The organism is Ferrithrix thermotolerans DSM 19514, assembly GCF_900128965.1.
Classification (GTDB): domain Bacteria; phylum Actinomycetota; class Acidimicrobiia; order Acidimicrobiales; family Acidimicrobiaceae; genus Ferrithrix; species Ferrithrix thermotolerans.
Map to the genome: position 1 here is coordinate 1 of NZ_FQUL01000001.1, position 47,396 is coordinate 47,396.

The 47,396-nt window shown below is 50.8% G+C and carries 46 protein-coding genes, 1 tRNA gene and 4 pseudogenes; 22 read left to right on the forward strand and 29 right to left on the reverse strand.

Going from position 1 to position 47,396, the window contains the following annotated elements; translation table 11 throughout:
* Positions 1-1,613: 1,613 nt before the first annotated feature.
* Both BUA24_RS00005 and BUA24_RS00010 read right to left on the reverse strand, forming a co-directional pair.
* Complete coding sequence (locus BUA24_RS00005; protein WP_143146289.1) at positions 1,614-2,318, reverse strand: hypothetical protein; 705 nt, start codon at positions 2,316-2,318, stop codon at positions 1,614-1,616.
* 117 nt (positions 2,319-2,435) lie between these two features.
* A complete protein-coding gene (locus BUA24_RS00010) occupies positions 2,436-3,083 on the reverse strand; it encodes a hypothetical protein (RefSeq protein ID WP_072787509.1) in 648 nt (215 codons plus the stop codon).
* 553 nt (positions 3,084-3,636) lie between these two features.
* Here BUA24_RS00010 and BUA24_RS13055 point away from each other — a divergent pair.
* Positions 3,637-3,765, forward strand: coding sequence for a hypothetical protein (locus BUA24_RS13055; protein ID WP_272867266.1), 129 nt, complete (start codon positions 3,637-3,639; stop codon positions 3,763-3,765).
* Positions 3,766-3,841: 76 nt separating this feature from the next.
* On the opposite strand, the pseudogene istB reads toward BUA24_RS13055, so the two are convergent.
* The 4 genes and pseudogenes from istB to BUA24_RS11800 form a co-directional block, all read right to left on the reverse strand.
* Positions 3,842-4,672, reverse strand: a pseudogene (gene istB, locus BUA24_RS00020) (IS21-like element helper ATPase IstB).
* Complete coding sequence (locus BUA24_RS13240) at positions 4,669-5,211, reverse strand: Mu transposase domain-containing protein (RefSeq protein WP_419187287.1); 543 nt, start codon at positions 5,209-5,211, stop codon at positions 4,669-4,671. The pseudogene istB and the gene BUA24_RS13240 overlap by 4 nt, the downstream one beginning before the upstream one ends.
* On the reverse strand, positions 5,106-5,600 hold the full coding sequence (locus tag BUA24_RS11795) for a transposase (protein WP_084660007.1): 495 nt from the start codon (positions 5,598-5,600) through the stop codon (positions 5,106-5,108). Before BUA24_RS11795 ends, BUA24_RS13240 begins: the two co-directional genes overlap by 106 nt.
* A gap of 16 nt (positions 5,601-5,616) precedes the next feature.
* Positions 5,617-5,856, reverse strand: coding sequence for a hypothetical protein (locus BUA24_RS11800; protein WP_084660008.1), 240 nt, complete (start codon positions 5,854-5,856; stop codon positions 5,617-5,619).
* A 978-nt stretch (positions 5,857-6,834) separates the two neighbouring features.
* Between BUA24_RS11800 and BUA24_RS00035 the strand changes: the two genes are divergently transcribed.
* Together BUA24_RS00035 and BUA24_RS00040 are read left to right on the forward strand one after the other, a co-directional pair.
* A complete protein-coding gene (locus BUA24_RS00035) occupies positions 6,835-7,572 on the forward strand; it encodes a helix-turn-helix transcriptional regulator (RefSeq protein WP_072787515.1) in 738 nt (245 codons plus the stop codon).
* Positions 7,569-8,069 (forward strand): nucleotidyltransferase family protein, encoded by a 501-nt coding sequence (locus tag BUA24_RS00040; RefSeq protein ID WP_072787516.1) that lies wholly within the window; start codon positions 7,569-7,571, stop codon positions 8,067-8,069. The genes BUA24_RS00035 and BUA24_RS00040 overlap by 4 nt, the downstream gene beginning before the upstream one ends.
* A gap of 423 nt (positions 8,070-8,492) precedes the next feature.
* Here the strand turns inward: BUA24_RS00040 and BUA24_RS13245 are convergent, their stop codons facing one another.
* Together BUA24_RS13245 and BUA24_RS00050 are read right to left on the reverse strand one after the other, a co-directional pair.
* Positions 8,493-8,696, reverse strand: coding sequence for a transposase (locus tag BUA24_RS13245; RefSeq protein ID WP_178138638.1), 204 nt, complete (start codon positions 8,694-8,696; stop codon positions 8,493-8,495).
* A 131-nt stretch (positions 8,697-8,827) separates the two neighbouring features.
* Positions 8,828-9,085, reverse strand: a pseudogene (locus BUA24_RS00050) (transposase); the annotation flags it as partial.
* Positions 9,086-9,587: 502 nt separating this feature from the next.
* Here BUA24_RS00050 and BUA24_RS00055 point away from each other — a divergent pair.
* Positions 9,588-10,031 carry a transposase gene (locus tag BUA24_RS00055; RefSeq protein WP_178138639.1) on the forward strand — a complete coding sequence of 148 codons (444 nt, stop codon included), beginning with the start codon at positions 9,588-9,590 and terminating at the stop codon, positions 10,029-10,031.
* Positions 9,980-10,447, forward strand: coding sequence for a transposase (locus BUA24_RS00060; RefSeq protein ID WP_178138640.1), 468 nt, complete (start codon positions 9,980-9,982; stop codon positions 10,445-10,447). The genes BUA24_RS00055 and BUA24_RS00060 overlap by 52 nt, the downstream gene beginning before the upstream one ends.
* Here the strand turns inward: BUA24_RS00060 and BUA24_RS00065 are convergent.
* The 3 genes and pseudogenes from BUA24_RS00065 to BUA24_RS11810 form a co-directional block, all read right to left on the reverse strand.
* A complete protein-coding gene (locus BUA24_RS00065; RefSeq protein ID WP_084660010.1) occupies positions 10,438-10,887 on the reverse strand; it encodes an integrase core domain-containing protein in 450 nt (149 codons plus the stop codon). The genes BUA24_RS00060 and BUA24_RS00065 overlap by 10 nt on opposite strands.
* 211 nt (positions 10,888-11,098) lie before the next feature.
* Positions 11,099-12,665 (reverse strand): annotated as a pseudogene (tnpB, locus tag BUA24_RS13250) (IS607 family element RNA-guided endonuclease TnpB); the annotation flags it as partial.
* Positions 12,662-13,247, reverse strand: a pseudogene (locus BUA24_RS11810) (IS607 family transposase). The pseudogenes tnpB and BUA24_RS11810, both read right to left, overlap by 4 nt.
* An 815-nt stretch (positions 13,248-14,062) precedes the next feature.
* Between BUA24_RS11810 and BUA24_RS12040 the strand changes: the two are divergent.
* Together BUA24_RS12040 and BUA24_RS12045 are read left to right on the forward strand one after the other, a co-directional pair.
* Positions 14,063-14,398: a hypothetical protein gene (locus tag BUA24_RS12040; RefSeq protein ID WP_143146292.1), complete on the forward strand. Its 336-nt coding sequence runs from the start codon at positions 14,063-14,065 to the stop codon at positions 14,396-14,398.
* Positions 14,386-15,045, forward strand: coding sequence for a hypothetical protein (locus BUA24_RS12045; protein ID WP_143146293.1), 660 nt, complete (start codon positions 14,386-14,388; stop codon positions 15,043-15,045). The genes BUA24_RS12040 and BUA24_RS12045 overlap by 13 nt, the downstream gene beginning before the upstream one ends.
* Positions 15,046-15,189: 144 nt before the next feature.
* Here the strand turns inward: BUA24_RS12045 and BUA24_RS00100 are convergent, their stop codons facing one another.
* From BUA24_RS00100 to BUA24_RS00110, 3 genes are all read right to left on the reverse strand, one after another.
* Positions 15,190-15,324, reverse strand: a complete 135-nt coding sequence (locus tag BUA24_RS00100) for an ATP-binding protein (RefSeq protein ID WP_084660011.1) — start codon at positions 15,322-15,324, stop codon at positions 15,190-15,192.
* A gap of 406 nt (positions 15,325-15,730) precedes the next feature.
* Positions 15,731-16,222: a ribose 5-phosphate isomerase B gene (gene rpiB, locus BUA24_RS00105; protein WP_072787537.1), complete on the reverse strand. Its 492-nt coding sequence runs from the start codon at positions 16,220-16,222 to the stop codon at positions 15,731-15,733.
* Positions 16,219-16,689 (reverse strand): proteasome activator, encoded by a 471-nt coding sequence (locus tag BUA24_RS00110; protein WP_084660012.1) that lies wholly within the window; start codon positions 16,687-16,689, stop codon positions 16,219-16,221. The genes rpiB and BUA24_RS00110 overlap by 4 nt, the downstream gene beginning before the upstream one ends.
* Positions 16,690-16,988: 299 nt before the next feature.
* On the opposite strand from BUA24_RS00110, the gene BUA24_RS00115 reads away from it, so the two are divergent.
* A complete protein-coding gene (locus BUA24_RS00115; RefSeq protein WP_072787539.1) occupies positions 16,989-18,134 on the forward strand; it encodes an AAA family ATPase in 1,146 nt (381 codons plus the stop codon).
* Between the two features lie 34 nt (positions 18,135-18,168).
* Here the strand turns inward: BUA24_RS00115 and BUA24_RS00120 are convergent, their stop codons facing one another.
* Entirely contained in the window at positions 18,169-19,338 is a 1,170-nt protein-coding gene (locus BUA24_RS00120; RefSeq protein WP_178138641.1) for an alkaline phosphatase family protein, read from the reverse strand.
* A 138-nt stretch (positions 19,339-19,476) separates the two neighbouring features.
* Here BUA24_RS00120 and BUA24_RS00125 point away from each other — a divergent pair, with 138 nt between their 5' ends.
* Entirely contained in the window at positions 19,477-19,956 is a 480-nt protein-coding gene (locus tag BUA24_RS00125) for an RrF2 family transcriptional regulator (protein ID WP_072787543.1), read from the forward strand.
* A complete protein-coding gene (locus BUA24_RS00130; RefSeq protein ID WP_072787545.1) occupies positions 19,953-22,583 on the forward strand; it encodes a bifunctional acetate--CoA ligase family protein/GNAT family N-acetyltransferase in 2,631 nt (876 codons plus the stop codon). The genes BUA24_RS00125 and BUA24_RS00130 overlap by 4 nt, the downstream gene beginning before the upstream one ends.
* Here BUA24_RS00130 and BUA24_RS00135 read toward each other — a convergent pair.
* From BUA24_RS00135 to BUA24_RS00165, 7 genes are all read right to left on the reverse strand, one after another.
* Positions 22,580-23,014 carry a hypothetical protein gene (locus tag BUA24_RS00135; RefSeq protein ID WP_072787547.1) on the reverse strand — a complete coding sequence of 145 codons (435 nt, stop codon included), beginning with the start codon at positions 23,012-23,014 and terminating at the stop codon, positions 22,580-22,582. The genes BUA24_RS00130 and BUA24_RS00135 overlap by 4 nt on opposite strands.
* A 40-nt stretch (positions 23,015-23,054) precedes the next feature.
* Positions 23,055-23,900 (reverse strand): MIP/aquaporin family protein, encoded by an 846-nt coding sequence (locus BUA24_RS00140; protein ID WP_084660013.1) that lies wholly within the window; start codon positions 23,898-23,900, stop codon positions 23,055-23,057.
* Positions 23,901-24,042: 142 nt separating this feature from the next.
* Complete coding sequence (locus tag BUA24_RS00145) at positions 24,043-24,789, reverse strand: class II glutamine amidotransferase (protein WP_072787549.1); 747 nt, start codon at positions 24,787-24,789, stop codon at positions 24,043-24,045.
* A gap of 269 nt (positions 24,790-25,058) precedes the next feature.
* Positions 25,059-26,525 carry an NAD-dependent succinate-semialdehyde dehydrogenase gene (locus BUA24_RS00150; protein WP_218587364.1) on the reverse strand — a complete coding sequence of 489 codons (1,467 nt, stop codon included), beginning with the start codon at positions 26,523-26,525 and terminating at the stop codon, positions 25,059-25,061.
* A gap of 229 nt (positions 26,526-26,754) precedes the next feature.
* Positions 26,755-27,558, reverse strand: coding sequence for an ABC transporter permease (locus tag BUA24_RS00155; RefSeq protein WP_072787552.1), 804 nt, complete (start codon positions 27,556-27,558; stop codon positions 26,755-26,757).
* On the reverse strand, positions 27,548-28,492 hold the full coding sequence (locus tag BUA24_RS00160) for an ABC transporter ATP-binding protein (RefSeq protein WP_072787554.1): 945 nt from the start codon (positions 28,490-28,492) through the stop codon (positions 27,548-27,550). Before BUA24_RS00160 ends, BUA24_RS00155 begins: the two co-directional genes overlap by 11 nt.
* Positions 28,493-28,598: 106 nt before the next feature.
* A complete protein-coding gene (locus BUA24_RS00165; protein ID WP_072787555.1) occupies positions 28,599-29,756 on the reverse strand; it encodes a LolA family protein in 1,158 nt (385 codons plus the stop codon).
* Positions 29,757-30,045: 289 nt separating this feature from the next.
* Between BUA24_RS00165 and BUA24_RS00170 the strand changes: the two genes are divergently transcribed.
* The 3 genes from BUA24_RS00170 to BUA24_RS00180 all read left to right on the forward strand — a co-directional run bounded on the left by BUA24_RS00170 (position 30,046) and on the right by BUA24_RS00180 (position 32,989).
* Positions 30,046-30,975 carry a sigma-70 family RNA polymerase sigma factor gene (locus BUA24_RS00170; RefSeq protein ID WP_072787763.1) on the forward strand — a complete coding sequence of 310 codons (930 nt, stop codon included), beginning with the start codon at positions 30,046-30,048 and terminating at the stop codon, positions 30,973-30,975.
* A 581-nt stretch (positions 30,976-31,556) separates the two neighbouring features.
* A complete protein-coding gene (locus BUA24_RS00175; protein WP_072787557.1) occupies positions 31,557-32,033 on the forward strand; it encodes an NfeD family protein in 477 nt (158 codons plus the stop codon).
* The gene (locus BUA24_RS00180) at positions 32,030-32,989 is read left to right on the forward strand and encodes an SPFH domain-containing protein (RefSeq protein ID WP_072787559.1); all 960 of its coding nucleotides are present in this window, start codon (positions 32,030-32,032) and stop codon (positions 32,987-32,989) included. The genes BUA24_RS00175 and BUA24_RS00180 overlap by 4 nt, the downstream gene beginning before the upstream one ends.
* A 100-nt stretch (positions 32,990-33,089) precedes the next feature.
* Here the strand turns inward: BUA24_RS00180 and BUA24_RS00185 are convergent, their stop codons facing one another.
* From BUA24_RS00185 to BUA24_RS00200, 4 genes are all read right to left on the reverse strand, one after another.
* Positions 33,090-33,503, reverse strand: a complete 414-nt coding sequence (locus BUA24_RS00185) for a hypothetical protein (RefSeq protein ID WP_072787560.1) — start codon at positions 33,501-33,503, stop codon at positions 33,090-33,092.
* Between the two features lie 109 nt (positions 33,504-33,612).
* The gene (locus tag BUA24_RS00190) at positions 33,613-34,707 is read right to left on the reverse strand and encodes a threonine synthase (RefSeq protein WP_072787562.1); all 1,095 of its coding nucleotides are present in this window, start codon (positions 34,705-34,707) and stop codon (positions 33,613-33,615) included.
* Positions 34,708-35,227: 520 nt separating this feature from the next.
* Positions 35,228-36,985 carry a class I adenylate-forming enzyme family protein gene (locus BUA24_RS00195; protein WP_072787563.1) on the reverse strand — a complete coding sequence of 586 codons (1,758 nt, stop codon included), beginning with the start codon at positions 36,983-36,985 and terminating at the stop codon, positions 35,228-35,230.
* Between the two features lie 51 nt (positions 36,986-37,036).
* Positions 37,037-37,306: a hypothetical protein gene (locus tag BUA24_RS00200; RefSeq protein ID WP_072787564.1), complete on the reverse strand. Its 270-nt coding sequence runs from the start codon at positions 37,304-37,306 to the stop codon at positions 37,037-37,039.
* A gap of 206 nt (positions 37,307-37,512) precedes the next feature.
* Here BUA24_RS00200 and BUA24_RS00205 point away from each other — a divergent pair, with 206 nt between their 5' ends.
* The 3 genes from BUA24_RS00205 (at position 37,513) to BUA24_RS00215 (ending at position 40,350) form a co-directional block, all read left to right on the forward strand.
* Positions 37,513-38,529, forward strand: a complete 1,017-nt coding sequence (locus tag BUA24_RS00205) for an LLM class F420-dependent oxidoreductase (protein ID WP_072787765.1) — start codon at positions 37,513-37,515, stop codon at positions 38,527-38,529.
* A gap of 107 nt (positions 38,530-38,636) precedes the next feature.
* A complete protein-coding gene (locus tag BUA24_RS00210; protein WP_072787565.1) occupies positions 38,637-39,836 on the forward strand; it encodes a glycosyltransferase family 2 protein in 1,200 nt (399 codons plus the stop codon).
* A complete protein-coding gene (locus tag BUA24_RS00215) occupies positions 39,802-40,350 on the forward strand; it encodes a glycosyl-4,4'-diaponeurosporenoate acyltransferase CrtO family protein (RefSeq protein WP_143146295.1) in 549 nt (182 codons plus the stop codon). Before BUA24_RS00210 ends, BUA24_RS00215 begins: the two co-directional genes overlap by 35 nt.
* 29 nt (positions 40,351-40,379) lie before the next feature.
* Here BUA24_RS00215 and orn read toward each other — a convergent pair whose 3' ends face one another.
* Entirely contained in the window at positions 40,380-40,955 is a 576-nt protein-coding gene (gene orn, locus BUA24_RS00220; protein WP_072787567.1) for an oligoribonuclease, read from the reverse strand.
* Between the two features lie 54 nt (positions 40,956-41,009).
* On the opposite strand from orn, the gene BUA24_RS00225 reads away from it, so the two are divergent.
* The 5 genes from BUA24_RS00225 to BUA24_RS00245 all read left to right on the forward strand — a co-directional run bounded on the left by BUA24_RS00225 (position 41,010) and on the right by BUA24_RS00245 (position 44,919).
* A complete protein-coding gene (locus tag BUA24_RS00225) occupies positions 41,010-41,852 on the forward strand; it encodes a polyprenol monophosphomannose synthase (protein WP_072787568.1) in 843 nt (280 codons plus the stop codon).
* Entirely contained in the window at positions 41,849-42,277 is a 429-nt protein-coding gene (gene dut / locus BUA24_RS00230; protein WP_072787570.1) for a dUTP diphosphatase, read from the forward strand. The genes BUA24_RS00225 and dut overlap by 4 nt, the downstream gene beginning before the upstream one ends.
* Before the next feature lie 56 nt (positions 42,278-42,333).
* Entirely contained in the window at positions 42,334-43,767 is a 1,434-nt protein-coding gene (locus BUA24_RS00235) for a wax ester/triacylglycerol synthase domain-containing protein (RefSeq protein WP_072787572.1), read from the forward strand.
* Positions 43,768-43,781: 14 nt separating this feature from the next.
* Positions 43,782-43,854 (forward strand) — tRNA-Gly (locus tag BUA24_RS00240).
* Between the two features lie 153 nt (positions 43,855-44,007).
* Positions 44,008-44,919, forward strand: a complete 912-nt coding sequence (locus BUA24_RS00245) for a cation diffusion facilitator family transporter (protein WP_072787574.1) — start codon at positions 44,008-44,010, stop codon at positions 44,917-44,919.
* 306 nt (positions 44,920-45,225) lie between these two features.
* On the opposite strand, the gene BUA24_RS12050 is transcribed toward BUA24_RS00245, so the two are convergent.
* Entirely contained in the window at positions 45,226-45,531 is a 306-nt protein-coding gene (locus BUA24_RS12050; RefSeq protein ID WP_084660017.1) for a C1orf53 family protein, read from the reverse strand.
* Between the two features lie 194 nt (positions 45,532-45,725).
* Here BUA24_RS12050 and BUA24_RS00255 point away from each other — a divergent pair, with 194 nt between their 5' ends.
* The gene (locus BUA24_RS00255) at positions 45,726-45,968 is read left to right on the forward strand and encodes an Lrp/AsnC ligand binding domain-containing protein (RefSeq protein ID WP_084660018.1); all 243 of its coding nucleotides are present in this window, start codon (positions 45,726-45,728) and stop codon (positions 45,966-45,968) included.
* 390 nt (positions 45,969-46,358) lie between these two features.
* Here BUA24_RS00255 and BUA24_RS00265 read toward each other — a convergent pair.
* The coding region (locus BUA24_RS00265) for a G1 family glutamic endopeptidase (protein WP_072787579.1) at positions 46,359-47,396 on the reverse strand (1,038 nt) is incomplete at its 5' end.

Genomic DNA, 47,396 nt, shown 5'->3' on the forward strand with positions numbered 1-47,396 from the left:
CCATGGCCACCACTAGCAAATCAATTCACTCGTGGAATTTGCACAACTATCGGGACACAACCCAACGCTGGACTCCATTAGCGCAGATAACCTCGCAATGCGGCTTACTTTAGTTCGCCATCCCTTCACCGAAAGAACAACAATCAAGTAAACTGGCGATGCTCCACTGGTTGAACATTCGAGTTCAGCTGTGTACGCGTCTATAGGCAGCACGCTAACCGAGGAGATGGGTTCGATGGTCTCAATAAAGGATCGACTGAGTGGATCCATCCCAAGGATACGCTCCACGTACCAATGCCTTCTGATCAAGCGGGCCCAAATCACTCTGGGAATCTGTCTCTTGGAAAGAAGTCCATAAAGAGTAATGCTAACCAAGAACCAAACAAAGCCCCAGAGCGTGAGACGACCTCGCAGATGACTAGAAGTGGAGATGACTAGAACAGAGCAGAAACCTATCGCGAAAACGACCCCGGCCTGCAAGATTGCTCTGGTATGCCCTATTGGATCCCAGCCATTCATCCCACTACACCCACAGCCCTGAGAACTGGAACGCTTCAGCAGCTGAATCCACATGAAGCAAGCGCCAGTGATAAGCAATAAGCTACCCGCCTCTAGGCTGATGGGAGACAAAATACAAATTACTCCGACTAAACATTCGTAAGCAGCGGCCATGTACCTCAGATGTTTAGCTTGTAACCACCTGGGAAGGCTGGGGACTGCATCCCAGTGTTTGCTGCGAATCTTGGCCAATGATACCACTACGAGAACAACGCCGCTTGCTAGGACTCGTCCGCTTGTGAAGCTTTCCATAGAACCAATCAACTGGATGCCTTATAGAAGCAATAATCTGGATAGTTGAACCCGGGAGCACCATAGTCCTCATCAACCAGGGTCGCGGGGATCCCGCACTCCCCACCAATGTTGTACTGCCATAGACTCGTCGGCACGTTGTTGTCCACTCCGCAGCCGGAGCAGGTTTCAGCTTGCCAAGGGGGTGGGTTAGACATCTGCGTGTTACTGCAATACCCAGAAGGCTGTGACGCCCAAATTGCGATGCAGGTGTTGTAGACGGTATCGTGATACTGAACTAAGACGCTCGAACAGTTTGGCGCTACAGCACAAGGCGTGCAATAAAGGCACGGATAAAGGAACTCCCCTCCGAAGGAACTATTGGAGCCAACATATCCAGACCATCCATCCCAGTATGATGAACTGAGGGATGTCGAAGGTTCCTGACCCAGCCAGCAATACAGTTGATCATTGGTAGGCATCAGTAACGGAGCTACGTGATCATAAACGAAATTTAGTGCGCTCACGAAAGTCTGCGCATCTGCCTGCCCCTGGGCACTTGAAGAAGATAGGTTAGATTGATTGGGCTCCATGATGGGACCTAAATGATTTCCACCTGAGTTGTAGATGGCAGTACATTCCTCGTTCGCATTCGAGGATGAACTGTTGATTGGTGTATTGATTGACGGGCTGAAGTATCTTAGCCAGAAATTAGGAGTACCGTAATCACTTACGGCTGTGCTTGAGACATCATAAACATAATTCGCCGTATCATATCCTGCCATGATCTACCATAAGTCCTTTCATCTGCCAGTTGCTCGTGATCAATAAAACTCTGATACATAGATATCAATAACCTCCTTGCCCAAGTACGCGAGTTGCGGATTGTATAGCGAGACTGCCTGTGAATCTGGACTATATGCGATGAGTTGTCCACTTTGATTGAGAGCTAGACCACTGAAATGTGTACCATCACTAGCTGCTTCCACCATTTGACCGGTGCTAACATCAAAGGCCGCTATGCCTCCAACGCTTTGGCTGCCCAGGACATAGAACTTTGAACCATCCACGGAGAGTACCCCCTTGGTTGGAATGCCAGCGTTGTAGTACTTGGGCCTCTCGAAAGTAATCTCCCAACTTGGTGTGAAGTTGCTGGTGGGATCTACTAATGTGGCTCTGCCAAGACCAGCCCGGACGAGCAAAAGCTTGCCGGATGATTGCCGCTGCATAGTTGTTGGAGTTGGTTTAGCGCTACTGCCGGTGAGGAAGGCAATAGTATCTAGTGAACTCGATCCATTGGTTGTTGTATATGACTCAATGGTGTCAGGTGCTACCAGGCGAGCGACGGTACCGTTAGAATTCACTACTATCGGCTCCATATTGACTGGCCAGTAGGTGCTCGTAGCGACTTGATACTTGGGAGACTGAGCGCCAAAATCATAGGCCCATATGTGAGTCATCGGATAGGGAGCTGGCGACTCTTTGGATCCACCAAGCGCTGCGTATTCGGCTACGGTAAACACATACACCGAAGAATCATCCGCAACAATTCGCGCATTAGCAAGGCTTGGAGAATTGTTGAGGTTGACGGGGCCGGTAAAGAGGCTCGACTCACTATCGAAGTAGGCGAGCATGTGATATGGTATTCAATTGGGCGCCTGTGCAACAATCCGCTCCCCAGTGTTTGGGTTCACCTTGCGCACTGTATGCATAGTCGTTGGTTCCATGATCGCAATCAGGAGACCTAGTTTGGTCGAGTTCGACAGAAAAGCCGGCGTACAGATGATCAAAGGGCCGACTGGCAACTTAGGTAATCCAAGGTCCGCTTTCGTCTCTACATTGGCAGTTGATCTGTCAATCAGGTATAAGGAGATTGCAGTAGGCACTGGGATACCCACTATTTCGGCTACAGCTAAGTGTTGACCATCAGGAGATAGGGTTGGCGACGACGATGGCTGACGAACGAGTACCCCAGTAGACGTCTGAGGCAGCGATGATGATGCTTGTGCAAGCCCAGGCATTGAACCAGGCAGAAAGAAACTAAGCGAAGCCGCCTGGGTATTTGACTTAGTCAGGCCAAAAAGGAATAGCGGCGAGACTAGGCTAGCGCTCACGGGCACAGCATTCTCATGGTGTGTCTCGCCTGAAGTGTTAAAGACTGGCTTGACAAGGGTCCCCAGTGTCGCTATTCCTGCTGCTCCTAGGCCACCTTTTAGAAGACTACGTCTTGATATCAACTTTGGCGAGATCCTTGGCTGATTCGCATCAGAAATTTCTATTTCCTCTGTAGCCATTGTGACCCCCTCACTCGGTTGTAGTTCTCCAATGGTCCAACTGCCACAACAGTAAGAAACCCTCACTGACGAGGCATGTACCGGTTGAGGAACAACTATCAAGCCGTAGTTTGCCGAAGTGTGGGGGGGTGTGTCAAGCGCTTCTCAAAAAATCATCCTAATGGTAGAGGAGATTGTTCTAAGCCAGTCCACATAGTAGGAAAAAAGATGAGGTAGCTGTCGGTCGATCATTCTAGCGTCATGGGCGGAAGTTCGTTGGAATGAGTGGTGACTCCTTGCAAGTGTTCTTCACCCAACTTTTCACCCAACAATTGTGTCCGAGAATGTCCCGCCCAGTCCGAGGCTGTCTCATTACCCTTGCCAAAAGACTTCGATGAGCTGCAAAAATGGGACGTACTCGGACACTATGACTACCAACTCGGACACTTTGTGAACACCTCATAATCCCTTGGTTGCAGGTTCGAATCCTGCCGGGCCCACCAGTTCGCAGGCTGTATAGTCTTTCCTAGCTTCAGGCAACCAAACATAAAACCATCTTTTGGGTAAAAGAGCTATGGCTGAAAGCATGAGACTTGTAAAGTCCCCCGATACTTGGGAGCTTCGCATATACCTTGGAAGAGACCAACGAGGCAAGGTAAAGCACCGTTACCTTCGCTTTAGAGGCACAAAGAAAGAAGCATAGAGAACTTGCCCTTATGTTAGCAGCGGTTTTATTTTGACCCAGGATCAGCGGAGAAAACTGACCCACCTGTAACGTACTATAACGGGTGGTTGTCGAGTTCGTGTTTTTCCGTGTCACCTCCTCGTGCTAGAGCCTCTCTCACCTCGGGGTTGGCGCCAATCCCCTGCTTTTTGCGGTCCTTGAGCCGGTAGCTCTCATAGCGGATGTTAATGACCGTCGAGTGGTGCAAGAGCCTGTCGAGGATCGCAGTTGCCAAAACAGGATCTCCTATGAGGTTTCCCCACTCAGAGAACCCCTTGTTCGAAGAGCAGATGATGCTTTAAGTCTCATACCTGGCAGAGATCACGTCGAAAAACACCGAGGCTGCTTGGGGGCTTAGGTTGCGATATCCAATCTCGTCAACGATCAGCACCCCTGTAGCCAAGTACTTGCGTGCCCTTTGCGTGGTGGTTGTCCCTAAGAGGTCATTGGCAAGCCTTGTCATGGTGGTGAAGTACACCGAGTTGCCACCTTCAAGGGCCAGGAGGGCAAGCCCGACTAAGAGATGGGCTTTCCCACCTAAGGGGGGGCCAAGCAGCACCACGTTTGAACGTCTAGCGACAAAGGCAAGGGAGGCAAGCTCGTTTATGAGTGTGCGGTCAACCCCTTTGGCAAAGTCGAAGTCGAACTCCGAGAGGCCCTTGTTGTGAGGAAGGCCCGATAGCTTGAGGCAAGTCTCGTAGCTTAGCTGTCGTCTCCACTGGGATTTGGTGGAAAGCAGGGATATCAAGAACTCGACATAGGAGCTCTCCTTGTTGGTTGCTGCCTCTACCTTGGCTGAAAGGAGCTCTTGTGCGTGAGTGAGTCCGAGCTCACAGCAGAGCTCCTCTGTGAGCTCAAGCAAGATCCACCACCTTTGCGTAGTCATCCAGAGAGCGCACCTCTACTTAGAAGTCCTCTCTCTGGTAGCCACGTGCAACCGGGGCAATGACAGCACTCTTGGCCTTTGTGCCCTTTGTACTGGTCCTTGAGATAAACAAGAGAGCGGGTCTTGAACCCCAGGCGATGGGTGGCAATAACCTCTCCTGCTTGGTCTTTTATCTCAAGGAACCTCCCGCGTGGCAGCACCGTGATCAAGCGGCCGACGTAGCGAAACGGAACGCCGTAGTTGATGCCATAAAAAGAGACAAAGCTGTCAAGAGAGACCAAGCGCACCTTACGTTCAAAGCGCTCGAGCTCCTCCCTGTCTGGGAGTGGACTTAAGTGCTCCTTTTCCTTCTCAAAGGCCTCAAGCGGGCTGCACCCAAGGCTCGGGTGTTCCCGCAGGTCTCTCTCTAGGCACCACGCAAGTGCCTGATCGTTCAGGTCGACAAGATCGACAAAGCTCCGTCGGGGCCAGAAGTTCTCCTTGACATAGCGGATCTGGCGCTCGACCTTCCCTTGATCTCCGGCCTTTTTACCCGGCACAACTTGATGGAGACACCAAGGAAACAGAACAGATCTTCTATCTGGGAGTTGTACTCCCATCCCCCCTCACCGTCTGCCCCGATGACCACCGTCTTCATGTGGTCTGTCAATACAGCATCGACAGTCCCACCGAAGTGATAAAAGGTGTTGATAAGTGCCGTGATGAGGCCATAGACGTCTGCGCTATGGGCAAACTCCAGGTAGCTACGTCTTGAGTAGCCAAGAGACGCTGCAAGACCAGGGATGTGGCGCTCATAACCCTTTGGGTCGATGTAGGGAAAGATCCCCCAGTCAAAGCGCAACTGTTTCCCTGGTTCGGATCTATAGCGCCTGACGGCATGCACGCGTGGGGAGATGGGAGGATGGATCTTACGTACGTAATCTCTCACGATTGTCTCCTTGCCCTCATAGCCAAGAGGGATGAGGCGTTGTAGCGATCGCAGGAGCTGAGTAGAGACCCTGTGCCACGAGCTCGTCTATTACCTCCCTGAAGGGATCGAGCTTTGAACGCCTTGGTGCGCGAGCAGCTTCGTTCTTTCCGGCCTCATCTCGCAGGTAACGCCGGACGGTGTTGCGAGAATGCCCGGTGACCCGAGAAATCTCTCGATGCCTAAGCCCCTCGGCCCTTAGTTCGAAAAACTTCATTAATGACCTGCCTTTCAACATCTCGTTGCTCCTTTGAAACTCGACAGTCCAACAAAGGGCAACCTAGTTTGGAGGGTGGGTCACTTTTGTTTACCTGGGAGAGGGTCAGTTTTAGTCCGCTGCCTACACAAATCCACTTTGGTGCCAAATGTACCTAGAACTACGTCCTTAGGTATGCAAATTAGGTGTTTATCTCTGCGCAATCTCTATGCCCGCCACCGTACAGATCTAAATGTCCGTTGCCACCAATTTGAGCATCTGTCTGAGACGACGGCTCCATGAGCTTTTCATAACTTTATCTTCATTAATCCTTAGGGTAGACTTCATAACACTTCCTCTGGTTCTCGCCCTCTGGTTCAATACCTTACACCAAGAGGCGACAACTATCTTGACAGCTAGAAAGGTTAAAGAGATGGGAGATACCTTGTACTTTATCGACCTAAGCAAGCCCAAAGGCAAAACAGTAAGTGTGAGTCATATAACTCAACTCTTCGAGATGAACTTCTAAATACGCAAGCCTTTCTCTTTCGTCACCGAGGCTCAAGTCTTAGCCAAACGCTACCACAAAGGGCTACAACACCACCTAAAACTCATGGCTCTTGGTTACCTAAGTCCCCATGAGTTCTTGACATAGGATATAAAAACTTAGGAGAATAGTTCTTGCTCGATCAGCAAGCAGTCGGAACTTCTATGCTCAGAGGTACCTGTGTTCTGTAGACGCATAGATTCAAAGGACTAGAGTAAAAGCGGTTGACTCACATATAAGGTGGACCGAAATGGGGGTCGTTCAGTTGGACCGTAGCTCGGCATCTTTGCCTCAGTGCCTTGTGCAAGCGATAGATTATAATCACCATTTATCTGCGGTTCATCTGAGTACAATACGACCTGCGACATGATAGAGGGATGAGCTTTATATGCAGCGTTATAGGCGTATGAGAACTACCCTTTCACTGTCATACGATCTAATATACTATAGCCATGGTACAGAGAATCGAAAACCCCGTAAAGTGGGGATCAATCTCCAAGCAGGCACGGGAGGCGCTGAATGCGCTACTACCGAGTGATTTGGCCCTGAGTCAGTCTGCTCATGCCAAAATGTCAGGCTTCCCTAGACAGATGCTGTGGCTCTACGAACAAGGGGGCCGGGAACCAGGCTTTGGTGTTATTGACAAGCTGCTCTATGTACTAGGCATGGACATGCAGTGGAAGCTCGTTCCGATGTCCGAAACACCCGAGACCCCTTTAGCAGTAGATATTGGCAGCAATCTCTATGAACTACCCAAGCCGGATCCTCGAAACTACGACAGACGGATCAGACAGTATTTCTTCTGGCCAGGAATGCTTATTCGAACAGCACGCAAAAAGGTCAACATCAGTCAGCACGAGTTAGCTTTGTTATGTGGCACCAGCCAAGGCGCGATCTCCGCATACGAACAGGACGTACATCAACCCGCTTTATCTACCTTGGAACGAATAGTTGGAGTCTTAGGTTTCCATCTAACGGTGAGAGTACTTCCCTATGACATTTCTACAGAACTCCATTGGCTTCACCAAGCTGAATTTCCCAAACAAGCAATGCAGCGGGTACAGCAGTGGCGAGAGGAATATAACACCATGTTCGGATGCGAACAAGATGGTCTTGGGTATCGTCCTAATCCACTGATTGACGTAAAGTACCATCAGTACCGCCGTTTTCTTCTCAGCCAGGTATCATGACCTGGGATGAAGACCTCGTAGTGGAACTTAGGAATCGTGGAATTCGTTTCGTTCTGATTGGTTCCTTAGCTGCAAGATGGCAAGGAGTGCCACTCGATCTTACGGACGTCGACATCTTAATAAGCACCGAAAAGGAGAATGTAGAAAAGCTGTCTACAGCACTGTCACAGCTTGGTTTCAAGCGAGGTGGCTCTAAATGGACGTGGGGGATGAAACCAGGAGATGTTTCGGCGACTGTAGGGCGACAGCCAATTACGGTGTTCTTGCGTAGCGACAACGAGGTGCTGGAAGAACTCGATGTAATGACATACATGGCTGGAGTGGGTAGATACGAAAATGTCGTAGCTTCAGGCAAAACGATTCAAATTGGCAACGTCTCGGTTGCTATCGCTGCGGTTGAGGCAATAAAGCGCAGCAAGGAGTCTCTCAATCGACCCAAAGATCAAGATCATATCGCTGCTATATCTCGTTGGGAAGCACAGCAGAAGGCAATCTAGATGTTGGTTACATGAAAACTTAGCCTTAATGGCCAACTTGCAAAATTTACGAATTGCAAGCCGAGATTGAGTTGCTAAAGATGGAGAATGTATAGTGGATGACCCCACGCACGGACAAGATTCATGTCACAACGTTGCTGGTGAGTTTTTTTAGCTACGCCGCACTTCCAGCATTTTTCACTCCGTTGAAGGTGTATGCAAGAGGATCACTTAGACCTTGGACCCTGCTGAACTACCCGCATCCTCACCACCTCTGCTCAGGCAACGGGCTCCGATTGGTCCTGTCTGGTTCCTGGCCCCTTACTTTGTACTCCTTCGTATCTCTCTGTTGGGAGAGGTGAGGGAGGAGGAGTGGTCTTAACTCACAATCACCCAGTTCCCGTACTCTCTCGTGAGGTTGTTGCGAAGAAGGACTTTCAAGTTTCAGACCGTTCCAAGGAGGAGATAGTGCCTTCTGTTCTTGATGATTCCCCGGTAGTAGAGCTTTGCACCATTGAGCTTGCGTTTCATCTGGGCATGGATCCATTGTACGCCTAGACGAATCGCTTGGTACTGGGCTCTGGTCTCGGCATCCTTCCAATTCTCACGTTGAACCCTGGCATAGACATGATTCGGGCCAAAGGTCATGACTCGTCCTCATTTGGAACGGGTACAGCGATGCCGCAATGCGCAGGTTCCACAGTACTTGGTAAAGGAGGCTCTCCCCTTGGCTGAGATAGTCACGGTATGACCCACTCGACAGGTGTGTCGTTGGCTGCTTAGATCACCGTGAAGTCATCGACGCTATAGCCATCGGGTACCGCCATAGTGAGGGGTCGGGGCTTGATCGCCTCATCATGGCCATGATCGTTCAGATAGTTGAAGAACTCCACTGAGGAGTATCCGCTATCGCCGTAGACGGTTCCTGATTCGCTCTCGTGGTCAAGGAGCTCTTTAGCCACTAACGCATCAGAGGACTTCCCCTTGGTCAGGGTTGCGGATGTTATGATTTCGCTCTCAGGATCGATCGCAATGTGGACCTTGTACCCGCTCTAGTAGTTCTTCTTGGATTTGTGGACATGGCGAGACTCGGTATCTACCGTGGAGATCACCCGATCCTTGGCCACTCCTCTGGTGAGCGAAGTACGCTCTACTCTCCTCGTCAACAAGCTCGACATCTTGATCGGCCACCATACCCAGTGTAAACTAGCCACGCTAAATTGACCCACCTCCAGCGATAAAAATTGACCCACCCAAGAGACAATACTCTTGAGTAAAGTAGCCAATTTCACGAGGGAGTTCTAAATGCTTAAGGGTTGGCCACTTATGATCATATTTGATTTGTATCAACAACATCTCAGTTACAGAGAGATTGCTCGAGTAACTGGACATCTCTGAAATACAGTACGGAAATATCTAAGAGACGAAGCAGCAGTAGAACTAGGAAGACGAAGCAACAACGCATATCGAAGCTCGACCCTTGTGAAAGATGAAGTCAATCGGCTCGTATCCCAAGGACTTCATAGCGTTCCAGCAATCATGTCCAGGATCGTTCCACTGGGTTATACGGGTAAAGAAAGCATCTTGAGAACCTATGTCAGAAGTATCAGACCGCCTGCAAAGGCAAAACAGATAGCTATCAGACGCTATGAGACTCCGCCAGATAAACAGTCTCAGTTCGACTGGGGAATATTTAGCTATATTGATGTAAGAGGAACAAAGAGACACGTTCCTGGACTTTATGTGACCCTTGGGCGAAGTCGCAGGGGTTATCTGGAGTTTGCACTCAGTGCCGATATTTACGGTCTTATAACTTGTCTGATCAATGCCTTCTTCTACTTCGGTGGCGTAACCGACGTGTTTCTCACTGATCACATGAAGACCGTGGCAATCGGTGCAACACGAAAGACGGATGGGAGTTCAACTCACAGATGGCAGATCTGGCTATTTTATTGGGAGTCTCAATCAAACTCTGCAGAGTGAGACGGCCAGAGACAAAAGGCAAAGTAGAAAGAGGTATTCGATATGCTAAAGAGAACTTCCGGCCTGCTAAAACATTTAGCGATCTAGCTGATCTAAATGAACAGGCACTTATCTGGAGTAGCCATGCAAACAACCGGATTCATCAAAGTCTCTGTATGATCCCAAATGAAGCCTTCCTAGCTGAAAGGCCACAGCTAGGACCGCTACCAGAGAGGGAATCACTTTATGGTTTTGAAAAGAGAATCAGAAAGGTAACAGCTGATGGTTTTGTCCCATCTGCTGGGGTGAAGTACGGGGTACCTTGGAAATACTCCCGGTCCCAAGTAGAGGTGCTGCCGAAGACGCGAACTGTTGAGATCTATTCAAATGGAGAGTTTGGACCGCCCCGGGTTTTATGGAGACCCGGTTATCTGTGAACCAAGTGGTCAACAGACTTCATCTGATCATAGTAGAGAGCCTCGTACTCGACGGGCGACATCATTCCAATCGAGGAGTGAAGTCTCCTATTGTTGTACCACTCCACCCATTTACAGGTCTCCCATTCAACGGCGATCTCGTCGTCTTGAACCTCTATCGCCTTGATGAGTTCGGTCTTGTACAGGCCATTTAGGCTCTCGGACAGGGCGTTGTCTAAGCTGTCACCCCTGGTGCCGACCGAGGGTCGTGTGCCAGCGGCGAGTAGGGTTGCAGAGTAGGCCACAGAGAAATATTGCACGCCCCTATCGCTGTGATGGACGAGATCGTCGGTATTTCCTCGTTGACCAAGCGCCATCTGCAAGGCATCGGTAGCGAGATCACTCTTTAGAGAGTGAGAAACCTTCCAACCGACGATCATCCTCGAGAAAACATCTCTGATAAAGGCTACGTAGGCCCATCCGGCCCTCGTCTTGACATAGGTTGGTTATGTCGACACACCAAAGCCCATTTGGTTTCCGCGACACGAAGTGTCTCTTGACGAGGTCCTTTGGCTTTTTAAAAGGATTCATCGGCAATGGTCGTGACAACGTTGCCCTTACCATTGCATCTAAGTGAGCTTTAGTGAGCATCATCAGATGCACCCCTCGCAGGGTTCCTCTGTCCCTTTGGGCTTCGGTTCTCGCCTCACCGACAGCCGCCAAGTTGGTCTTACGCTGTCTCGCCCGGTGGTCGGTCACCCGACCATCGGACCTGCCGTCTGTACCACCTTCCGGTGGCCCGGGTACGGACAGGGCGCTGGCCCCAACTGAACCGGGATTGGCATGTTCCGGCCAATCGCGGATGTTCTTGGCGGCATTCTCATCACGATCCACCTCGACATGGCAGGTGTGGCATGTAAGCACCTTGGCTAGCTTGGTATCCCCTTGTAGCAGGCCACCACAGCCATGATGAATCTGAGATGAGGGGTAGAAGCGGTCCAGGACGACAACCTTGGTCCCAACAACCTCTGCCTTGTAGGAAAGCATTGGCCTGAACATCCCAAGAGCTGCATCGGAAACCGGACGCCTGAAGGCTCTCCTACCCATGCTTTTTTTCATGCCAGCAAGGTTCAGATCCTCGATATGAACCTCTCCATAGGTGTCCACCAGATTGCGTGTGAAGTAGTGGTATATCTCATGGCGCAAGCACACAGCCCTTCGGTCAAGCCGGGCGAGCTTGGCTTTCGCTGCTCGATGGCCTCGTGAGCCAGGTATGCGCCTATAGAGCTGTTGCGATACCCTACGCCTCTCATCCAGGGTTGCCGGCAAGGGCGCAGGATTGGCGATTGCAACCATCTCATCTTCGCTGTCTGCAATGGTTGCCAGGGATCTCAAGCCAAGGTCCACGCCAGCCTTCGCATCAGGCTTGCTTGGTTTGGTTCTACTTGGGAAGGCAACTTGGATACGGACTGCATAGTGGATAGAGACAAAGAGCCTGCCCCAGCGCTCGCTCAAGGTCATGGACAAGATGTGAGCATTTCCCTTTGCCACATGGCGCTCCACGCGCCTCGTGTTCTCCTTGGAGCGCAACGTGCCGATGACAGAAATGGTGATATGCCTGCGATCTGGCTCGAGGCGCATTGTACCTGTAGAGAACCTGATCCGGTTGTGGCTGTTGCGCTTGACTCAAGGCGAGGGAAGCCAACGCGCTTGTTCTTCCTTCCTCCTTTCTTGGAAGAAGACCAATTGCCCAGAGCGTCAACCAAGTCGGCAATGCCCAATGAATAACATTTTTTGGAATTCACCTTCCACCAGGGAGCAACCTGATCTTTCTCCTGATTCCACAACCGTCGTAGGTCTGCAAGTGTCCAGGGGTTCCTACATGGTTGGGATCGACCTTTTTCTTGTCCAGGTCCTCCTTGATCCTTCCCAGCGCCCAGTTCTTTGCAAACCTCCTGGCTCCGAAGTGAGACCAGATGAGCGACTGGTGCTCTTGCTCTTTCGGCCACTCGACCTCGAAGGTGGCTCCGGTCACCATCCAACCAGAGGGAACTTCGGTGCCGTCGTCGGTGAACAACTTGAACAATACTGAGATGCCTTCTATGACTGACCTATGGCTCTCGAAATCCTCGACCTTCACCTTGGTCGTCGCCTTGGCGTTCTTGTCCGAAAGGACTGTTCCCCCAGTCAGCTCAGCAACCTTGGAAGCCTGAGCCTTGGTGGGCATCTGAACGATCATGCAACCGCCTCCCCGCAAGCCACTTCGACCGCACGTCTGGCTCGGTTGGCTGCCAAGTGGTGTCCGTAGAGCCGGGCGCACAGCGAAGTGAGCAGCTCCGTGGCATCTTACACGAGGTCGTCGTCCACCTCCGAGGGGTCCACCACGACCAATCGCCGGCCCTGGGCCTTTAGCGCTGCCTCGACGTACTTCGCTCCAAAACGACAGACACGACCCCGGTGCTCTACCAGGATCGTGTCTACTTCTTTGTCATACAACAAAGAAAGAAACCTTTGTCTGTGACCACTAAGGGCAGAACCAACCTCGCTGACCACTCGATTTACTGAGTAACGATGTCAAGTGGCCCAGCCAAGCACGCGTGCCACTTGGCGATCCAGATAGCTCCCTTTATCAGCAGAAGATACACAAGCGTAAATCACCGTAGATCCTTGTCCTTTTCGAGAACTTAGATGACAGATCTCCCACCAAGATGAGCTTTCCCATTTTGGTTGCCGGTACTTACAACTTGCCTTGACGAAACCACTTGTAAGCGGTCTGGGGATGAATACCTTGTTCAAATGCCCACTCACGAAGATTTACTATAAATCGTTATAGCTGCGCGTGAAGTCAACTGCTGCAAGCCCCTGCCACTTGATCATCATGAACCGATAACGAGATGTTCCTTGGGTGCACGCGGCTGCTGACTAAAAAGACGTACTACTTATCGCATCTCCACAAACAGATGAGGTGATCGGCGTTCCTAAGAAGCCTAGGGCAGCTAACCAAGTTCTTGGCATATTTTCGCTAATCTGCCATTCCGTTTCTTCAGATCCGTACGTCGCCACCTAATAGTTGTCCCAGACCGCTAGTGCAACCTTTACCACCACATTCGGTTCCCAGATCCGACCATCACAGACGTCGAAAAGACCCCATCTAGACAAACGACTGGCCAACCACCTCTAAACAGCACCTTTAGCTCCTGCGGGTTATCCCGGGCGAGGACTGCATAGCTAATGTTGGTTTCAAGCGGTCCAAAGAGGAGTCAGGGCGGAAGGCTACGCAGGGCCTAAAGACAATGAAATTTCCACTAGTTCTTACCACGTAACCTATCTCAGTGTTATCATTCACTTATACCACCGTAAAGGTTGGTGGCTTTAGAGTAAAGGAAGTAAAGGAATTGTCGATGCGCCTAGCTAACATCGTTGGGGAGCTTGCCCGGGATCTCTCTTTATCTGGTGACTTTGTGCTTAGGGATTACTCCCAAAAGCTATACGCCGACGGATTTATCGGCATTTAGAACTTCGTCTCCACTGTATCAGTCTTGTCCTTTTGGAACTTACTACCAAGATCAAGGCAACTCCTACGACTGGAAAGGAGAGGGCACCATATTAAATGCCTACAACGACGAATCTGTCGGAGTGTATGAACTCTTCACCTTTAGTGAAACTATTGGCATCACCAAGACCATAAATAACTCATCCGCCTACAGCGTTGGTTACTCGAACATCATCAACGATACCATCTCCAGTTCAACGGGGCACTCTGTAGCGGAGTCGATGTCTTCGAGCGCCAGCGTGCAGATCTCAGTGTACGCACCGCCTTATGGGACAGCCTTTGCGCAAAACGGATTTGATACTATAAACTCCCACGGGTATGTGTACAACGAGACTTCGTCGTGTCAAACTACCGATATCTACAACGTGTCATCGACGGTCTCACCGTACGGGAAGGGTCCCGGGGGATGGCACAACTGATGGGTCGGCGCAACGCGTACCTACTTAGCGCAGCACTTCTATTAGCGAGTTGTACTTCGACCAAGGCTGAAACGTCTAATACTCAGGTAGGATCGCTACACATTACATCCACCGTAGGGAATCCTCAGTTGCCCGGTCACTCTTGCTCGCCCACGGGGCCTAATGGACAAACCGTAGTGCTTGCGCACTTAGGAGATGGTAAGTGTGATCGATACTCAAACCAGATACCTATAACCCCAGGAGACATGCCGGGGACTCAGCCCTTTCAGCTCCCGCCATTCAGCCCCCTACCCTTTTCGATTGGAGGAATTAAGAACTTAACCCCAGTGGTAATGTCGAAGGCGTCAACTTACACTTTGAAATTCGTTGCAGTTAGCAACTCCTCTGACGCTGGACTGTTCTGCGTCTCTAGAGACCCTATTCATCTCATCATAACAGGACCTGGCCTTGGCTCAAAAGGGTTAGACTTTTCCAACTATCCCTGTCGCTACAGCCAGCTATTTGGGAATATATTCCCGACGATCTCGGGGGCGAGCTATGCCATGGTGCTTCACGGCAAAACGCCGCTTCAGTGGCTCCTGGTAGCCGCCGAGGCGCGTCCAGCTCCAAAAGAGAAGCCGACTACTGCTTCAGCACAGCAGAGCTGATAGGTCATCTCTCCGAGTCGTATAATAGGTCTAGTAGCCCGGTTTGAAAGGCCACCTCAGCCACATGAACCAAAGGTTGTTTATCGATCAATTTCGAATCCTGAGTCTCGGAATCAGCCAATGCATAGGTTAGAAGCAATTAAACTAACGTCGAGAAGGTACCTCAGCTCGGGCGATCCCTACCTTCTCGAGCAGCTTTGAGAGTTTGTAGTAGCGCACCAGGTAGCCCTCACGGACCGCACTTATGCCAAAGGCAATCCCGACGTAGGTCTTTCCCACCCCCTTGGTCTCTCCTCGCCTCCCAAACGTTGGTGGGCTGTCAGAGCTATTGAGATGACGGTCTTACTTTAGCTAACCACCTCCAAAGCGATGAACGGCTGATCTATCCACCAGTGGAATTTGCACAACTATCGGGACACAACCCGATTGAGATTCCGAACTCCTCTGAGACGCTCTCGTCGAAACCGTGAATTGATGATTAGCCCAACTAAAGCGCCATTGATGACAAAACTCTAACTTCTATAGTTACCCGATGCCGATGGGCTCCTATTTCAGGAATCGTCCAAATGAAACAAATAGTTCCAACTGGACCAAGACGACCGCCGCTGACGTAAAAGGTAGCAAGGCGACACCCTTTCTCACAGCTAACAAGGTTGAGCAGACCAAGAACTCAACACTAACAAGATCACCTCGTTGGCGGCGTAAGAGTGTTTCCCTGCTCTAACTCTGAGATCTGATCCAAGCGTCTTTGATGCCGTCCTCCTTCGAAGGACGCTCCAAGAAACGCATCCACGATAGAGAGAGCAAGTTCAACCCCGAGTAGACGTGCCCCAAGTGCAAGAACGTTGGCGTTGTTGTGTTGTCGAGCAAGACGGGCGCTCAGTTCATTGAAACATAGTGCTGCTCTTACACCTTTTACCTTGTTCGCTACGATTTGCTCGCCCTGACCAGATCCACCAAAGACGATTCCGAGGTCACTCGAACCATCCACAACCGCCTGGGCTGCCGGCGCACAGTAAAGCGGGTAGTCAGTGGATTCATCGGAGAAAGTACCAAAGTCCAGGACCTGATACCCCTTCTTCTCTAGATGCTCTTTGACGATATTTTTGAGTGGGAAACCCGCATGGTCGGAGCCAAGCGATACTCTAAGTTGACTCTGTTGTCCTTCTGCGCTCACAGGTAGTTTCCCCCTCCCACATTACCGTCATGGCGACTTTGAGGAAGTCCCCTCGACCTCATGTCCTCAAGTTGACCACGTGCAGCCATCTGCTGTGCAAACAGTGTCGCTTGAATTCCGTGGAAAAGACCTTCAAGCCACCCGACTAGCTGAGCCTGGGCAACTCTTAGTTCGGCCTCCGATGGGACATCATCTGGACCAAAGGGCAAAGAGAAGGTGTTTAGTTCCTGGACGAGATCGTCCGACATCACCTCGGAGAGTTGCGAGATCGAGGTATCGTAGATCTCTTTGAGCCTTACCCGGGAGGCTTCGTCTAGATTTGACGCCTTTACCTCATCCAGCAGAGTCTTGATCATAGACCCTATGCGCAAAACCTTAGACGGTGAGGTTACTGTATCCCTCTCTGCCTGCTCCTCGGCCGCATCCGGTACGACAACCTCAGGAGACCCAGCTCCTTGTTCACTCATTCAAGGTCCTCTCTTGGTCACGTTGCTCAAAGTACGCGTGACTATCCTAGCGTGAAACATCGAGCCGAGACCTCCTATTTACACACTACGTGGGAGACTAAAACTGAAAGGATACCGGTTACTATAATTTTCTTCCCATTTGGATGACCCTACATAGACATCAGAGCGCAAGACACCTAGGCAGCCTCGGCAGCGACCTCCAGAAACCGGGCTCCCGTTATGACCTCGTATAAAAGCACTGCAGCATCTAGACTCGTCTGTCGTGGAATCACATAACTGCGGTCAAGACAAAGAAGTACATGACTGATCTATTCAGCCACTACGACAATGGCCCAACCACCTCACTTCCCCAGCGGGCACGCCCAAGCAAGCTCGAAGACTACGTCGGACTAGATCGTCTCTTAGACGAGAACCCTTCGCTGAGAGGCTTATTTCACGACGGACGCCCCTTTCAAATCGTGCTATATGGACCACCAGGCGTCGGTAAGACGACGCTGGCACGTCTATTGTCCCAGAGTCGAGACTTTATCGAGCTTTCCGCCGCAACTGCGACCATCAAGGAACTCCGAGACAAACTTGAGGTAGCAAAGAAGAGAACCACAAACAGCACACTCCCAGCTTTGTGTTTTATCGACGAGATACATAGATTCACCAAGGTTCAACAAGACGTACTTCTAGAGCCTCTTGAGGAAGGGATCGTAAGTTTCATCTTCGCAACTACCGAAAATCCGTTCGTTACCTTGACGCCTGCGCTCCTTTCACGGGTTCGATGCATAGAGCTTCCGCCCATCTCACCCGATGACCTAAGGGAGATTCTAAAAAGAGCAGCTGAAGTAGAACAGATTATCGTCTCCGATACCTACATAGACGAGATCATCGCTATCTCAGACGGCGACGCCAGAGCCGCTCTTAAGGTGTTGGAGGAGGCGATCGAAAAAGAACGAGCGCTATCGCTCCACTCGGCACAAGCAAGGATAACGATCGATACTAACTCTTTGAATCTCAAATCACTCAAACTACGACGTGCAAGAACCGAGTCATCGCACTACGAACTCGCTTCAGCGTTGATAAAAAGTATTCGCGCCTCCAAACGATCTGACGCACTTTACTATCTTGCCCGTCTCATAGTGGAAGACGAAGACCCTCGCTTTATAGCGAGACGGTTAGCGATCTTTGCGAGCGAGGATATTGGGCCAATCAACAATCAGGCTCTTGCCGTCGCCAACTCCACCTTTTCTCTTTTAGAGAAGGTAGGGATGCCTGAAGGCAAGTTCCTCCTGGCGCATTGTGTAATCTATCTCTGTGACTCCCCTAAGTCAACCTCAGTAAAAGACCTAATCAACGAAGCGATATCCATAGCTCAACGTAGCCGAAACCACAGAGTCCCAAAAGATCTAAGGGGATCTATCACCGATATTGAAAGGAGGTATCAAGATGGGGAGTAATGAGAGACGGTATCATAAGGCTTATTCGTTAAGGCTACACGGAGCTTAGAAGCGGTACTTCAATCTCCTCTGCGGTTAGTGCGCCGTGTCTACAGACAAGTTCGAATGGACCGGTGTCACAAGGATCATAAAACGCCACCGGCTTTGTGGCTATGAGTGCCACGTCGCCAAGACGAAGAGCTACCTCGGGCTGCATAGATGGTCCGAGCAACTTCGCCTCAAGCATCTCTTCTCTAGTTAGTACTCTGCAAAGATCACCGTAGTATCTCTCACAAAGGCTCGCCACCTCGTCCGTCTTTCCCACCTTTAGGTGTAACCACCTGAAGCGACCCTCGCCACTTTGATACAGAACCTTCGAGAGTATCTCGGAGTGAAGATGAATCGGAGGGTCCAGAACCTCGACTTGACCGTGATCAGCAGTTATCAGCAACGCCGTGTTCTTTCCTATCACCTTCATCAGCTGGCCGACGAGGTAGTCGATGAACTCCAGTTCGCGCTCGTAGTGATCACCAAGCCCATACTCATGCGCCGTAGTATCAAGTCCTTCGTAATAGAGGTATATGAACCGTTCATTTTCTTTTCGAAGGTCCGCAACTGTCGATACTATTTGAGACAGCGTCCTCCAATACCTGGTGCGAACGTTTCTCAGGTGAGCCTTGGTAAATCCGGTATTGTCGTATAACGCCTTAGTCACAACCATCGGTCGGAGACCGAAAAAGGGTTCGTGTGGTTGAAGAGTCTTGGGTTCTGGAACCTTTACAGAACAGTCACGATCGGTTGCCCACTTCAAAGTATTCATGATAGCGGCCGATCCAATACGCATCCGATAGCCAACAAGTCCATGCCTTGAAGGTGCGAGACCAGTCGTGAGAGAGGTTAGAGCGCACGCCGTCGTCGTCGGAGCCACGGAGTGAACCATCTCTAGCTTCATCTGTGCTATGTGCTCTAGCTGTCCAACCCTGTCTATCAACTGTCTGTAGCCCAAGCCGTCTAGGACCAAAAGGACTACCGAGTCGATTCCATCTAACGTTTCAGGAAGTATCGAGCCTGCTTGACTCTCACCGATACCCTCTCTTTTCAGCAGGTCATCCACCTTGCCGGCGAAGGATGGATCAAGACTACTTGCTAATGAGCGATATATCGATGGGACAAGGTTTGTAATACATCTGCCCTGGTAGTCAGGGACAACAAACTCATCTGACAATATATGTCCTCTTCACCGAAATCTCCAACGCCTAAGCCTTCCCCTGTACCTCTCCAAACACATAGGCTACTAAGCACTGATGAGATAAGCAACCAAACGCGTCACGAATAAGAACTATTAGATAACTACGATGGAGATGTGAGAGTATCGACCCGTGGTGACTACGCATCTAGAGCACTGCTCTCTCTTGCGCTTCACGCACAAGAGCCTGGACCCACCTCGGTCTCTGATCTTGCCAAAAGGACGGGGCTTCCACAGCCTTATCTAGAACAGATATTGCTAGCCCTGAAAGGTGCTGGTCTGGTCAGATCGAAAAGAGGTGTTGGAGGGGGCTACGTCCTTGCTCGAGATCCCAAGGACATCACGATCGCCCAGATCGTAAGCGCCGTAGACGGACCAATAGTTGCGGGCGACTTCGGCGAACCGCACGAGGACGGCGCCTGCGACCACGAAGGGCAATGTGTTTTACTGGCTCTTTGGTCAGAGGTCGGAGCGCACATGCGGGCTCATCTAAGCACCTATACCCTGGCTGACATGGTCTCTAGGGCCAAAGGTACACAGTCGTACCAGGAAAGCTTGATGCTAAAGGAACACGATGGGGGTGTGTACTTTATATGAACGAACCACCGAACTACCCTGAACACTGGGAGACCGACATAGTCGCTAACGATGGAGGAACCCTTTTCCTCCGCCCCATCAAACCGTCAGACGCAGAGGATATACGCAAGCTTCACGGACGCCTATCAGAAGAGTCTGTCTACTTCCGCTTTTTCACCCCTTTGCCTACCCTCTCCGACTCTATGTTACATAGGTTCGTGAACGTAGACTACGTGGATCGAATGGCACTGGTAGCGATCCTGGGTGACCTAATAGTAGCGGTGGCTCGATACGACAGACTCCCTGGATCGTCCGAGGCAGAGGTTGCATTCTTGGTTGACGACGCTCATCAAGGCAGAGGACTAGCCACCATAATGCTTGAATATCTGGTCGCGGTCGCCAAAGAGTCTGGCATCACCCGCTTTGTAGCCGATACGCTACCTGAAAACACGAAGATGTTAAAGGTCTTCCACGACGCTGGATTTAAAGATCACCGTCACTTTCAAGACGGCGTCGTTCGTGTGAGCTTTGAAATATCACCGACACAGGAGTCTATTGAGGCCATGCAACAAAGAGAGCGAGTTAGTGTCTCCCGCTCAGTAGCAAAGCTCTTATCCCCTAAGTCCGTAGCCGTCGTAGGAGCCTCAAGGATGCCTGGAAGCGTTGGGAATATCGTATTTCGCAACGTTTTAGACTCGAACTTCCAAGGGACGGTGTATCCAGTCAACCCCAAAGCAACATCTGTAAATGGTGTCAAGGCGTATCCAACTCTAAGGGAGATTCCAGACCCAATAGACTTAGCCGTACTCGTTGTCGCCGCTGAACACATAGAGGCTGCCATATACGACGCCGCCGAAAAGCACGTCGGGGCGCTGGTAATAATCTCAGCGGGATTCTCCGAGCTCAACGAAGAAGGTGCAAGACTTGAACAACGTCTGGTAAAGCTAGCCAGAAAGAACGGAATGAGGATAGTCGGTCCAGCGTCTATGGGCGTAGCCTCTATGGATGAGTCGGTGAGCCTAAACGTCACTTTATCTCCGATACCCCCCATACCTGGCACGGCAGCCCTTCACTCTCAGTCAGGAGCCCTTTCCCTTGCGATCTTGGAAGAGGCTCGGCGACGAGGTCTTGGGATATCGTCGTTTGTATCCTCTGGAAACAAAGCGGACATCTCGGGAAACGATCTTCTTCACTTCTGGGAAGACGACCCTTCAACTGGAGTAATTCTTTTATATATTGAAGATTTTGGTAACCCCAGAACCTTTGCCCGAGTCGCAAAGAGAGTAAGTCACAAAAAGCCAATCCTTGCAGTTAAGTCCAAGAGAAACTCTTCGTCCTCGCGCTTTATCCCCTCTCGTTCCACAAAGCCTTGGACGCCTCAACTACCCAACGACTTAGCCGTGGACGCTCTATTTGAGAGAACAGGTGTGATAAGGGTGGACACCCTGGAACAGCTTTTTGAGCACGCCGTTGCCCTTGCAAACCAGCCTCTCCCCAAAGGAAGAAACGTCGCTATCATATCAAACACCGGCGGCCCCGCCCCTCTCTGTGCGGATACCTGCCTCGCCGTCGGACTTGAGGTACCAAATCTGTCAGAAGCACTGAGCCAGACCCTTCGTAGACGGCTTCCCAAAGACTGTCACATCTCTAACCCCATCGAGCTCTCTGCTTCTACTCTGCCTAGCGACTTTGGGATGGTACTAGATCAAGTACTGAAAGACCCAGGGATAGACGCAGCGATAGTTCTTTATGTGCCGACGGTGGTAAGGACTCCTGATTCACCTTCCACGCTTGCGAGACCATTGGTCGAAGGACGCTTGCGGGGGGCACCGGAGATCGCCCAGGACTTTGCCGCTGCTGTGGCGACGGAGATTGCTCTCGCTGCCCGACAGGACTGGACACCTGAACCCAAGCCTGTCCTTGCAAACTTCCTGGCGCTCCCTGGAGTTCCAACAGCCCTTAGAGGGGCGAAGCGACCCATACCGTCTTACGCATTCCCAGAAGCTGCGGCGATGGCACTTGGCAAGATGGCCGACTACTTCACGTGGACTCAAAGACCGCAGGGAGAGCCTTTTATGGTGTATGAACCACAGTTCAAAGACGCCAGGGAGTTGGTTCTCAAGGTTCTCGGATCAAAGGAAAGGACTGAAGACATCGTCTTTATGGATCTGCCAGCCGATACTGTCGTCGATATTTTGTCAAAGTTTCACATCACGGCAGTAAGCGCAAGTAAGGTGCGGATCTTAGACCCTGACCTACTGCGAATACAGATTGAGATATTTCACGACCTACAGTTTGGAGTCTTCATCGACCTGCACCCCGAAAGTGATCTCATTGAGCTATCCGACCAAAGATCTCTAAGATACATGCCCCAGACATCTTACGAAGTTCACGACGTAGTGACCTCAATGCCCAGTTACCAGGCGCTTTTGCAAAGGAGGGGCTACCTGCAGGAGGACTTCACCGCAGTCGAAGAGACGGTCAAATGGCTCTCGGTCATGATGGAAAACATCTTTGAGATATCCCATCTCACCCTTACCGCCGAGATAAGACGCGGGGGTGCATATAGCGTTTTGTCAGGCCCAGTGACCCTAGCTACCTGGTCACCTGAGGCCTACTTCGTGACCCGGGCCTTGCGTAGACCCTAACTCAAAGTCATATCCAAAGAACTTTTGCGGTACCCAACCAGTCTGCAAGGGACCTCCGCGTTCTCATCGATACTGTACACCGCACATACTCTGTGATAACCGTCAGCGATCACTAGAGGGATACCCGACGATAATTCACCACGGATTAGCAAGATCGGTGAGAGCGGTTGGGATGACTTTATCTTCTCTAAGTCTGAGGCGACGTGTCGGTTCGATGTCGGGAGTTCTGGAAGGGTTGATGCACGAAGGATATCCTTGGCGTGTTTGTAGATAGTCTCAGCACCTGCCATCGCCTCTACAACTGCGTCTATCTCGGTGTCCTCCATCAACAGAGCCAGGTAGTCTCTAGCGGCTGGAAAGTCATGTTCGTCTGGAGCGTGCTTCCACTTTGGTTCCAAGTGCTTCCTTTGGCCTTCCTTTTTCTTACTCATCGACGTCGCCTCTTAGTCTCCTTGTAGTTTTGCAAAGGCCTCACCTAGGTTCATCCTCCTGTTTCGACAGTCTAACAAAGACCGGTTCGAGCGTTCCTTGAGCAGCACGCGCCGCCACTGGATCTCCCCCGGGTCCCCTCAATATATAAGCCGCACCGACCGCCAACAACGCGCCAAGAAGTGGGCCAGCGATGTATACACCAATATCTGTGTAGTTGCCAGCTACTATCGCTGGACCTAAAGAGCGAAAGGGGTTCATAGACGCCCCGGTGACGGGAGATTCCCACAACCCTGCAAGGACGATGTAACCACCCACAGCAAAGGCTGATAAGGCACCAACGTTTTGTGCACCCGACGCTGTACCCAAAATGGTTGAGACAAGACCAAACGTCAAGATGCACTCTAAAGAGATACCTTGAACAACTCCGGTCTTAGCTGCCAGCTCCGTCATCCCAAAGCTTCCTACCTTGCCAAGTATCGCCCACAACGTCGCCGGCGCAAGTACTGCCCCAACGATCTGAGCTACTAGATAACCTGGGACACGCCTCCACGGAAACTCCCTCCTTAGGGCAAATGCCAAGGTTACCACAGGGTTCAGATGCGCCCCAGAGACAGTCCCCATAAACAGAATCATCGCCGCCACCATCAACCCGGGCGCCGTCACTGCCGCTGCCCTTCCAACGCTTCCTTTTATATAACCATCGACCATGACCGGCCCCACCGCAGCGACGAGGAGGAGATAGGTCCCTATCAGTTCAGAAAATAGTCTCCTCCACTCTCTCTTCAAGTCCCGAAACTCTGCCAACCAAGAGGGTTCGGTCACTATCATCGGCGTTCCACCGGCAGTGACTACTTTGGCAACGCCTGAAACAGGATCCTCTGACATTCACTTTCCTACCTTCCGATCCCCACCTTCCCTTCAACCATAGCGCTAAGTGCTGTTACCGCCTTTCCTAAGGTACACGTTGGAGCTCAGTCGTATCATCTCAGCAAAGAAGAAAACGTTCCTCTCAAAGCAAGCGGATCGCCTAAAGCACACTCAAAGGAGTGACCTTTGCGGTCATCTCTCTAACAGATACCTTCAGTAGCGAGTTGTTTGGAAGTTCTTCCCAGTCGTTAGAGCCACTCCATCCGCTCGAAGCAACAACAACGGCCTCTGAGGTGGCTAGATACCGTAAAGTGTAGTACTCTTGGTCCTCATCTGGTGGAATGTACTCTGATCGGAACGCACAGATAACATAAAGAGCCTCTTGACTTAGAATCATCGCATTCAGGCTCGAGTACTCCAAGTTGGACATGATCTTTCCGAGCGTATGTCCGATCGCTCTTTCGGGATCCTCGGCGAGTCCCGATGAACACAGCGCCAAAAAGTACGCCTCTGAGTCGGTGTCACCCTCGCGGAAGCTTTGGCAAGAGGGGTTGACCATGGGGTAAATCCCAGGAGAGTAGATGGAGCCATTGTGAATAAAGGCCATATCCTGGGCCAAGAATGGATGGGTGTTGCTTGCAGTCACCTTCAGATCCAACGTAGCCCAACGATAGTGAAGCAGCGCTGCACTCGCTTTCGTCATCTTTACCGCCTCTTTGTAAAGCGGATCTTCTTCGGCGCAGGTGGGAGCCTTGACAACCTTAATTTCTTCATCCTTCAGATATGCTAGCCCCCACCCATCACGGTGTTTTGCACCCGATAGTTGTTCAAACGACGCGTAGTACTCCCCCAACAGGTCCGGCACAGTGGTTGGAGGATCAGCCACATACCCTAGCAACCTACACATCTACAGCACCACATCTACAGCACTCCTTTGAACGACTCAGCCGAAACCATATCCCCAGTGAAGACTAACCACTACCATTTAATGTAAGAAGGATTCCACCATAGGACAGCCGTATTAGAAAACCTACAGCAACTATAGTCAAGCGCCCTCGAGTCTCCGCATAGAGGTAGATGGTTTGAGCTTTCTATGAGCACATCGATGCTGTTTCGATCTGACGCGAAAACCTGCAACCACTACTGCCAACTGGCCAGCTTGTTTTGGGAGTTTTCCTATAGCTCCGCTGCGTTTATAGCTGCATATTTGACATAAAGGTACTCTTCTATGCCCTCAAAGCCACCTTCACGTCCAAAACCCGACTGTTTGACACCACCAAATGGTCCTGCTGCGTTTGAGACAAGACCTTGGTTCACTCCAACCATTCCAGTCTCGAGTCTCTCAACCACCCTCAGGGCTCTGTTGAGGTTCTCAGTAAAGAGGTAGGCTACCAGTCCGTAGGGCGTGGAGTTAGCCATATCCACCACCTCCTGCTCTTCATCAAAGACATACAGCGCAGCAACCGGACCAAAGATCTCTTCGTTAGCGATAGCGAAAGAGGGGTCAACCCCCAACACGATCGTAGGTTCAAAGAAGTACCCCGGGCCGAAACTACCGCCCCCAGCGACGATTTTGGCACCGCGCTCTCGAGCATCCGCAACTAAACGGGATACCTTGTCGACGGCTGCCTGTTCGACCAACGGACCTACATCGACCCCTTCTTCAGTTCCCCTGCCTACCTTTAGGGATTCAAATCTAGACTTGAGAGCCTCAGAGAACTCTTCAGCAACTCCTCGTTGAACAAAGATGCGATTGGCGGAGGTACAGGCCTCCCCGGTGTTTCGGAGCTTCGCAAGCGCCGCACCCTGCACCGCTTTTTCGATATCTGCATCGTCGAAGACTATGAGCGGGGCATTTCCACCGAGCTCCATTGACAGCCTCAGTAGGTTGTTTGAGGCTTGAGCCATCAGCAAGCGCCCAACCTCGGTGGATCCCGTGAAAGAAAGCTTCCTCAAACGCCTGTCGCTGAGGAGAGGTTTGGTAACAGCGGCTGGATCTGAAGTATGTATGAGATTTACTACACCATCGGGCAGTCCGACCTCTATAAGGATCTCAAAAAACGCTGCCATGGTCAAGGGTGTAAGCTCTGCGGGCTTTACTATGGCTGTACATCCAGCGGCCAGGGCTGGTCCCAACTTCCTGGTCGCCATCGCAAGGGGGAAGTTCCAAGGAGTGATCAAGTAGCTCGGACCAACGGGCTGTCTCTGCGTCAGGATTTTCATGGACCCTTCGGGTCCCATGTAGTAGTCACCTTTGATTCTCACGGCCTCTTCAGAGAACCAACGCAAAAATTCAGCCGCATAAAGCACTTCACCCCGTGACTCTGCCAGGGGTTTTCCCATCTCCAACGTCATTAGCAGAGCAAGCTCTTCTTGGCGTTGTAATGTAAGTTCGAAGGCTCGCCGCAATAGCTCCGCTCTAACTCGCGGAGCCGTGCGCCCCCATGATCTCTGAGCGTCGGCTGCAGCCTCCAGAGCAGCCAGTGCATCATCGGGCGTGGCGTCAGCGACTTCAGCGATAACCTCTTTGGTGGAAGGATCTTCTACGCGAAATCTCTTCGAGTCGCTTGACTTTCTCCACTTTCCACCTATGTAGAGATCCTTAGCCACAGCGTCTACAACCTCTCTCTCCGATGGTAACACCAAAGCCCCTCTCTATCGCTAAATAATCCTTACACCTGCACTCTAACGCTGATGTGCCACCAATCGCAAAGCTATCAGAGACGAAATACCTACTTGCGCAAGGAGTATTTTCCAAAGAACACCCACATCTCTTGGAGGTTTATAACATCGAAGTAGACATTGCAAAGCGTACGTCTCTGCAAGTTCTAAAGGGGCCAATGACCCAACACCGACCCTGTGAAGGCCACAACTACGAGAAGATGTCTTTACCCCTGAAGTTAAACCAGGCAGCGCTAAGCGCAGCTAATAGCCAAACCACCTGTTCCAAGAGGTCGAGTTTGACGTTGTGAAGCACCTGAGGAGACCTAAATAGATCGACAAAGGACCCCCAGTAAGTCGATGGAAGTATTGGGCGAATATGTACAAGTTGTGGAATCTGCCCCAGGATCTCAGATACCACAGCAACAGCCACCGCCACAGCCGATGCAGCCGCAGAGGAGTCAGTTAGAGTTGACACGAATACCCCAACGCCGACGATCGAAAACATCGAGACTGCCACCAACAAAGCTGCCTCAAGGGTAAGTCCTACTCCACCAAGATTTGTCACCGTAGTTCCTGAGAGCGTAACGATTGGACCTATGGGAAACAGTACCGCACCGGTAACTCCCCCGACCACAGCAATTAGGAGGACCGCAACCACCGTGTAAAGGAGAGCGGAGAGCACCTTGACCAACAAGAGCCGACCGCGCCCCGCAGGTGCAACCAGAAGGTACCTAAGAGCCCCTGAGGACGCATCACCAGAGAACGAGTCACCGGCGATGAGTGAAACCGCCAGTGGAATTAGAAATGTCTCCATAGTTGTAAGCGCCACTAGAGACAGGAACACTGGATTTTGAGTCAGCTGACTGAAAAACGGTGGACCCCCACCGTTACCCCCGCTGTGACCAAGCGTCTTTACCACCACACCGAGAAGAACCGGAACCAGCGCAATAAGCCCGAGCACCACTAAGTTTCTGGGGCGACGGAAGGTTCGTTTCAGTTCATCAACTAACATCGAAGCCCTCACCTACGTATCTCACAAAGATATCTTCGAGGGTGCGTCCGCTGAATCGCAGACCCGAGACAGTAACACCCTCGGTCACCAGTCGATAGTTTAGTTTTCCAGCAAAGTCGTCGTCTTGACCGACGGCTAACCTTATTGTCGAGCTATCGGGACCCACAAACACTGAAAGGTCTGGGTACCAAGCCCCGATCAGATCCCTAGCTCGCTCAGGACTGTCCACGACAACCTCTAGGTACCCTACTTGGTCCTCCTTCAGAGTCTCCATTGGACCAGATTTGATAATCCTTCCTTGGGACATAAGGGCGACATCTGTACATATTTGATCGACCTCTGACAGCAGGTGCGAGGACAAAAAGATAGTGGAGCCTTCCTTTGCGAGGTTGACAACTATCTCTCGGACCTCTCGCATACCAGCTGGATCGAGTCCATTGGTCGGTTCGTCAAGGATATATAGCTCGCGCGGAAGAGCCACGGCCCACGCCAAGGAGAGCCTCTGTTTCATTCCCAGAGAGTATCTCTTAGCGCTTAGGTTTGCTACCTTTGCAAGTCCTACCCTTTCCAGGGCAGACATCGCCAATCTGTCCGCCTCAGCACCGGTAACATGAGCCGCAGCAAGCAGTCTTTTCACGTTTTGCAGGCCACTTAGATAGGGTACAAAACCCGGACCTTCGATCATGGCACCCACCTTAGGGAGAACCTCTCTAAGACCACGAGGAACTTCTCTAGATAGAACTCTTGCCGAACCAGAGTCTGGAAAAATAAGACCTAACAACATACGAATGGTCGTCGTCTTACCCGCACCATTTGGACCCAAAAAGCCAAAGATCGACCCCTTTGGCACTGAGAGTGATATGGCATCAACAGCAACTTTTTGCTTGAAGCGCTTTGATAGAGAATCAATCTCAATTACGTAGTCGTCTGCCATAGCTTTACTTGATCATCTCCCTCACCTTTTACCTTTACGAAGGTCCTCTACAACCAGACCCCACCAGAACAACCGCAATAAGAGGGAGTCGGCATACTAGCCAGTCTTACCCCTGATATCCCATCGTCGCATCTATAGCTAGCTGGTTCAGAGTTACAGCACCCGCCACTATCTGACCATTAGGAAGAACCATCACATTGAACAGCGGAGTCGACAGCACCTTGCCTTCTCCGAAAGGCGTTTGGTAAGAGGTGAAAACCTGTGTAAAGAGGGCACGGTACTTAGATCCTGCCTCCGCTTGGAGGCTCTGGAAGGCACCCGGGGCGCTGACAACAACGGAGGTTAGTCCACTTCCAAATAACTTTGGCCTTTCTGCACCCTTTGAAGACAAAAATCTCTCGGTCATCTGAGATCCCAGCTGCTTCTTACTCAAAGTAGCAGGTGACTCGGTCGCAGTACTATTTCGTTCAGGGAAGGTTAGAACCTTTGTGGTGACCTTAGCTCCCTCAGGAGGAGTAAAGCTGAACACTGAAGCGGAGGGGGTTGAAAATGATATTGTGGAGAACTCAGACGAGAGCACCGGAACTGAGCTGCTCGTTGATATGACATCTACGCCCACTACTCGCCAGTTATTTGCATCGACATAGATGTTGATCGTCCGAACCAAAGAAGAGGAGTCAAGTGGCTGAAGCTGTAAGTCGTACACGGGCTGACCGCCCACGTAGTTGTTTTGACCGATCGATACATTTACATACGGGCTGAGATTAGCGAGCAAATCTTTCGCAATCACAGCAGGATCTAGCTTTGTAGGCGAATAATCTTTGGGAACTGAGTCCTCTGTAGGTTGGGAGCCGCTAGCAATCAGGTGAACCGCACTCATTGTGGAGGAGTCCCACAGCCAAGCGTTTGGACCGTTCACATATAAATCACGTTCTGAAGTGGAGTTGAGCAGCTGGGCCCTCAGCTGATCCTTTACGCCACGCCAGAGGTTCACGGTTGCGGTGCCCTGCGGCAGCGTAACGCCTGGGAGAGCTGAACTTGCAAGGGATGACACAGATCCAAAAAGGTTAGAGGTAACAACAAGAGTACCCGAAAAAGGAGTGGGCTTCGCCGACAACATGTTCTGAACTAGCTGTACCCTAGAGACAACGGGCAGAGTGGGATCCTGAGCGCTAGCAAGAGACGGGGTGACCAACGCAGCCCCTAGACTTGCAACTCCGATACCAGCTGGGACTATCACCCTTAACGACTTACGAGCTTTCATAAACCTAAACCCTCTTTACACTCTCTCACGTGAAGATTTCAACCTTATCTGGCAAAACCCTGCAACGACATAATTCCGTTATATCTTTTACATTCTAATCTAACAGTACGAGATGCCACTAAATTTCCGTCGCCATGATTGGTCTCGGAAATGACTCATAAGCTTCTCAAGTTCTCCTTAGTTACGAGTCGACATAATTGGCAGGAAATTAATCCTCTAGTTGGAAGTTCTAGATCACATATGTGTTATACTAGTGCGTCACGTTTTAGAGGAAGATGGCGAGAAAGTAATGGCATCGAGAAAGAGTTCAGAAGAGAAGAAGATGATAAAAGAAGCTACAGAAACCAAGACAAGGCGCAGGAAGTCGCAGACGGATCTCGAGACCGCTCTCGCTTCGGTAGGACTTGGTGCTGACTCTGTTCGACTGTTTCTTGATGATCTTGCGAAACACCCTCTACCTTCCGCAAGTGAACAGGTAGAACTGGCCAAGCGAGTACGCGAAGGTGACGAAGCCGCCAAGGCTGAAATGGTAGCAGCAAACCTTCGCTTGGTAGTACACTGGGCTCGTCGATATCAGGATCGTGGAGTTGAACTTTCGGATCTGATTCAGGAGGGAACCTTCGGTCTGATCCGCGCAGTAGAGAAGTTCGACTGGAGAAGAGGGTTTAAGTTCTCCACGTACGCAACTTGGTGGGTACGACAGTCGCTTCAAAGAGCTGTTCACAATCACGGTCAGGCGATACGCCTTCCGATGGAAGCTGCTGAGAGATCTCGGCGTGTCGATAATGTAACGCGCGAGTTAGCATCTGACCTCGGAAGAGCTCCCTCTGAAGAAGAAATAGCGGAAGCTTCAAATCTGTCTTATTCGCAGCTGTCTGATGTTCGCCATGCAGCCAGAGTGGTAGCTAGTTTAGACCAGGCAGTCGGTCCCGAGGGTGAGACGTCGCTAGGCGATCTAGTCGTGGGATCGGACACGAACTTTGAAGACACCGTTGATGAAGGTCTGGCCAGGGAGCAACTAAGACGAGCTGTAGAGGAGCTAGATCCACTGGAAAGGGCTGTAGTTACACTCCGGTTTGGATTAAATGGAGATCGACCTGCTTCACTGGAGGCAACCGCAAGAATGCTAGGCATCGGACCGCGTAGAGCTCGTCGTCTAGAAGCCTCCGCTCTCGATCGCCTCGCCGATCACCCAGGACTAAAGGCCCCAGCGGCCTAATCGCCAAATAATCCAGTCAATAAACTCTACTCTTTACCGGACGCTTATGGGTCCACTACCATAAGCGTCCTGCTCATTATCTTTACAGTTTGGCTCGACTGTAAAGACGGTCGCCTAGGATAGCTATGTTAGGGTCATGAACTCTAAAGCCGAGCCACTAACTCCTCTTGCACCCCATTCATCAAGGCTGGTAGGTCTAACAAAGTGGTCGAAGTCCAACTTGAGTTAATGATCTGAGTTCTAAAACAGGTAACCGAGGTCGACCATGAAGTACTTCGGGTCTAGGTAAGTCGAAACAGATCGGCCTCGGGTGACTTCACGAGCAGTACGTATCTCCCATCTCAGAGATGCCATGCGTGCCACCCCACCTAGTTACAGACTCTTATGCATCGATAACCCTACGGGTCAATAACTTTGATCCAGCGAGATGATCGATACAGCATCGGAGACGGAGAATTCGTCGACAGGATCAGCCGTACAGGCGTTTAGGAGGACCATGAGTATTCCCTAAGAAACTCTTTTCACGGTTCAACTTACTTTATCGAATAAAGCTACAATGAGGTGTATTAGAGGAGGTGGAAATGTTACTACTAGCCGCCCTCATTGTTGTCTTATACGTCTTTGCCTTTGTTATGACCCATAAGGGTCATCACGGCATCATTCTCGCAGGTATTTCGCTTGCTGGAGCTCTCCTTCTAACGATTGAGATCGCCACGGCTAGTCCGTCTTCGTTTGGAGTTCTAAAGGTTGTAGCTCCACTGGCGTTCTTGGTTTTTGCTGGTGTCCTTGGGATCAGAACAATAGCTTCGGTCCGAAAGCTCTCTGCGAGAGCGCCATACTCTTCCCCAAACATACAACTCTACGGGGCCCAAGGGATAGCCAAGACAGACCTCGCACCGAACGGAGTCGTAACTCTAAATGGGGAAAGCTGGAGTGCAACGTCACTAGATCGACCGATTAAAAAGGGGGCCACGGTGCATGTAGCCGAGGTCCAGGGTCTTCGTCTGGTCGTCTGGTCAGAGGATCCCGAATGTGTAGAACCGGAGAGTAGGAAATGATTGGTTCAGTAGTTGTAGTGCTAGTAGTAGTGGTAGCCTTAGTCTTCGGCTTGCTTCGGTCGGTCAGGATAGTGCCGGAGTTTCAACGTCTTGTGGTGTTTCGATTAGGACGCATCCAGGGCAACAAAGGTCCCGGTCTAATACTGGTCAATCCCCTAACGGATAAGGTCAACATAGTGGATCTTCGAGAACAGTACCTTGAGATACCACATCAGATCGCCATAACCAAAGATAACGCTCCAATATCGATCGACTTCATCATGTTTTACAAGGTCATAGACCCCACCATGTCGGTCGTGCAGGTAAGGGACTTCTCCGGAGCAGCGCTGAATATCGCTGCTACCACGCTGCGGAGCGTCGTAGGAGACATGTCATTAGATGACGTACTGTCAAAGAGAGAGGAGATGAACGGCTTCCTGCGGGTAAGGCTGGATGAGGTAACTGAACGCTGGGGAGTCAAGGTAACCAACGTAGAGGTTAGGGAGATCAACCCTCCGCCGCAGGTTCAAGAGGCTATGACTCGTCAAATGTCGGCCGAAAGGACCCGAAGAGCCGCAGTTACCGAGGCGGAGGGGCAAAAAAGGGCTGCGATCACCGTCGCTGAGGGTCAACAACAGGCCATGATTTTACAGGCTGAAGGGCAGAAGCAGGCTGCTGTACTTGCGGCTGAAGGAGAACGTCAGGCTGCAGTTCTAAAAGCCCAGGGCCTCTCAGATGCGCTCGCAACGGTTACCGGAGTAGCACGAGAGATCGACTCAAATACGATGCTCTTCCAGTACCTTGATGCGCTGCGACAGCTGGCTGCATCGCCAGCAACCAAGTTCGTACTCCCCATGGAACTTACAAACTTGCTCTCTGGCGTCAGACAGGCAGCTGAAGCGTTAACAGGCACAAGTCCTACAAGGTCAGCGGTCAGCACTAACGGGAAGAGTGCGACTACTCAAAGTCAAGGGTGACCGATAACGTAGAAGTAGAGGACCTTTCCTCAGACTCACTATAGATGCTCGGCCTCCGTAGATAGACTACGACGGAGGCCGAGGGTAATGAGGTAGATCTCTAGCAGGGACCGTGGCTTAGTACAAACTGACCATTTCCACTTATCCACTGAGGCGATATAAATGCAGTAGCACTTGTCACGGTCTCACCCAGGTACATCGTGGTATCGTAGTGTGCAGTCGAGCCCGTAACGTTGGTCAGAGGAATTTGTATAGTATTTGTATAGTCCCAGGTAACTGTTATGTAACTAGGAGCGGTCACCCCCTTTAGTTGGTTTATAATAAAGCCCCACTGCGAAGAGTCGCAGCTATAACCTCCAGGTTCTATAGACGCTTCCTTGACGTTGATCAATGTACCTGAAGATCCCCCACCAAAGATCACTCCAGCACTTGCCACTTGCGGCGTAACCAGCAGTGCAAGAGTTCCAAGTGCTGCGGTAGCTCCCGCAACCTTCGCTGTTGTCAAAATTTTCATTATGCCTCCTATAAAATCTCACTCTTAGTAAGAGTATCATCACTCTTAGTTAGCTTATGACGTAATACTTTAATAGGAAGCGATGTAGGTATTAGATTCAGTGCAATGACTATAGCGACTTTAGACCAGCTCCGGTCAGTACAACAACCGTTGTATCGCTTGGGCCGTCAGAGTCTCTGAGTTGAAGGTATCCCGCATAGCTTGCTGCTGCCGTGGGCTCTACGTCAACTCCAGCACTTAGAAGCTTACTATGAGCATCTCTTATCATCTTTTCCGAGACCACTACAACGTCTCCGTCATTTTTCAACAACAAAGAAGCTATCTGAGAACCACGAGGCGGGGACGGTATAGCTATTCCTTCTGCGATGGTTGATCCAGAGTCTAAATCTCTCTGAGTCAACCGGTCAGAGTGAACAAGTCGATAGATGGGGTCACAACTCGCCGCTTGGACCGCTATCAACTTTGGAGGATTCGATATCACACCTAGCTCCATGAGGTCGGCGACTGCCTCATATGCTCCTAGCACGAGTGTTCCATTGCCCAAGGGTACCACTATATTTTTCGGAACATCATCTCGAAGTTGTTCAATGATCTCATAAAACAAGGTCTTCACTCCATGGGTGAAAAATGGGTTGTAGATGTGACTGGCGTAAAACGTGTCTTTTTCCGTCTCAAGATACTCCATCACAGTCCTGGAGGCGAAATCCCTGTCTCCACCTCTATGCACCTTGGCACCGAAGAGTTCCAACTGTCGCACCTTTTTGTCAGAGGTCGTCTCAGGGACAAATACATGAGCCAACATCTCGGCCCTGCGGGCGTAAGCAGCGACGGATACACCGGCGTTCCCGCTACTATCGATCGCCAAAGAGGTGACTCCCAGTGCCTTTGCGGTCGCGACCAACAAAGCAGCTCCACGGTCTTTGTACGAAAGGGTCGGCTGTAGAAAGTCAAGCTTTAGATACCCGCCAGTTTTATCTCGCACAAGTGGAGTCATGCCCTCCCCCATAGATACGCTCTTTAAGAGATCGACTCCTCCAAAAAGAGGTAGCATCTTGGCGTACCTAACAAGCGACCAGGGAAGTGAGTAGGTATCAAAGGTTTTTTCGTACGGTTTGAGATCAAAGAGTCCACCACACGAACAACTAAATAGATGGCTCGTTATCTCGTAGTCCCTACCACAAGATGTACACCTGTAGCTAAACATCTATGGGCTCCCTATACAAATGTCTAAAGCTCAAAAGCCAATCTCGAGGATCCCCTCTCACCTCTAGAGAGGAGGTAACTTACGTCGTAGTAATCTCAGATGCCTCTAGAACAACTTTCTCCAAAAAATGCGGATATGATCGCTGCCGTAGATATGCTACCCACGGAATGTAGCACCAAGACCTCCCATACCAAAGTCACAATACAAACGCTACAGCGCCTTCCCCATCAAAACTTGAGCATCGACTTGCGCAATCACAGTCGTATTTCCTTACGAGTCAAGTAACTCTATATGTTTTGTTTTCTTCCTCCCACCACGCCTGTATCCATTGGCAACACTCCAGGGAGTCAACTCGACCCTATGGTAGGTGAACTAGCCTTTAGCATTTCCGACCGCCAGAGCTATCAAAGGACCAGATATCTGTGGGACATATCAAAATAAACGAACTTGATCGGTTCGATCTCCTTATTTGCCGCAAATACCTAACTAAACGACAAAGACATTGCGACGTTACTCGTCACTACATAGAAGCTGTTTCAATTATGTAGCGGTGCGCCTCATCCCTCAGCTCACGTTTCAAAACCTTGCCAGCTGCATTCCTTGGAAGGTCTTTGTCGGTAAAGTAGACGTACTTAGGCACCTTAAACCTAGCCAGGCGCTTGGCGACGTGCTCTTGAATCTCGCTCTGAGTTAGAGAAAAGTTTGGCTTTGGCTGTATTACCGCACAGACCTCCTCGCCGAGCACCTGATCAGGCAGCCCCACTACGGCCACGTCTGCTACGCCTGGATGTTCAAAGATTGCTGCTTCTACCTCTACCGAATAGACGTTCTCGCCCCCTCGAATCACCACGTCCTTGGAGCGATCGACGATGTGCAAAAAGTTCTCGTCGTCTAGGTATGCTATGTCACCGGTCTTTAGCCACCCGTTCTCGAAGGTTTGCTGGGTCTCTTTCTCTTTTTTCCAATACCCTTTGATGACCGTTGGTCCTTTGATCCAGAGTTCTCCTACCTCACCTCGAGGAAGATCAAGGCCCAACGGATCAACTATTCTCAGCTCCATAACCGGCATCGGTGGACCGGCTGAGTCCGGCTTTCGTACGTAATCATCCCCAACGTTTAAGGTGACGATGGCCGCAGTCTCGGTTAGCCCGTATCCATTTGTTGGTGCAGAGGTAGGAAAGTACTCCTTGATCTTACGCACCAACTCAGGCGCCGACGGTGCACCCCCATAGCCGATACCTTGCACCGAAGAGGTATCGTAGCTATGAAAGTCTGGGTGGTTGATCACCTGCCATACCATCGCTGGCACTCCTCCAAAGGTGGTCACCCTCTCCTGTTCGATGATCTCTAAAGCCTTCCCGGGATCCCACTTGTACATTAGTACGATCTTTGACCCAGCGACTGAGTTCGGAATCAGTGTAGCGAAACATCCCGTAGCATGAAAGAGCGGAACGCTTAGTAAGACACAGTTTTGCTCTCCAGAACCACTTCCCTGATCCTCTCCTTCTACAGAACCGTTCTTTGGATCCGTTCCGCTGAGCATGGACCTGTAAGTAGCCGAAAAAAACGCGTTCATCATGCAGCCGATAATGTTCCTGTGGCTTATCACCGCCCCCTTGGGTTTTCCTGTAGTGCCCGAGGTATAAAAGATCGCCGCCACGTCATCAGGTTCGATCTCAACACCTTCAGCCTCCACAGCGGGGCCTTTGATCAAAGTCTCAAATCTGTCGAACTCGACTCCCTGCATCGCCCCTTCGACCTGGTCCTCATTTGTCCTTACGGTGAGAATCTTGAAAGAGGGATCCATCTCTTTGAGCTCTTCTAGATGGGACGATAGCGCCAGCAGCCGCTCTTGGTCACATATGAGAATTCCAGATTCAGAGTCGATCAAACCATAGGTTAGCTCTGAACCACTCCACCATGAGTTGAGCGGCACTGCGATAGCGCCCATCGCAACAATGGCGTAGAAAGCCGCTATCCACTCGGGATAGTTTCGCATCGCAATGGCAACCCTCGAGCCTTTAACGACACCTTGCTCTCTGAGGTAACGCTGTATTTTGCCAACTATCTCATGAACCTCTCGATAGCTGAGGCGCTCGTCCTCATAAACCAAGAATGTGCGGTCCCTATGCGCCTTGGTGGAGCGAAAGACTTCATTCAAATTCTTCGGCGCCGTCTTCCAGGACTTTGTCTCCACTCCTCTTATGTTGACCGTTTCGACTTCAAATGGTCCACCGAGACCTATAAGTTGGCTTAAGACTGTTTTCGAATCCCCCATAGATATAAGTTACCCTCTACGGAAGATGAAGTCTAGGCAGCTACAGGAGCGCTATAAAACGTTGAGGCCAGGTATGAACTTCAGCATCACCGACACCACTCCTAAGACGAGAGCTACTACAAGGAACCGCCTTTCGGAAGAGCTGGGGTCGTAGGTGAGCCCGATAGAGGAAAACACGACAGAGGCACCTCCAAGAAATATTCCGAGAGGGACGCCATAGGTCGGTATCCATCCAAGAGTGAACGCCAAGAGAGCCAAGATCAGGCTTACCTTTGGAAGGCTGTCCGCCCTTAGACCTCTACCGGTAAATCGCTCTTGCAATTCCTCGAACCTGCCAATACGACTACTACAACAAATTCAGCTTAGTCGTCAACTATCCGCACGCAAATCGGCCTCGCCTGCACATCAGCAGCTTCTATCTATGAACCACCTCTACAAGATGCTTTGAAGTAGCCCTTTGGCCTTGGTAAGCTAAGCGGGTCTACCGATCTTTAGTCGATTAGGAGCATCACGTGGCCCAGATTAGCATGCAGCTCAACTACGCAGGAAACAAGTCAGACGTAATAAAAGATGTCCTTGAGTACGAAGCTAGAGGATTAGACGTTGTCTGGATCCCCGAAGCCTACTCCTTTGACGCTCCGAGCGCTATGGGGTTTCTTGCTGCCGTAACAAAGACAATAAAGATAGGCTCAGGAATACTTCCGATCTATAGCAGAACTCCTGCCCTAATCGCTATGACAGCGGCAGCTGTAGACGAGCTATCTGGGGGAAGAATGATCTTAGGACTGGGGTCATCGGGTCCACAGGTGATTGAAGGTTGGCACGGGGTGCCATACGATAAGCCTTTAGCAAGAACGAGGGAGGTCGTGGAGATCTGCAGGTCTGTCTGGCGTCGAGAACCACTTGTGCACCATGGGCTGTATGAGATACCACTACCTCCCGAGAAGGGAACGGGACTGGGTAAGCCGTTGAAGCTAATCAACCATCCTCTGCGCAGCACCATACCTATCTACATAGCAGCGATAGGGCCTAAGAACGTCGAGATGGCTGCAGAGATAGCAGAGGGATGGCTACCGATATTCTTCGTCCCAGAGTACAAAGATAGGGTATGGAAACAGGCCATAGACAAAGGTCTAAGCCGCAGAAGCGACGAACTAGGGGCATTTGACATCGTCGCCGGCGGTCTTTTAGCCATCGGGGACGACGTTGAACACCTGCTAGACCTGGCGAGACCCCAGGTTGCACTGTATGTAGGAGGTATGGGCGCAAAAGGCAAGAACTTCTATAACGACCTCGCCAAGAGGTACGGGTTTGAAAGAGAGGCGGAAGAGATTCAAGAACTATACCTAGCTGGAAAGAAGGACGAAGCCGCCAAGGCGGTACCTTCCGAGCTACTTAGGCTGTCGAACTTTGTTGGTCCAAGGGGCTACATCGAAGAGCGCGTCGCTGCGTTTAAAGAGGCTGGAGTAGGCACCTTCTCAGTGACGCCGGTCGGAAAAGACAAGTACGAGTCTTTCTCAATCTTTCGAGAACTCACACTCTAGTTTCAGCAACTCTACTACTTACAACAAAGTCCACAGCCGACAGAGCGTCTCGTAGAGCGTACCTGTTTCTCACCAAAGCAGTGGCTGTAAAGTGTTAGTAGAACACTATGTCGATCTCTTACTCTTTGTACCTCCTCGTTGCCCCCTTAGCTCTCCTCCTCTTATACCGGGTCAAAGAGCCGCTCGCTATAGACGAGGGAGTCAGTGCGCCAGTGCGTTTGGTGGATGAGAAAGCCTATGAGAGCAACTCTAAACCCTCTAGTCCTTATCTAAGTATCGAGGTTGTAGTACCGGCCAGAGACGAGGAGGAGTCAATAGGTGTCCTCCTCCACTCTTTGTCTCAGCAAAAAACCACCAACTGCTCAATACGAGTCACCGTCATCGATGACCACTCGTCAGACTCTACGGCACAAGTGGCAAGAAGTTACGGCGCGGAGGTATTCCAATCTGACCTTCTCTTGCCAGGAGATAACCCAAAGGCGCGTGCATTAGCCAACTATCAGCCCTTCATCCAAGGCGACGTCGTCGTCTTTCTCGACGCTGATGTGACCTTACTAGATAGTCATCTAATTGAGAATCTCGGGAAATACCTTGTGTTAGGCGGTAGCGATCTTGTATCGATTCAACCGTTTCATCGATGTGGCAGTATATGGGAGTCTCTTTCTTTGTTCCCGAACATGGTAGCGCTCATGGGCTCGGGTGCCTTTTCTCTGTGGAACAAACGACACAGCTCAAAGGTAGCTTTTGGACCATGTCTTGCGGCCATGAACCATAAGTACCAAGAGGTAGGAGGCCACCAAGGCATATGTCACGAGATCCTCGACGATGCAGCCCTCGCACGATCTTTTACGAAGTCGGGCTATCGAGTCTCTCTGTACAGCGGTTCAAAAGGGGTCAGCTTTCGCATGTACCCCAAGGGCTTAAGACAACTCGTAGAAGGCTTTACAAAAAATCTCGGCGCTGGATCAGCGGGTGCATCGGCCGATGCGGTATCTCTAACTGCGCTTTGGATAACGGCGTTTCTAGGGTCTTTCCTGCACGTTATTTTCGATCTCTTTAATGGGGAACCCGGTAGTCTCTTACTCAGCACAGCAACTTTGGTGCTGTACATACTAGAGACTCGCTTCTTGGGCAAAAAGATTGGTCGATACTCCCCCATTTGGTACGTTCTTGCCCCGATCGCCCTTTCTTTCTTCGTGTATCTGTTCGCTGCCTCTTTAGTCAAGCTCTACGTCTTGAGATCGGTTACGTGGAAGGGTAGATCCATCGTCATTGGGGGCAACAAAGGGGAACAACGCCGTGATTAGCTGGCATAACGCAGTTGTGGCTATGGCACTAACTGTTCTTTACTGGGTTGTGATCTCCGCCTCAGTCGGTTACGTAGGTGCAAAACTGCCTCTTGTCAGCCTGGCAAGGAGATATGGTAGTTACCGAATCTTCTCCTTTGAAAGAGGAGGAACGTTTTACGAGAGATACCTGAAGGTGCGTCGATGGAAGAGGTATCTCCCCGAGGCCGGTGACATCTTTGAAGGTGGAGTATCTAAACGATCCCTGGCGTTAGGAGTAACGGACGCAAAGTTGCGTTTTTATCTCGAGACGAAAAGAGCCGAGTTTGTTCATCGCTACTTAATCCTCCTTGAGTTAGTTCCGACCTTTGTCTGGTTCGGTTTCTTCCACGAGGTGGTCGTCGCCTACGCAGTATTGGCCAACGTCCCCTGCTTAGTCGCACAAAGATACAACAGGGCCAGGCTCGAGCGCATATACAAAGCTATAGAGACCGAGGCCCTATCCTATGCAGAACGTAACATTGGTACAGGTTGAGTGGGAAGGGACAGACTTTTTTCTTCGAACTAGCCTTCCAAAGAAGGTTCACTTTCGTCGCTGTACACAGGCGTGTCCCTAAAGATCGAGGACCTGTAAAACTCCAACTCTGCGATACTTTCTCTAATGTCATCGAGAGCTCTGTGTCCCATCTGCTTTGTCGGAGCATGTTTCATTATTCCTGGATACCATCGCTTAGCAAGCTCCTTGATGGAAGAGACATCTATGTTTCTATAGTGCAGGTACTCCTCCACCTTTGGCATGTACTCCTCAAGAAACCGTCGATCTGTTCCTATTGAGTTTCCGCAAAGCGGCGCCGATCTAGGCTCTTTTATGTGGCCTTTGATGAAGTCAAGAGTGGCTTCTTGTGCTTCTTGAAGATCCGTGTTTGAAAAAGCTATCTCAGATAGTAGTCCCGACCTTCTGTGCATGGCCGTTACGACCTCATCCATCTCGGCTAACTGCTCGGCCGTGGCGGAGATGACTAGATCCGGACCTTCTGCTACCACGTTGAGTTCAAAGTCGGTTATTAGGGTGGCGATCTCCACAATGACATGCCGTTTAGGGTCAAGCCCAGTCATTTCTAGGTCCATCCATATCATCATGCTCCTATGCTAGATGGTTATAACTCCCTCATATATCACGGAGGTTAGAAGCAGGTGACCGAGTCGAGAACACCCTCTGAAAGTCCATACGTCGTCATTCCGACATACAACGAGGCGGAGAATCTCGAATCAGTTATCAGTAAGATCCTCGAGTCACTACCCCAGGCAAATATCTTGGTCGTGGACGACTCATCACCTGACGGCACTGCAGATCTTGCGAGAAAACTCGCCACAAAGGGGTTCAAGGTAGAGGTTATGGAGCGTCCTTCAAAGTCGGGACTTGGCAGCGCTTATAGGGATGGTTTCCGCTACTCACTAAAGGCAGGAGCGACTTCGGTGGTTGAGATAGACGCTGATCTCTCACACGATCCTAAATATCTGCCAAAGCTAATGGAGGCACTCGATCAAGGAGCAGATCTAGCTATTGGCTCTCGTTATGTCCCAGGGGGAGCGGCTCCTGGGCTTTCACCTTTTAGGTTGCTTGTCTCTCGTGGTGGCAACGTCTACGCCGCTTTTACACTGGGAATCCCTGTACGGGACTCGACCGCTGGGTTTAGGGCCTATCGAAGAGAGGCGTTAGAGAAAATTGCCATCCCCGAGATCAAGGCGGACGGTTATGGGTTTCAGGTAGAGATGGCGTATGAGGTCCATCGCAACGGCGGCAAGATAGTAGAGATACCGATCGTTTTTCACGACCGTGTAGCTGGTGGATCAAAGATGTCGATTCGGATCGTCGTAGAGGCTATGGTCCTCTGTACGATCTGGGGGGCAGCACGAAAGATCAAATACCTCAGGAACAAAGGGCGCCAGGACGCTCTTGCGGAGGCGTTGATGAAGATCTACGATCTCTCCTCTAAGAGCGTGAGCAAAGCGCTTGAAGCGTCTGATAGAAGATGAAGGTCGAGATTCAGCTCGCCGAAGGCGTTCCTCTTCCCACTCGTGCAATAGATGGAGACGCTGGCTTTGACTTACGATCAAATGTTTCGGTGGAGCTTGCGCCGTGTTCTAGAACGTTAATCTCAACGGGCATTAGGCTGTCTATGCCACAGGGACTCTGTGCCCTAGTACTACCACGCAGCGGACTTGCTTTAAAACATGGAATCACATTGATGAACTCTCCGGGACTGATTGACTCTGGTTACAGAGGTGAGATCAAAGTCATCTTGTACAACTCTGATACGCAGAACCATTTTTTGATTAGCGAGGGCGACCGAGTGGCCCAGATTTTGTTTCTGTCTTATCCTGATATCGAGTTCGTGACATCCGAATATCTCACGTCAAGCGAAAGAGGCACAGGTGGGTTTGGACACAGTGGATTATGAAACGATAATGCCCCAAGAGGCCTAGTGCTCTTGGATCAGTAGATGAGGCGATACACATGAAACAACTCTCAGGTCTCGACGCAGCAATATGGTATTTGGACTCCAAGGAACAACCTCTTCACATCTCCGCGCTTATCAAGCTAGTTTCTTACCCAAGGGATGATCTAGACGCAAAGGGTGTAATCGATCGGTTACGGTACTTTGCAAAAAGCAGCGACGTACTACACCTAAGTGTTGCACCTTCTCCAATACCTCTTTCTCTTCCGTACTGGGTGGTAGTGGAACAGCTTGATTTCTCTAGCCACATATACCTTCACGATCTAGTGGAAGAAAAGACCGCTTTGGCTGCCGACGAGCTTTCGGTTACGGTAAAACGGCTGCTGGGAGAGCTTCTGGCAGACCCGCTCCCAAAAGACAGACCACCCTGGCAGATCCACGTGGTTGATCTAGGGTCGGAGATCTTGATCCTGACAAAGATCCATCACGCCCTGTCAGATGGCGCTGGGGGACTTCGCCTCCTTGGGTCTATAGTGGATCCTCCAGGTATCGAAGATGGTCTCGATGACTTCGTTTCTGAAGAAGAGCCGTCTGTAAAGTTTGCCCCAACCCAGAGACCTAGTCTGCTGTCAGCTCTCCTGGATCTACCCCAAGAAGCGGTCAGTCGGCTCGAGTCAGCCGCCACCTTCCAGGAGACCCTCTCACAGCTGATCTCAGCCGTAGCAGACGGGCAACGGGGTGCCTTGCCAGAGGTCCTTAACTTTGGAGCTCCGAAGCTGCCGTTCTCGGGAGCTTTGAGAACTACCCGATCCGCTGAGTCCTTCGCAGTTGAGACATCAAAACTTCGCAAAGTCGCGCGCCGTACACGCTCTACCTTAAATGACGTGGTCCTAACCGTAGTAGCGTTAACCATCGAACGTTACCTCGATACCGTTTACAACTACACCCTGGAGTCTTCTCCGATAGTCCTCATGCCCATATCGACGCGAAAACTCGACCACAGCCCAAGTCACAACCAAGTTGCGGGACAGCTGATTGCTCTTCCATATGGGAAGAGGTCAGGGATTGAAACTCTGTCTGCTGTGAAAGAGCAGGCGTGGCGAGCTAAGCGTCTGCACTCTAAGTTTGGTCCGAAGATACTCGAGTCATTTGCCTCTTCGGTAGCCTCGCCCGCTATCTCTCCCCTAGTTCGCCTCATAGGTGAGTTAAAGATCTTTGATCGTCTAGATCCGGTCTTCAACATGATCGTATCGAATGTAACAGGTATGACAGACGAGCTGTACCTACGGGGCCATCTCGTCGACAGTGTCGTTCCCTTTGGCCCACTGGCCGAGGGAGCTCCGCTCAACATTACCTTTTTGTCCTACATGGATATGACTAGCTTCGGCGTGACATCATGTCCTGACCTTGTTAGAGCTCCGGAGAAGATAGGGGAGATTTTTCAAGAGGTTCTGTTGAATTTTCTAGACGAAGTCAACTCTCAGAGCGACTAGGTTAAAAATACTTCGCGGATGTGGCTCAGTTGGTAGAGCATCACCTTGCCAAGGTGAGGGTCGCGGGTTCGAGTCCCGTCATCCGCTCTAGATATGGTCTACGCGGTAGGCCTATTAGTGCTTATACCTTATTTGACTTTAGCTTCTCAAGAACGTCCATTTAGCCAAGACGCTCTGGACGTTGTAGCAAAGTTGAACGATCGTGCGATTAACTGACTAATACACGCAATAAAGTGGAACGTGGGATTCGGAGATGGTTTCTTGGGGAAAAAACTTTTAAACTACGCACTCGGACTCAACATAGCCCTAGTTGTGGGCTTATTTTTCGCGGCATACTTTGCACACTCCTTTGTCATTGCGGCATCGGCTGTTCATCAGCTGGTTGACACCGCAGGGATCGCCATCACAATAGTGGCGCTAAAGCTCTCAGTCCGGCCTCCTACCAAGAGGCACAGCTTTGGGCTGGTAAGGGCTGAGGTACTCGCCGCTCTAACGAACTCGGTTCTTCTCGGTATAATAACGCTAGCGGTTCTGGCGTCATCGGTGATAGCGATGTTCTCCGACCTTCATCCAAACGGTGAGATCGTCTCAGTGACAGGACTCGCTGGACTTGGAGTTAACTTGCTGTCACTGTACCTCCTCTCCCATAGACCAGACACCCCGATGAGTGTCAAGTCAACTGCCCTCCACTTGCTCGCCGACTCGATCTCTTGGATGGTGGCTGTTGTGACTGGCGTTGTGGTCTCGCTAACTCACCTCTCTATCTTTGACCCTATCGGCTCGGTCGTCGTCTCTCTCTATGTTTTAGTCTCTACCTGGAAACTCATAACTCGCACCCTAAACATCTTGCTGGAAGCATCCCCCGAGAACTCAATCTCAGAGGAGATGAGTGAGACACTGCTCGCTAACCCTTATGTCTCTTCCGTACATCACCTACACACCTGGAATCTTTCATCTCTGGAGCGAGCAGTCTCAGCTCACGTGGTGCTTGAAAACATTAGCTCCCTACACCAGGCTGAACTCGTAGTGTTTGAGCTCAAAGAGCTTCTCAGGGATCAACACGACATTACCCATGCAACCCTAGAGGTCGAGTGCCATCCGTGTCCCTCAACTGAGCACGAAACTGAACTGGGGGCTTGGCACATCCACTAGGACCTCCACCCACGTCATAAGCTGTTCTCTTTTCACCGGAGCGAAGGTACCACGTCCCCTAGAGACGCGACACACCCAAGGCAGTCGACGAGTGGACGTGGACTCTTCCCAACAACTCATGTATTAAATCTGACATATCCTTCCAGCGCGGCCCGATCGGGGTCATGCCACCATGGAACTCAAGCGCCACACCGACGGACTCCAAACCACTCTCTCCATCCCCTAGATCTTCAATTCACGAACCACTTTTACAACAAGAGTTGAATGGTCATACTCGCATCACAGCCGGATCTGTCTTCTAAGTCCTTACGGACTCACTTCCTCTTCATATGGGCAGTGGCGACATCCATTTGAGCAACAGGTGCCCCTTTCAAGGTGGGCAACCGCAGTAAATACATGAAAGGAGGACAAGGGATCGACGTAGGTCTTCTCGCCTCTTCTCATCGCAGTCTCGTGAGCTTCAAGTACTCTTTTTCGATCGGAGTCGGGCATTGTCAGCCTTCCGGGTTTTGGACAAAGGACCCGAGCCATCAACTCTGAGACGTCCCCACCGCCCCTGAGGCCCCAGAGGATCTCCTCGAGCCACAGGTAGCTCGACTCTTCTTCTTGCACAGACAGAACTTTGCCCTCCGACTACTCGACTCGTCGAAAATCTAAGATTCACATTAGACGACCGCTTTGGATGGAATCATTAATTGTCAAATACCATCACCCAACGTCTTCATCTATAGGTGGTTCCATTTAGGATAGTCACCTAGCAGGATTGAGTCGTCCTGCGCACGTTATTGACCAAGGATCGGAGAGTCTTGCAGGCCTACGTTCTTATCCAGACTGACCTCGGACGAGTCACAGACATATTACGAAAAGTGAAGGAGATAGCCACTGTAACAAGAGCTGACTCTGTCACCGGTCCCTACGACATTATCGCCCTTTTGGAAGCCCCTTCAGTCGAGGAGATTGGTCGAGAGGTTGTCGAGTCTATACAGGTCATCGATGGAGTAACCCGTACTCTCACTTGCCCCATAGGTAACCTAGATCAACTTCACTGACTCGGCGTCTTGAACCTACCACCTCTTTTAGCTATATCGTCGGATGACCGGATCGATCGAGCTCTGCCCACCTGAAAGACTCTCGAAGGTCTTTGATTTTATGGTTAAGTAGTGTTGAAAAGGCTGTAGAGAGGCTCTAGAGGTAGCTTCATTCATCCAGCCGGTACCTTTTCTGGACCGTAGAACACTACTTAGGAGGAACATATCTACGTAGACGCCGATACCCATTGGTTTCAATTGACTTGTTCCCCAAACGCTTCGACACTCATCTGACAAAGAGCGTCAAGGAAATCGCAGGTGGGCTCCTCGGACCTAAACCAGCGATGGACGATGCAGCCTAAATAGACCACAAGCCAGTCACTTTAAGAGCTGGTTCCTTACCCCAAGTACCTACTGTCCATAGGTCATGGTGAAAGAACCAGATGCTGATAAGGCTCCAGGATAAGCCACCTCAACATTATTTTGTACCATTGCAAGAGGAACAAACGATGAGTTAGGTGTCGCCGGGTTCTCTCCAGTGGAGAATCCAACCTGTGAAAACGGAGAAAGGATCGTAAGAAATGAGCCCGATCCTGTCTCGATTGTCGGTGCTTCGACTATCCACTCTGCCGAGGCAAGATCGCCAGTATAAGACACCGTAGTAGCGTAACTTTGACCTGTGGTTATATCGTCCAAAGAGATCGACCAGGATCCACCTCCCAGATCTTCGATGGAGGCGTTGATAGTATCGCCTGGGGATACGGATAGCTGTGATATGTTCTGGGAAGGCTGCGGATAGGTCTCGTACCACGCGCCCAAAGAGTAGTAGTTCGTGCCGACGATCGGAGCGGCTACTATACCGGCCTGGATTATGGAGTTTGACCCGTTACCAAATCCATCGATTCCGATCCACTCCGATACGGCACACTCAGATTGGTTTGTTCCCAAGACGTAGTTCTGACAAGATGGAGGTTCTGACGAAAGCAGCGAAGCCACGTTAAACACACCAGAAACCCCAGTAAATGGTCCACCTTGAGTCACGTAGCCAGACCAATTACTACTTACCATAGCCACTACCAATGGAAATGACGAGGATACCGAAGATCCAACTGCGTCGGTGACCGTTACGGTCACATAGTAGTTTCCGTAGTTGTTTGTGACACCCTCCAGATCACCTCCGCTTGAAAGCATCATCCCAGAGGGTAACCCAGTTGCACTCCAGGTGTAAGGCGCCACTCCGCCAGCCGAGCTGAGCTGCTCACTGTAGGAGACACCTATCAGAACGTCTGGGAGCGAAGAGGTGGTTATCTGAAGCGGCTCCATCGTAAAAGGAGCTGTCGCCATTGCAACGATTGGCTGGTTCAGAGGGTGTCCTCCCATAGATCCATAGAACCCTGCATCTCCAAAGGTGAAGATCCCTCCATCGGACGCTACCTCCCAGTACCCCTT

What these genes read in the sequence shown, in the direction of transcription:
- BUA24_RS00010 (WP_072787509.1), bottom strand. Translation starts at nt 3,083, where the DNA reads ATGGCTACAGAGGAAATAGAAATTTCTGATGCGAATCAGCCAAGGATC.
- BUA24_RS13055 (WP_272867266.1), top strand. Translation starts at nt 3,637, where the DNA reads ATGGCTGAAAGCATGAGACTTGTAAAGTCCCCCGATACTTGGGAGCTT.
- BUA24_RS11800 (WP_084660008.1), bottom strand. Translation starts at nt 5,856, where the DNA reads ATGAAGTTTTTCGAACTAAGGGCCGAGGGGCTTAGGCATCGAGAGATT.
- BUA24_RS00035 (WP_072787515.1), top strand. Translation starts at nt 6,835, where the DNA reads ATGGTACAGAGAATCGAAAACCCCGTAAAGTGGGGATCAATCTCCAAG.
- BUA24_RS00040 (WP_072787516.1), top strand. Translation starts at nt 7,569, where the DNA reads ATGACCTGGGATGAAGACCTCGTAGTGGAACTTAGGAATCGTGGAATT.
- BUA24_RS13245 (WP_178138638.1), bottom strand. Translation starts at nt 8,696, where the DNA reads ATGACCTTTGGCCCGAATCATGTCTATGCCAGGGTTCAACGTGAGAAT.
- BUA24_RS00055 (WP_178138639.1), top strand. Translation starts at nt 9,588, where the DNA reads ATGTCCAGGATCGTTCCACTGGGTTATACGGGTAAAGAAAGCATCTTG.
- BUA24_RS00060 (WP_178138640.1), top strand. Translation starts at nt 9,980, where the DNA reads ATGGCAGATCTGGCTATTTTATTGGGAGTCTCAATCAAACTCTGCAGA.
- BUA24_RS12045 (WP_143146293.1), top strand. Translation starts at nt 14,386, where the DNA reads ATGGCACAACTGATGGGTCGGCGCAACGCGTACCTACTTAGCGCAGCA.
- BUA24_RS00110 (WP_084660012.1), bottom strand. Translation starts at nt 16,689, where the DNA reads ATGAGTGAACAAGGAGCTGGGTCTCCTGAGGTTGTCGTACCGGATGCG.
- BUA24_RS00115 (WP_072787539.1), top strand. Translation starts at nt 16,989, where the DNA reads ATGACTGATCTATTCAGCCACTACGACAATGGCCCAACCACCTCACTT.
- BUA24_RS00130 (WP_072787545.1), top strand. Translation starts at nt 19,953, where the DNA reads ATGAACGAACCACCGAACTACCCTGAACACTGGGAGACCGACATAGTC.
- BUA24_RS00135 (WP_072787547.1), bottom strand. Translation starts at nt 23,014, where the DNA reads ATGAGTAAGAAAAAGGAAGGCCAAAGGAAGCACTTGGAACCAAAGTGG.
- BUA24_RS00140 (WP_084660013.1), bottom strand. Translation starts at nt 23,900, where the DNA reads ATGTCAGAGGATCCTGTTTCAGGCGTTGCCAAAGTAGTCACTGCCGGT.
- BUA24_RS00145 (WP_072787549.1), bottom strand. Translation starts at nt 24,789, where the DNA reads ATGTGTAGGTTGCTAGGGTATGTGGCTGATCCTCCAACCACTGTGCCG.
- BUA24_RS00155 (WP_072787552.1), bottom strand. Translation starts at nt 27,558, where the DNA reads ATGTTAGTTGATGAACTGAAACGAACCTTCCGTCGCCCCAGAAACTTA.
- BUA24_RS00160 (WP_072787554.1), bottom strand. Translation starts at nt 28,492, where the DNA reads ATGGCAGACGACTACGTAATTGAGATTGATTCTCTATCAAAGCGCTTC.
- BUA24_RS00165 (WP_072787555.1), bottom strand. Translation starts at nt 29,756, where the DNA reads ATGAAAGCTCGTAAGTCGTTAAGGGTGATAGTCCCAGCTGGTATCGGA.
- BUA24_RS00170 (WP_072787763.1), top strand. Translation starts at nt 30,046, where the DNA reads ATGGCATCGAGAAAGAGTTCAGAAGAGAAGAAGATGATAAAAGAAGCT.
- BUA24_RS00175 (WP_072787557.1), top strand. Translation starts at nt 31,557, where the DNA reads ATGTTACTACTAGCCGCCCTCATTGTTGTCTTATACGTCTTTGCCTTT.
- BUA24_RS00180 (WP_072787559.1), top strand. Translation starts at nt 32,030, where the DNA reads ATGATTGGTTCAGTAGTTGTAGTGCTAGTAGTAGTGGTAGCCTTAGTC.
- BUA24_RS00185 (WP_072787560.1), bottom strand. Translation starts at nt 33,503, where the DNA reads ATGAAAATTTTGACAACAGCGAAGGTTGCGGGAGCTACCGCAGCACTT.
- BUA24_RS00190 (WP_072787562.1), bottom strand. Translation starts at nt 34,707, where the DNA reads ATGTTTAGCTACAGGTGTACATCTTGTGGTAGGGACTACGAGATAACG.
- BUA24_RS00195 (WP_072787563.1), bottom strand. Translation starts at nt 36,985, where the DNA reads ATGGGGGATTCGAAAACAGTCTTAAGCCAACTTATAGGTCTCGGTGGA.
- BUA24_RS00205 (WP_072787765.1), top strand. Translation starts at nt 37,513, where the DNA reads ATGCAGCTCAACTACGCAGGAAACAAGTCAGACGTAATAAAAGATGTC.
- BUA24_RS00210 (WP_072787565.1), top strand. Translation starts at nt 38,637, where the DNA reads ATGTCGATCTCTTACTCTTTGTACCTCCTCGTTGCCCCCTTAGCTCTC.
- orn (WP_072787567.1), bottom strand. Translation starts at nt 40,955, where the DNA reads ATGATGATATGGATGGACCTAGAAATGACTGGGCTTGACCCTAAACGG.
- dut (WP_072787570.1), top strand. Translation starts at nt 41,849, where the DNA reads ATGAAGGTCGAGATTCAGCTCGCCGAAGGCGTTCCTCTTCCCACTCGT.
- BUA24_RS00235 (WP_072787572.1), top strand. Translation starts at nt 42,334, where the DNA reads ATGAAACAACTCTCAGGTCTCGACGCAGCAATATGGTATTTGGACTCC.